The organism is Shewanella sp. GutDb-MelDb (assembly GCF_002836075.1).
In the GTDB taxonomy this organism is placed as follows: domain Bacteria; phylum Pseudomonadota; class Gammaproteobacteria; order Enterobacterales; family Shewanellaceae; genus Shewanella.
In genome coordinates, this window is record NZ_PJBM01000248.1 from 1 (window position 1) to 42,268 (window position 42,268).

Annotated in this window: 49 protein-coding genes and 1 riboswitch; of the genes, 34 read left to right on the forward strand and 15 right to left on the reverse strand. The window is 45.3% G+C overall.

Annotated elements, in window-relative coordinates; all coding sequences use genetic code 11:
- Nucleotides 1–96: 96 nt before the first annotated feature.
- The 8 genes from CXF82_RS16370 (at nt 97) to CXF82_RS16405 (ending at nt 7,987) form a co-directional block, all read left to right on the forward strand.
- The gene (locus CXF82_RS16370) at nt 97–990 is read left to right on the forward strand and encodes a MotY family protein (RefSeq protein ID WP_102044582.1); all 894 of its coding nucleotides are present in this window, start codon (nt 97–99) and stop codon (nt 988–990) included.
- Nucleotides 987–2,294, forward strand: a complete 1,308-nt coding sequence (locus CXF82_RS16375) for a sigma-54 interaction domain-containing protein (protein WP_101090813.1) — start codon at nt 987–989, stop codon at nt 2,292–2,294. The genes CXF82_RS16370 and CXF82_RS16375 overlap by 4 nt, the downstream gene beginning before the upstream one ends.
- A 29-nt stretch (nt 2,295–2,323) precedes the next feature.
- Complete coding sequence (fliE, locus tag CXF82_RS16380; RefSeq protein WP_101090815.1) at nt 2,324–2,662, forward strand: flagellar hook-basal body complex protein FliE; 339 nt, start codon at nt 2,324–2,326, stop codon at nt 2,660–2,662.
- Nucleotides 2,663–2,741: 79 nt separating this feature from the next.
- On the forward strand, nt 2,742–4,457 hold the full coding sequence (gene fliF, locus CXF82_RS16385) for a flagellar basal-body MS-ring/collar protein FliF (protein ID WP_102044583.1): 1,716 nt from the start codon (nt 2,742–2,744) through the stop codon (nt 4,455–4,457).
- 48 nt (nt 4,458–4,505) lie between these two features.
- The gene (locus CXF82_RS16390; RefSeq protein WP_232775053.1) at nt 4,506–5,492 is read left to right on the forward strand and encodes a flagellar motor switch protein FliG; all 987 of its coding nucleotides are present in this window, start codon (nt 4,506–4,508) and stop codon (nt 5,490–5,492) included.
- Nucleotides 5,492–6,244 carry a flagellar assembly protein FliH gene (fliH, locus tag CXF82_RS16395; protein ID WP_101090820.1) on the forward strand — a complete coding sequence of 251 codons (753 nt, stop codon included), beginning with the start codon at nt 5,492–5,494 and terminating at the stop codon, nt 6,242–6,244. Before CXF82_RS16390 ends, fliH begins: the two co-directional genes overlap by 1 nt.
- On the forward strand, nt 6,234–7,577 hold the full coding sequence (locus CXF82_RS16400) for a FliI/YscN family ATPase (RefSeq protein WP_101090822.1): 1,344 nt from the start codon (nt 6,234–6,236) through the stop codon (nt 7,575–7,577). Before fliH ends, CXF82_RS16400 begins: the two co-directional genes overlap by 11 nt.
- Entirely contained in the window at nt 7,574–7,987 is a 414-nt protein-coding gene (locus tag CXF82_RS16405; RefSeq protein ID WP_101090824.1) for a hypothetical protein, read from the forward strand. The genes CXF82_RS16400 and CXF82_RS16405 overlap by 4 nt, the downstream gene beginning before the upstream one ends.
- Before the next feature lie 12 nt (nt 7,988–7,999).
- On the opposite strand, the gene flgN is transcribed toward CXF82_RS16405, so the two are convergent.
- The 3 genes from flgN to flgA all read right to left on the reverse strand — a co-directional run bounded on the left by flgN (nt 8,000) and on the right by flgA (nt 9,595).
- Complete coding sequence (gene flgN, locus CXF82_RS16410; RefSeq protein WP_101090826.1) at nt 8,000–8,458, reverse strand: flagellar protein FlgN; 459 nt, start codon at nt 8,456–8,458, stop codon at nt 8,000–8,002.
- On the reverse strand, nt 8,451–8,738 hold the full coding sequence (gene flgM / locus CXF82_RS16415; protein WP_101090828.1) for a flagellar biosynthesis anti-sigma factor FlgM: 288 nt from the start codon (nt 8,736–8,738) through the stop codon (nt 8,451–8,453). The genes flgN and flgM overlap by 8 nt, the downstream gene beginning before the upstream one ends.
- A 110-nt stretch (nt 8,739–8,848) precedes the next feature.
- Entirely contained in the window at nt 8,849–9,595 is a 747-nt protein-coding gene (gene flgA, locus CXF82_RS16420; protein WP_101090830.1) for a flagellar basal body P-ring formation chaperone FlgA, read from the reverse strand.
- 84 nt (nt 9,596–9,679) lie between these two features.
- Here flgA and CXF82_RS16425 point away from each other — a divergent pair, with 84 nt between their 5' ends.
- Genes CXF82_RS16425 through CXF82_RS16480 form a run of 12 tightly spaced genes read left to right on the forward strand, consistent with a single transcriptional unit; the run spans nt 9,680 to nt 19,599 of the window.
- Nucleotides 9,680–10,030 (forward strand): flagellar basal body rod protein FlgB, encoded by a 351-nt coding sequence (locus CXF82_RS16425; RefSeq protein WP_101090832.1) that lies wholly within the window; start codon nt 9,680–9,682, stop codon nt 10,028–10,030.
- Nucleotides 10,031–10,036: 6 nt separating this feature from the next.
- Nucleotides 10,037–10,456 carry a flagellar basal body rod protein FlgC gene (flgC, locus tag CXF82_RS16430; protein WP_101090834.1) on the forward strand — a complete coding sequence of 140 codons (420 nt, stop codon included), beginning with the start codon at nt 10,037–10,039 and terminating at the stop codon, nt 10,454–10,456.
- Nucleotides 10,456–11,118, forward strand: a complete 663-nt coding sequence (locus CXF82_RS16435; protein ID WP_102044584.1) for a flagellar hook capping FlgD N-terminal domain-containing protein — start codon at nt 10,456–10,458, stop codon at nt 11,116–11,118. Before flgC ends, CXF82_RS16435 begins: the two co-directional genes overlap by 1 nt.
- Nucleotides 11,119–11,140: 22 nt before the next feature.
- On the forward strand, nt 11,141–12,349 hold the full coding sequence (gene flgE / locus CXF82_RS16440) for a flagellar hook protein FlgE (protein ID WP_101090838.1): 1,209 nt from the start codon (nt 11,141–11,143) through the stop codon (nt 12,347–12,349).
- Nucleotides 12,350–12,358: 9 nt separating this feature from the next.
- A complete protein-coding gene (locus tag CXF82_RS16445) occupies nt 12,359–13,093 on the forward strand; it encodes a flagellar basal body rod protein FlgF (protein ID WP_101090840.1) in 735 nt (244 codons plus the stop codon).
- Between the two features lie 23 nt (nt 13,094–13,116).
- Nucleotides 13,117–13,902: a flagellar basal-body rod protein FlgG gene (flgG, locus tag CXF82_RS16450; protein ID WP_101090842.1), complete on the forward strand. Its 786-nt coding sequence runs from the start codon at nt 13,117–13,119 to the stop codon at nt 13,900–13,902.
- A 49-nt stretch (nt 13,903–13,951) separates the two neighbouring features.
- A complete protein-coding gene (flgH, locus tag CXF82_RS16455; protein WP_101090843.1) occupies nt 13,952–14,626 on the forward strand; it encodes a flagellar basal body L-ring protein FlgH in 675 nt (224 codons plus the stop codon).
- Nucleotides 14,627–14,663: 37 nt separating this feature from the next.
- Nucleotides 14,664–15,800, forward strand: a complete 1,137-nt coding sequence (locus CXF82_RS16460; RefSeq protein ID WP_102044585.1) for a flagellar basal body P-ring protein FlgI — start codon at nt 14,664–14,666, stop codon at nt 15,798–15,800.
- Nucleotides 15,800–16,213: a rod-binding protein gene (locus CXF82_RS16465; protein WP_101090847.1), complete on the forward strand. Its 414-nt coding sequence runs from the start codon at nt 15,800–15,802 to the stop codon at nt 16,211–16,213. The genes CXF82_RS16460 and CXF82_RS16465 overlap by 1 nt, the downstream gene beginning before the upstream one ends.
- A gap of 47 nt (nt 16,214–16,260) precedes the next feature.
- Nucleotides 16,261–17,634 (forward strand): flagellar hook-associated protein FlgK, encoded by a 1,374-nt coding sequence (gene flgK / locus CXF82_RS16470; protein ID WP_102044586.1) that lies wholly within the window; start codon nt 16,261–16,263, stop codon nt 17,632–17,634.
- Nucleotides 17,635–17,644: 10 nt separating this feature from the next.
- Complete coding sequence (gene flgL / locus CXF82_RS16475) at nt 17,645–18,562, forward strand: flagellar hook-associated protein FlgL (RefSeq protein ID WP_101090851.1); 918 nt, start codon at nt 17,645–17,647, stop codon at nt 18,560–18,562.
- 20 nt (nt 18,563–18,582) lie between these two features.
- Complete coding sequence (locus CXF82_RS16480) at nt 18,583–19,599, forward strand: hypothetical protein (RefSeq protein ID WP_102044587.1); 1,017 nt, start codon at nt 18,583–18,585, stop codon at nt 19,597–19,599.
- A 64-nt stretch (nt 19,600–19,663) separates the two neighbouring features.
- On the opposite strand, the gene fliB is transcribed toward CXF82_RS16480, so the two are convergent.
- A complete protein-coding gene (gene fliB, locus CXF82_RS16485; RefSeq protein WP_102044588.1) occupies nt 19,664–20,839 on the reverse strand; it encodes a flagellin lysine-N-methylase in 1,176 nt (391 codons plus the stop codon).
- A 245-nt stretch (nt 20,840–21,084) separates the two neighbouring features.
- Between fliB and CXF82_RS16490 the strand changes: the two genes are divergently transcribed.
- The 11 genes from CXF82_RS16490 (at nt 21,085) to CXF82_RS16540 (ending at nt 29,185) form a co-directional block, all read left to right on the forward strand.
- Entirely contained in the window at nt 21,085–21,891 is an 807-nt protein-coding gene (locus CXF82_RS16490) for a flagellin N-terminal helical domain-containing protein (protein ID WP_101090856.1), read from the forward strand.
- Between the two features lie 290 nt (nt 21,892–22,181).
- Entirely contained in the window at nt 22,182–23,561 is a 1,380-nt protein-coding gene (gene fliD, locus CXF82_RS16495) for a flagellar filament capping protein FliD (protein ID WP_101090857.1), read from the forward strand.
- A 13-nt stretch (nt 23,562–23,574) separates the two neighbouring features.
- The gene (gene fliS / locus CXF82_RS16500; protein WP_101090859.1) at nt 23,575–23,955 is read left to right on the forward strand and encodes a flagellar export chaperone FliS; all 381 of its coding nucleotides are present in this window, start codon (nt 23,575–23,577) and stop codon (nt 23,953–23,955) included.
- On the forward strand, nt 23,924–24,250 hold the full coding sequence (locus CXF82_RS16505) for a hypothetical protein (protein WP_101090860.1): 327 nt from the start codon (nt 23,924–23,926) through the stop codon (nt 24,248–24,250). Before fliS ends, CXF82_RS16505 begins: the two co-directional genes overlap by 32 nt.
- Complete coding sequence (locus CXF82_RS16510; RefSeq protein WP_102044589.1) at nt 24,243–25,346, forward strand: flagellar hook-length control protein FliK; 1,104 nt, start codon at nt 24,243–24,245, stop codon at nt 25,344–25,346. Before CXF82_RS16505 ends, CXF82_RS16510 begins: the two co-directional genes overlap by 8 nt.
- A 15-nt stretch (nt 25,347–25,361) precedes the next feature.
- A complete protein-coding gene (gene fliL, locus CXF82_RS16515; protein ID WP_101090865.1) occupies nt 25,362–25,817 on the forward strand; it encodes a flagellar basal body-associated FliL family protein in 456 nt (151 codons plus the stop codon).
- 12 nt (nt 25,818–25,829) lie between these two features.
- Nucleotides 25,830–26,552: an RNA polymerase sigma factor FliA gene (locus CXF82_RS16520; RefSeq protein WP_101090867.1), complete on the forward strand. Its 723-nt coding sequence runs from the start codon at nt 25,830–25,832 to the stop codon at nt 26,550–26,552.
- Nucleotides 26,553–26,566: 14 nt separating this feature from the next.
- The gene (gene motA / locus CXF82_RS16525; protein ID WP_102044590.1) at nt 26,567–27,424 is read left to right on the forward strand and encodes a flagellar motor stator protein MotA; all 858 of its coding nucleotides are present in this window, start codon (nt 26,567–26,569) and stop codon (nt 27,422–27,424) included.
- Nucleotides 27,424–28,431: a flagellar motor protein MotB gene (locus CXF82_RS16530; RefSeq protein WP_102044591.1), complete on the forward strand. Its 1,008-nt coding sequence runs from the start codon at nt 27,424–27,426 to the stop codon at nt 28,429–28,431. The genes motA and CXF82_RS16530 overlap by 1 nt, the downstream gene beginning before the upstream one ends.
- The gene (locus CXF82_RS16535) at nt 28,416–28,850 is read left to right on the forward strand and encodes a hypothetical protein (protein ID WP_101090872.1); all 435 of its coding nucleotides are present in this window, start codon (nt 28,416–28,418) and stop codon (nt 28,848–28,850) included. Before CXF82_RS16530 ends, CXF82_RS16535 begins: the two co-directional genes overlap by 16 nt.
- Before the next feature lie 50 nt (nt 28,851–28,900).
- Nucleotides 28,901–29,185, forward strand: a complete 285-nt coding sequence (locus CXF82_RS16540) for a hypothetical protein (protein WP_101090875.1) — start codon at nt 28,901–28,903, stop codon at nt 29,183–29,185.
- Nucleotides 29,186–29,245: 60 nt separating this feature from the next.
- On the opposite strand, the gene CXF82_RS16545 is transcribed toward CXF82_RS16540, so the two are convergent.
- The 5 genes from CXF82_RS16545 to add form a co-directional block, all read right to left on the reverse strand.
- On the reverse strand, nt 29,246–29,590 hold the full coding sequence (locus tag CXF82_RS16545) for a hypothetical protein (RefSeq protein WP_102044592.1): 345 nt from the start codon (nt 29,588–29,590) through the stop codon (nt 29,246–29,248).
- A gap of 283 nt (nt 29,591–29,873) precedes the next feature.
- Entirely contained in the window at nt 29,874–30,230 is a 357-nt protein-coding gene (locus tag CXF82_RS16550; RefSeq protein ID WP_101090925.1) for an antibiotic biosynthesis monooxygenase family protein, read from the reverse strand.
- Nucleotides 30,231–30,349: 119 nt separating this feature from the next.
- Entirely contained in the window at nt 30,350–30,763 is a 414-nt protein-coding gene (locus CXF82_RS16555) for a VOC family protein (RefSeq protein ID WP_101090878.1), read from the reverse strand.
- Nucleotides 30,764–30,792: 29 nt separating this feature from the next.
- The gene (locus CXF82_RS16560; RefSeq protein WP_102044593.1) at nt 30,793–31,086 is read right to left on the reverse strand and encodes a hypothetical protein; all 294 of its coding nucleotides are present in this window, start codon (nt 31,084–31,086) and stop codon (nt 30,793–30,795) included.
- A 235-nt stretch (nt 31,087–31,321) separates the two neighbouring features.
- Nucleotides 31,322–32,317 (reverse strand): adenosine deaminase, encoded by a 996-nt coding sequence (gene add / locus CXF82_RS16565; protein WP_102044594.1) that lies wholly within the window; start codon nt 32,315–32,317, stop codon nt 31,322–31,324.
- A 25-nt stretch (nt 32,318–32,342) separates the two neighbouring features.
- Nucleotides 32,343–32,442: riboswitch (purine riboswitch) on the reverse strand.
- Nucleotides 32,443–32,658: 216 nt separating this feature from the next.
- Here add and CXF82_RS16570 point away from each other — a divergent pair.
- Complete coding sequence (locus tag CXF82_RS16570; RefSeq protein WP_102044595.1) at nt 32,659–33,873, forward strand: MFS transporter; 1,215 nt, start codon at nt 32,659–32,661, stop codon at nt 33,871–33,873.
- On the forward strand, nt 33,848–34,801 hold the full coding sequence (gene yidZ / locus CXF82_RS16575) for an HTH-type transcriptional regulator YidZ (RefSeq protein ID WP_102044596.1): 954 nt from the start codon (nt 33,848–33,850) through the stop codon (nt 34,799–34,801). Before CXF82_RS16570 ends, yidZ begins: the two co-directional genes overlap by 26 nt.
- A gap of 407 nt (nt 34,802–35,208) precedes the next feature.
- Here yidZ and CXF82_RS16580 read toward each other — a convergent pair whose 3' ends face one another.
- The 6 genes from CXF82_RS16580 to CXF82_RS16605 form a co-directional block, all read right to left on the reverse strand.
- The gene (locus CXF82_RS16580; protein WP_101090888.1) at nt 35,209–36,333 is read right to left on the reverse strand and encodes a serine/threonine protein kinase; all 1,125 of its coding nucleotides are present in this window, start codon (nt 36,331–36,333) and stop codon (nt 35,209–35,211) included.
- Entirely contained in the window at nt 36,330–36,917 is a 588-nt protein-coding gene (locus CXF82_RS16585; protein ID WP_157822905.1) for an ECF-type sigma factor, read from the reverse strand. The genes CXF82_RS16580 and CXF82_RS16585 overlap by 4 nt, the downstream gene beginning before the upstream one ends.
- A 73-nt stretch (nt 36,918–36,990) precedes the next feature.
- Entirely contained in the window at nt 36,991–37,683 is a 693-nt protein-coding gene (locus CXF82_RS16590; RefSeq protein ID WP_180961220.1) for a metallophosphoesterase, read from the reverse strand.
- 55 nt (nt 37,684–37,738) lie between these two features.
- Nucleotides 37,739–38,332, reverse strand: coding sequence for a hypothetical protein (locus CXF82_RS16595; RefSeq protein ID WP_101090894.1), 594 nt, complete (start codon nt 38,330–38,332; stop codon nt 37,739–37,741).
- Between the two features lie 85 nt (nt 38,333–38,417).
- Nucleotides 38,418–38,744, reverse strand: coding sequence for a hypothetical protein (locus CXF82_RS16600; protein WP_102044598.1), 327 nt, complete (start codon nt 38,742–38,744; stop codon nt 38,418–38,420).
- A gap of 293 nt (nt 38,745–39,037) precedes the next feature.
- Nucleotides 39,038–39,433 (reverse strand): GFA family protein, encoded by a 396-nt coding sequence (locus CXF82_RS16605; RefSeq protein WP_101090898.1) that lies wholly within the window; start codon nt 39,431–39,433, stop codon nt 39,038–39,040.
- A 1,277-nt stretch (nt 39,434–40,710) separates the two neighbouring features.
- Between CXF82_RS16605 and CXF82_RS16615 the strand changes: the two genes are divergently transcribed.
- Nucleotides 40,711–41,913 carry a dicarboxylate/amino acid:cation symporter gene (locus tag CXF82_RS16615; protein ID WP_374702375.1) on the forward strand — a complete coding sequence of 401 codons (1,203 nt, stop codon included), beginning with the start codon at nt 40,711–40,713 and terminating at the stop codon, nt 41,911–41,913.
- The last annotated feature ends 355 nt before the right edge of the window (nt 41,914–42,268 follow it).

Consider the following 42,268-nt stretch of genomic DNA (forward strand, 5'->3'; position numbering starts at 1 on the left):
CATGTTTTAATATTACGTGTTTAATTGGCAACGCTAAAAAGTGTGATACCAAAAACAATAAAAATAACAGTGCATGCATTTAAGGATTATGAAAAATTGAAATACTCAGTTTATATTTCGGCCTGTTTGGTTTTTATGTGTACAGCCATAACAAATAACGCGATGGCGACATCGATCAAATATCAAACACCTTTTGAAAAAGCCCAATGGCTTTTTTCAGGGGATCCATTTGGCTGTGAAATTAATCATAGAGTGCAGAGTTTTGGTACTCTGGGACTTATCGCCAATCCTGGTGAAGTACTCACTCTATCGCTGCAAGCTGACTGGTTGAGTTTAGATAACACCCAGAGCCAAGCCTTTGTCGTCCCTCCTTCATGGCAAGCACAAACCCAACAGCCTATCGCGACAACCTCGCTGCATTGGCTCGGTTCTCAGGCATTAGCTCAACACAATACCAATGCATTTTTAGAAGCGCTCGAACAAGGCTCCACCTGGCAAGTTAACATTGCCACACCAGAGAGTAGCAGCTATCAAATAAGCTCCAGTCCGATCTCCACCCAAACGGTCGCGAATCAATTTCGGATCTGCCGTCAACAACTGCTGCCTAAACCCTTTCGTTATTTGCGTCGTCTTGAGTTGCAATTTGCGACCAGTTCAAGCCTGTTAAGCGCTGCACATGAACAAGACCTTTATGCTATGTATCGCTATATCCAAGCAGATCCAACGATCGCTGAGGTCTTAATCGATGGCCATGCCGATGCATCTGGTGACCATCTCGCTAACTTGGTGCTCAGTAAAGCGCGCGCTGACGAAGTGATGTCTCGACTCATTGAGCTCGGAGTGCCAGCACAGATGATCCAAACACGGCATCACGGTAACCGTGCCCCCGTAGCCAGCAACTTGGATACCGCAGGGCGAAAGCTGAACCGCAGAGTCAGCATACGTTTAGTGAAATCAGCAACGCCGTCTGCTTTGGGAGCATCAAAGTGAATCCTTCTAGTTTAAGGTTTATCGACGCCCAACTACCGCCATCAAGCCTGAAAAAATTAATTCAGCAAGGATTTAGCCTTTGGCAAACCGATGATGACAGCGCTCCATGGCTGAGCTTAGTGAACCTTTCTCAGTGCAACAGCCACAATGTTGCTAGCCAGCTAAGGCAGTTTCCAGGTAAACACCAAGTCGCGCTGCTAGAACCGGAGCAAACCGAACTCGCCAGTATGGCAATGCAATGTGGTGTCCAAGACTACCTACTGCTGCCAATAGACGAAGAGCAGCTATGTTCTCTACTGCAGCGACTACGCCGACTAGAATTACCCAATAATGAGTTAATTTGTGCAGCCCCCGTCAGTCGCCAACTGCTTATGCTTGCTCATCGAGCAGCAAGTACCGAAGCCACAGTATTACTCACTGGCGAAAGTGGTACCGGTAAAGAACCTCTGGCTCGCTATATTCACCGTCATTCCGACCGTGCTGAACAGGCTTTTGTCGCCATCAACTGTGCCGCCATCCCTGAAAGTATCTTAGAGTCCATTCTATTTGGTCATGTTAAAGGCGCCTTTACTGGCGCCACCACCGATCAACCCGGTAAGTTTGAATTCGCCAATGGTGGCACCATCTTGCTCGATGAAATCGCTGAAATGCCCCTCTTATTGCAAGCAAAATTGCTACGTGTTTTGCAGGAAAGAGAAGTTGAACGCTTAGGCAGCCACAAATCAATCGCACTCGACATTCGTGTTATTGCTGCCACCAATAAAGATCTGCGTCAAGCCATGCTCGATGGTCAATTTAGAGAAGATCTGTTCTATCGCTTAGATGTGCTCCCGATCAAAATATTACCGCTTAGGCAAAGGCGCGAAGACATTTTGCCAATCGCTGAGCATTTTTTGCAACGCTATAAAATGTTGACGCTGAACCAACAGTGTTACTTCAGCGAACAGGCACGCAATGTACTCCTAAGCCACGATTGGCCTGGCAATGTCCGCGAGCTCGAAAATACCATACAACGCGCACTTGTCATGCGCCGTGGGCAAGCCCTGCAAGCTGAAGAGCTTGGCTTAGCAAGTCAAAATAGTAGTGCACAGCTCGAACCCAATGAGTCAGGCCTAAAAGCCTCAAAGCGTCAGGCAGAGTTCCAATACATTATCGATACCTTAAAACGCCATAATGGCCACCGAAATAACACCGCACAAGCACTTGGAATGACCACCCGAGCTTTGCGATACAAACTGGTACAGATGCGAGAAGAAGGCATTGATATAGAACAAATTTTATCACCTTCAGGTCACGCGGCGTAAGTCACTACTAGCATAATTAAGGAGCACTAATGTCAAATGCCAACATCGCCAGCGCCCAATCAATGATCCAGCAACTCAGTATCCACTCTGAGATGGCAAAGGGGGCAATAAAAGTAGGTGTTAATCCTCGAGACTTGGGGCTTCAGCCTGCTTCATTTACCGAGCTGATGAAGCATAAGGTTGCCGCAATCAATGCTGATCAAAATACCTCATCAGCCTTAGTTCGAGCCGTAGATAGTGGTGAAAGTGATGACTTAGTCGGCGCTATGGTCGCATCGCAAAAGGCCAGCCTGTCATTCGCAGCCATGATTCAGATCCGAAATCGTTTAGTGCAAGCATTTGATGAAGTCATGAAAATGCCTATCTAAGCCATGTATATCCAGTTAATCACTCGTGTAATAACGCCCAAAAATCAACTCGCCTTTTTGAGCAAGGAATAAGCAAAGCATGTCGACCACATTGACTCAAACCAGCCCAGCCATAACCGATGTAAATGGCAATAATGATCGTCTTAACACCTTGAAGCAAAAATGGCAGCAGTTCAGTCATGGAGATAATTACGCCGCGACATTGGCTATTCTGGCTATCGTTGCCGCCTGTGTCATCGTGTTGATGCTGTGGAGTACAGGTCGAGGTTATAGTCCGCTGTATGGTAATCAGGAAAACGTCGAAACCTCCCACATCATTGAAGTACTCGAAACCGAAGGGATCCGTTATCGCCTCGATCCCACCAGTGGATTGGTGTTAGTACCTGAAGACAAATTGGGTAATGCACGTATGGTACTCGCCGCTCGTGGCGTTAAAGCCAAAGTTCCTTCCGGCATGGACTCGCTCGATGCGTCGACCATAGGCACCAGCCAGTTTATGGAACAAGCTAAGTATCGCTATAGTTTAGAGGGTGAGTTATCACGAACAATCATGGCACTAAAGGCCGTTAAATCTGCGAGAGTGCACCTAGCCATCCCCAAGAAAACCCTGTTTATCCGCCAACAACCTGAGCTACCATCAGCCTCAGTGATGTTAGCGCTTTATGCTGGAAAGCACCTACAGCCTGAACAAATCACCTCTATCGCCAACTTGGTCGCAGGCAGTGTGGCTGGCATGACCCCCGAACATGTGCAAATTGTCGATCAAGAGGGTAACCATTTAAGTGCTGATATCAATGCAAGTCAGGACATCACTCAAGCACGAGACAAACAACTACAATACACCCAAGAGCTTGAGCAGAACTTGGTTAGCCGCGCCTCAAGCATGCTACAACCTATTCTCGGACAGGATAATTTTCAAGTACAGGTTGCCGCCACGGTAAACTTCAATCAAGTCGAAGAAACACGTGAATCACTTGATCCACAAACTGTTGTGAGTCAAGAAAATCAAAGCACAAAACAAACCAGTGGCAACATGGCTCTAGGGATCCCCGGCGCCTTGAGTAACCAGCCCCCGACAGCAACACCTGGCACCAACAGCAACAGCAACCTCAACCAACAAGAAAGTCGTCAGTTTGAAATTGGCCGCTCAGTTAAACACACCCGTTACCAGCAGATGCAGTTAGAAAATCTTTCTATCGCGGTGCTCCTCAATAGCCAAGCCGCTGGCGAAACAGGATGGAGTCAACCTCAACTCGACCAGATAAGTAACATGGTACAAGGCGCGATTGGTTACTCAACCAACCGTGGCGATCAATTCAGCATCAGTAGTTTTAATTTTGCGCCAATAAAAGTGGTTGAGTTTGAACCCCTGCCTTGGTGGCAAGCCGAAAGCTACCAAACATATTTACGTTATTTAATCGGTGCGATTTTGGGGCTAGGGATGATCTTCTTTGTGCTACGCCCATTGGTACAGCATTTAACGCGCACGGTTGAATACAACGTCAAAAAAGACTCGCTGGACGCTCCGACCCCCTTGATGTCATCAGCAGAAGCCAGTACCAATAACGCCATTAGTGATGCACAGCATCAAGCTGATGCCTTGTTGGACATTGAAAATACCAACGTTAACAACAACTGGAACAGCAATCTCAGCTTACCCGCACCGGGCTCACCATTAACGATACAAATGGAACACCTCAGCTTGCTCGCCAATCAAGAACCAGCACGCGTTGCAGAGGTGATATCGCAGTGGATTAGTGACCAAGAAAATGAACAAGCGTCTCATCAGGCTTAACAGAAATAGGTAACCAAAACAGTGAATAACAATGAAGTCACAATAAAAATGGACAACCTAGAGCAAGCCGCCATGCTGCTGCTTAGCATGGGTGAAAAAGGGGCTGCTCAAGTCATGTCTCACTTGGATCGCCATGATGTACAACACTTAAGCCACAAAATGGCACGGTTATCGAGCATAACGCAAGACGAAGCTGAAGCGGTGCTTGGGCGTTTCTTTAAGCGTTACCAAGAGCAATCAGGTATCGCTCGGGCCTCACGTACTTATTTGCAAAAAACTTTAGATCTCGCCTTAGGAGACCGTGTTGCTAAAAGCCTGATTGACAGTATCTACGGCGATGAAGTTAAAACCCTCATTAAACGGCTTGAATGGGTCGAACCGCAATTACTGGCCCGCGAGATAGCTAACGAGCACAGTCAACTGCAAGCGGTGTTATTAGGCTTACTGCCCGCAGACAGTGCAGCACTCGTGCTGCAAGGCCTGCCCGCTGAAGTGCAAGATGAAGTGCTAGTGCGTATCGCTCAACTTAGTGATATCGACCGAGAGGTCGTTGATGAGCTTAAGCAACTTGTCGAACGCTGTATGCTGATCGCTATGGGGAAAAGTTACACTCAAGTCAGCGGTGTCCGCCAAGTTGCCGACATTCTCAACCGTTTTGAGGGCGACAGAGAGCAATTAATGGAGATGCTCAAACTGCATGATAAGCAGCTAGCCAACAATGTGGCAGACAACATGTTCGACTTCATTATTCTAGGACGTCAGAAGCCAGAAACTTTACAGGAAATCATGGAAGTCGTGCCTGCTGATGTACTGGCTCTTGCCCTAAAAGGCATCGATAGCGAGCTTAAATCCACTTTACTTAGCGCCTTGCCAAAACGCATGTCATCGGCCATCGAAACCCAAGTCGAAGCCATTGGTAGCGTACCATTAAGCCAAGCTATTGCCGCTCGTAAAGAGATCATGGCATTAGCAAAACAGATGATGGACGACGGCGAATTCGAGTTACAACTGTTTGAAGAGCAGGTAGTAGAATAATGACCGATACTGTCAATAAAATAGATCCTCGCTGGCGTCTGGTTGGCCATCACGCACGCCGACACCGTTTTTCACCTCTGATAACAGAGAGTAATGCCGACACTGAAACCGCTGGCTGGCAAGATTTTCAACAGGCATTCGATAAAGGCTACAGCGAAGGCGTGCAAAAAGGCCATCAAGCTGGCTTTATCTCTGGTGAAGAAGAGGGACAACAAGCAGGTCATGCCGCGGGTTTCAACCAAGGTCGAATCGAGGGGCAGCAAAAAGGTAAAGACAATATTGATGAGCAGCTCAATAGCATCATCACCCCCTTAAGTGCGCTGCAATCTCTACTTGAAGAGGGACACAATCAGCAGATTTTGCAGCAACAATCTTTAATCTTAGATCTCGTCAGACGGGTATCTTTGCAGGTGATCCGTTGCGAACTCACCTTGCAGCCGCAACAGATCTTAACCTTAATAGAAGAAACCTTAGCCGCACTGCCAGACGACCCTAGCAATGTCAAAATTCACCTTGAGCCAAGTGCTGTAGAAAAACTTAAAGAGTTAGCAACAGATAAAATTCAATCTTGGAGCCTCGTCGCCGATGCCAGTATTAGCGCCGGTGGCTGCCGTATCGTCAGCGAAACATCTGATGCTGACGCGTCAGTAGAAACTCGCCTTGATCGCTGTATGGCTCAAGTGGAAAACCACTTGCAAGACACTCCAATTATACAAGAGCAACCATTACACGAGACTCAAGTTGAAGCTTAGTGCTGATATTCTAAACTGGCCCAAGATCCCAGTCGCCCAAGTCTACGGACGCCTCACTCGAGTTAATGGTCTTTTACTCGAGGCTGTTGGCTGCCAATTAGGCACCGGCGATCGTTGCCATATCGAATGTCGCGACAATCAACTCGTCGAAGCAGAAGTGGTCGGCTTTTACAAAGACACACTGTGTCTCATGCCTATCGAACCGACCAGTGGTCTAATGCCTGGCGCACGCGTCATGCCCATTGAGGGACGCTATCAAATTCCGACCGGCTTAGGCTTGCTTGGCCGAGTGCTTGATGGCTTGGGCCAACCTCTTGATGATCTCGGCTGTATTAAACATATTCCTCAAGTGCCCTTACAGTTCAAAACAACTAATCCGCTCAAACGAACACCGATCCGCGAACCATTAGATGTTGGGATCCGCGCGATCAATGCGTTGTTGCCCGTAGGCCGAGGCCAGCGCTTGGGTCTGTTTGCAGGTTCAGGCGTGGGTAAAAGTGTCCTGCTGGGCATGATGACTCGCTTTACCGAAGCCGATGTTGTTGTTGTTGGGCTCATTGGCGAACGAGGCCGAGAAGTCAGAGAGTTTATTGAGGAATCACTGGGTGAAGAGGGGCTTAAACGTGCCGTTGTCATCGCAGCACCTGCCGATACCACTCCTTTAATGCGCATGCGCGCAATGCGCCTGTGTCATCACATTGCAGCGGGTTACCGCGATCAGGGCAAACACGTGTTAATGCTGGTTGATTCATTAACCCGTTATGCCCAAGCTCAGCGTGAAATAGCTCTCAGCTTAGGTGAACCCCCCGCCACTAAAGGTTATCCACCTTCGGCCTTTGCACAACTGCCTCGCCTCGTGGAAATGGCAGGCAACAGTCAGCACCCGACGGGCACCTTAACCGCGTTCTATACGGTGTTAACCGAAGGTGATGACCAGCAAGATCCGATTGCCGATTCAGCTCGTGCGATTTTGGATGGCCATATTGTGCTTGACCGTAAGCTAGCGGAGCAGGGGCATTTTCCAGCAATTGATATCGGTGCATCTGTCAGTCGCTTAGCAACACAAGTCGCTCACCCTAATACCTTAAAACAGGGGCAATGGTTTCGTCACCTCAACAGCCGCTACAACGAAGTTAAAGACTTACTGCCTTTGGGCGGTTATCAACCCGGTAACGATCCTGATATGGATATGGCCGTAAGTGCCTACCCACAGATGGCAACTTTCTTACGCCAAGAGACTCACACTCAAGCCGATCTAACGCAAAGCCTTAACGCATTAGAACTGTTAGTCAGTAAAATGGGCTTCTCTTTGACAGCTGGAGACACTGAATGAAGCAATTATTGAGGTTGTGCCAACAAGAAGAGAAAAAACTGAGTCAGCTTGGGCAACAAAGAAACGCAGCCCAAAGCAAAATGGATACCATAGAACAACAAAAGCTGCAGTTAGGGCAGATGATTTCAGACTATAGTCACGCGAATGCAACTTGCCCATCAGCCCTGCTACTGCAAAACAGTGCGCAGATGGTGCAAGTGATCGAGCCGATGTTAAAGCAGCTCACCCGTAAACAATTGTTATTACAGCAAGAGCATCAAAGAATGCATGGACTATGGCGCCAACAGTTAGGACGTCAGCAAGGAATACAGTGGCTGTATAAAGAACGCTTACAGCAACATGAACTGCTACAGCAAAAGCAAGAACAGAAGCAACTTGATGATCTGGCTGGGCGTTATTCCCGTCGTTAATCAGGTAAACAATTAACGTGTGTCACCGTAATCGATAGCATTATCGTTATCTCGATTCAGCAGCTGACTGATGACCTCTTGCTGTGCCACTAACAATTGACCATTAGATTCGTTGACTAATTGGCTATCTTTAACCAATAACAGCAGATTGTCCCACAGTATAGAGACCTCTGATGCCGATGCTGCTGGTAGCTTGCTGATCAAGCTCACCATACCGCTCGCGCTACCAGAAAAACCTAAGGCTTCTAACATTTTGCGGCGTTCGCTCGCCTTTCGCATCAAGCTAGAGCACAATTCAGACTGGTGCTGGTTATGATAAGTTAAGCCATTATTATCGCGCCGCTGCATCAATTCACGCTGGCGTTTTAGTAAGCTTTTTAGTTGTTTATAACCTTCAATATCTTGACGAATGCCTCGTACAATACGTTGGACTAACTCACGCTTGCTACTCGTCGGCACGGATTCAACCATGTTGCTGCACCATAGTTTCAGCCAGTTCCTCAAGGTTTAACTCAAAACTACCATCAACCAAAGACTGACGCAGCTGCTCAACCTTGCTTAGATCAAAGTCAGGCAACTGCTCTAAGCTGTGTTTAGTATGTTCTAGCAGTCTGCAATCTTCACTGACTTCCTGCTGGGCCTTAATCGGCGTTGCAACAGGCTTTTCTGGCACAGGTATCGCACTTTGCGTTTTGCTTTTGCTCATCCCCATGTCAGCACTGATCGTGCTACTTACTTTGCTAATTTCCATAATTTCTGCCTTAAATTCGCCTACTATAGGAAGTAAAGCGACCCTTTAACGCCGATCTGAAATAACCAAGCCATTTATTTAGGCTAAAACGTAAGCGATGTTAACCCCGCTTAAAATAGGGTCGACACCCGCCCTTTTGCTATCGGATAGGCTGAGATAATTTTACCCGAGCTCAAATTTTTAACCCGAATGGCTTTGCCCTCGCCACCGCCTTCCAAGGCTTCACCGGGCATATTGGCGTAAAAGCCATTACTGCGGGCCTCAATGATCACTCGGTCGCCAATATTAATCCACTGTGGCGCACTTAATTGCAGCGCCTTAATCGGCTTATAACGACGTAACTTTCGCACCACTTGCCGACCAATAATATGCTCGATATCGGTCACTAAATCTTTATCTGCTGCACTCAGTTTTAACAGCTTCCAATCAATATCCGCCGCATTAATCTGCTCGCCACGCTTTAGCACGCGATTGGCCACGGGAAGCCTGGCACTCACATCGACTGACGCTCGCACATATAAGCTCCAGCCCATCGGCTCACAACTCACCTTGCGCTGCACATTACCTAAAGGAACCCGCCTGCTGATTTCAATCGTTAGTGCCGACGAGCACGTCGCGAGTCTTTTAGCCCCCGATGGCACTTTGATATCGACGGTAGACTCAAGTTGACTCAACCCTGCTTGCTGCTGCCATTCACGCAGTTCTGCTGATAACAATTGCGTAAATTCTCGCTCAATTTGTACCGCTGTACCTGTGTTCTCTTGCGCCAGACTTAATGGCGGAAATAAACAGGAAACACTGAGGAGGAAGTAGGAAATACAGGTTCCGATCTTTCGCCAAGCATAAACGTAAACCATTGAAACACCTCGGTTATAACTATTGGCACAGTAATTGGATATACAAAGAGTAATTAAGCAGGACATACCATACTAGGAGTCGGAATGGCTATCAACCTTGATGCCGCATTAGGTATTCACCCACAGACATTAGATTTTAGAGTCGAGCGCAGCAAGATGCTGGCAGGTAACTTAGCAAATGCCGAAACTCCCGGCTATAAAGCGCGTGATCTCGACTTTAAAACGGTGATGTTACAGATCAATTCCGGCATGTCTCCAGACCGCAATTACCAAGAAAGCTTTCGTGTGCCTTACCAAACCTCAGCTGACCAAAACACCGTCGAATTAGGTAAAGAGCAAGCTAGGTATTCGCAAAACGCCATGGATTATCAAACTAGCCTGACTTTCCTCAACATGAAGATCTCAGGTTTACGCACTGCTATCGAAGGTCAATAAGCCACTATGTCATTTTCTGAAATTTATCAAATTGCTGGTTCTGGCATGCATGCCCAAACCATTCGCCTTAACACCGTTGCCAGTAACTTAGCCAATGCCGGCGCCGCAGCAGAAAGCCCTGAAGAGGCTTTCCGTGCTTTAAAGCCCGTTTTTACCACCATCTATAAACAGACTCAAGAAGGTCAAGTCGCCGGCGCGCACGTGGAAGTCTCCGCCATAGTGCAATCTGATGCACCACTGGATCTGCGCTATGAACCCGACCATCCCTATGCTGATGAGCAAGGTTACGTGGCCTACTCCAACGTTAATACCGTTGAAGAGATGGCAGACATGATGGCCGCCAGTCGTTCATTCGAAACCAATGTTGAAATAATGAACCGTGCCCGTTCTATGCAGCAAGGTTTACTGCAATTAGGAGCCAAATAATGAACGTCACCACCAGCAGCAATAACAGCAATGTAAATGCACCAGGCACCATCAGTTCACCCGGTAACGATTCGGCTTCAATCAAGAACGAATTCATGACCTTGATGATTGCCCAAATTCAAAACCAAGATCCAACTAATCCCATCGATGGCACCGAGTACGTGACACAGTTGGCGCAATTTTCTCAAGTTGAAAGCCTAGAACAAATGCGCGCTAATCAGTCAACGCAGATGGTGTTGATGGAAAATCTTGGCATTGTGCAATCTGCGCAACTCGTCGGCAAAGATGCCATGGTGCCTGCGTCAGAATTTAACATCGATAACTCACCGCTAGAGGGCAAGGTCTATCTCAACAATGCCGTTGAAGAATTGAGTATCGATATCCTTGATAGCAATGACGAAGTGGTACACACATTAGAGTTAGGCTCACAAGAAGCAGGGGATAAAGACTTTACGATTAACCCTGAGGCATTAGGTCTTCCACCGGGTGATTACAGTATCGTCGCCAACACCACTGCAGGCGACGTCACTAAAACTGCTGACACCTTCATCCAAGCAAAAATCGAAAAAATACACTTTATCAGCGCCTCAGGAATGATGATGGCTGAATTAGGTAATGGTCTTGGCACTGTCTCTGTGCTGGAAATCTCTGAAGTTTCATAACTGGTTAGCAAAGGATTAATCGATGTCTTTCAATATTGCGTTAAGTGGCTTACAAGCAACCACACAAGATCTAAACACTATCAGTAATAACATTGCTAACTCTTCAACGGTCGGCTTTCGCAGCGGTCGCAGTGAGTTTTCAGCCATCTATAACGGCGGCCAAGCAGGCGGCGTCAATGTGATGTCCACCAGCCAAAACTTCTCTAACGGTGGTAGCTTAACTTATACGGGTCGTCAGCTTGATATGGGCATTCAGGGCGATGGTTTCTTCGTCCTTAGTGGCCAAGATGGCAATACTATGTACGCTAGAGCAGGCATGTTTAACCAAGATGCCAACGGTTTTGTCACCGATCCTGCAGGTAACCGCTTGCAAGGTTATTCAGTGGGAGCTACAGGTAATCTGCAGACGGGTAACGTGGCCGATTTACAAATACAAGCAGGCGCTTTACCCGCCAAAGCCACAACAACCTTAGGTTTGGTCTCTAACTTAGATGCCAGAGTGGATATTATTGATCCCCTAGCCACCCCATTTGATCCCGATAACGCAGCCACCTATCACTCATCAAGCACAGTCACCGCGTATGACTCGCTGGGTAAGGAACATGCCCTCACTCAGTACTATACCAAAACGGCTGATAACACTTGGTCTGTGCATTACATGATGGGTAATACCGATGTGACACCTGCTGGCGGCCACCAATTGAGCTTCGACTCTGACGGTATTCTTACTGGTGGTAACTCATTAACTTTGGCGATCACCGATCCTAACATTATTGCTGGCGCATCCAACATGAACCTGGCACTCAGTTATGACAAGAGCACCCAATATGCCTCTGACTATAACAACTCTAGCCTGAGCCAGAATGGCTATACCTCCGGTGAACTAAACGGTATTCGTTTAGATGATAGCGGTATGCTATTTGGCACCTACACCAATGGCCAAGAACAACTGCAAGGCCAAGTCGTATTGGCTGACTTTAATAACCCTAACGGCTTAACACCGACCAGCAACAATGCGTGGACAGCAACGAATGCCGCAGGCCAGCCAATTATCGGCACACCCACTACAGGCACCTTGGGTTCAGTCGCTTCTGGATACCTTGAAGGTTCCAACGTCGACACCACTGCCGAAATGGTCAACTTGATGACAGCGCAGCGCAACTATCAGTCAAACGCCAAGGTGTTAGATGCCAATTCAACGATGCAACAAGCATTGCTAAACGCGATTTAGGCCTAACTCATGGACAGAATGCTCTATACCGCCGCCAGAGGCGCAGCCCGAGTGATGGAAGCACAAGCTATCCGCGCCAATAACTTAGCCAATGCTGATACTACTGGCTTTAAAGCCGATTTAGAACGCGTTAACGCCATGGTCGTTGCCCCAACAGGTAACAGCTTGCAAACTCGCGTATTGGCGCAAACCCAAAGTAGCGGATTTAGTCAGCAAAGCGGGGCATTAAATCCGACAGGCAGAACCTTAGATCTTGCCATCAATGACGCGGGTCTATTTTCGGTGATGACCGCTGCAGGCGAAGGCTATACCCGATCAGGCGCTATACAGCCAGACGCCAATGGCCAACTCACCTTAGACGGTCGTCCCGTCGCTGGGGTCGATGGTCCCATCGTGTTACCCGAGTACCGTGAGCTATTTGTCGGTGATGACGGCAGGTTAAGCATTATCGCTGACGATGGCGGCATCATTGAAGAGATTGGCCAACTGAAACTGGTTAACCCCGATATCAGCACCATGAGCAAAGGCCTTGACGGTTTACTGTATCCCGCGGATCGCCAGCCATTGCCTGCCAGTGAGGAAGTGAGACTTAGCAGTGGTTTTCTTGAAGCCAGCAACGTTCAAGCAGTGGGAGAGCTCATTGCCGCAATGGACTTAAGCCGTCAGTTTGAAGTGCAAGTCAAACTAATGAAAAGCGCCGAAAAACTCGCAGAAGCTGGCAACAGACTACTGCGTGATGCCTAGATTCGATTTGAAAGGACAATAAAATGCAATCAGCTTTATGGGTCAGCAAAACGGGCTTAACCGCTCAAGATACTAAAATGACCACCATTGCCAACAACTTGGCAAACGTAAACACCACAGGTTTTAAACGTGATCGTGTTGCCTTCAATGATCTTTTTTACCAAGTGCAACGCCAGCCAGGCGGTCAAGTCGATGCCCAAAACGAACTGCCATCAGGATTACAGCTCGGCACAGGTACCCGTGTTGTCGGCACCCAAAAAGTATTCACTCCCGGTGACATGCTTACCACCAATCAGCAACTCGACCTCGCGATTGAAGGCCAAGGTTTCTTCCAAATTGAAGAAGCGAATGGCGACATTAGTTTTTCCCGCGACGGTCAATTCTACCGCAGCAGCGAAGGTCTGATGGTGACTTCGCAAGGATTACCCATGGTGCCCAACATTGAGATCCCTGAAGACGCGCTCACCGTCACTATCGCGACTGACGGTACCGTCTCAGCACAAATGGCTGGCCAACCAGATGCACAAGAATTAGGCCAGATCACCCTCGTCAATTTTACCAACCCTGCAGGGCTAGAAGCCCGCGGTAATAACCTTTATCGCGAAACGGGCGCATCGGGTGCGGCAATAGAAGGCATTGCCGGTGACCAAGCACTGGGCCAAATACGCCAAGGTGCGCTAGAAGGTGCCAACGTCAATGTGGTGGAGGAGATGGTCGAGATGATCTCTACTCAGCGAGCGTACGAAATGAATGCCAAAGTCGTCTCGGCCTCAGACGATATGCTCAAGTTCCTAAACCAAGCTCTGTAAAACGCGCTTAATCATTGACTCAGTAATAGAACTCGAAAAGGGAGCCCCAATGCAATCAACACGGATAGGCTTAAGTTTAGCGTTGATACTGCTATTGTCTGGCTGTATCGCTCATATTCCAGAACCTGACACAGAGCCAGGTAAGCCTGAATGGGCACCGCCAGAGATTGATTACAGCCTACCTGATGCAGAAAACGGCAGTGCTTATCGTCCAGGCTTCATGCTAACGCTATTTAAAGATAAACGCGCTTTTCGAGAAGGCGATATTCTCACTGTCGCTCTAGATGAGGAGACCTATTCAAGTAAGCGGGCCGACACCAAGACCAATAAGGTCAGCGGCATGTCAATTGATGGTCAAGGCTCGACGGACGGCAGTAGTGTCAGTGGTAGCGGTGAAGCGAATATGGGTCGTTCATTCAACGGCACAGGCTCAAGCACGCAGCAAAACCAGCTATCAGGTTCTATCACAGTCACTGTCGCCAAAGTGTTGCCTAATGGCGCCCTGTTGATCCGCGGTGAAAAATGGCTGCGCCTCAACCAAGGCGATGAATACTTGCGTTTACTGGGGCTTATTCGTACTGACGATATAGGTAACGACAACACTATCTCGTCGCAACGTATCGCCGATGCGCGAATTATATATGGCGGCCAAGGCGCCATTTCAGACAGCAACCGTATGGGTTGGGCCGCGCGTTACTTTAATAGCCCTTGGTTTCCGTTGTGATGATTTGTTTGAGAGTTCAAATTTCAGGATTGTGTGAATGAAAAAAATAGCCATTTTTATCCTCAGTATGTGTCTAGGCTTATCACCTTTGCTTCCGACTCAAGCGCAGGAGAAAGTCCAGCATCGCTACCTGATGGACATTGTCGATGTACAAGGGATCCGTGATAACCAGCTAGTCGGTTACGGTTTAGTGGTGGGTCTAGATGGTAGCGGTGACCGCACCCAAGTGCGTTTTACCAGCCAATCCGTCGTCAATATGTTAAAGCAATTTGGGGTGCAAATTGACGGTAAGATTAACCCTAAACTTAAAAATGTCGCGGCTGTTGCTGTCCACGCTACGGTTCCTCCTTTAGCGAGTCCGGGGCAGAAGTTAGACATCACGGTGTCGTCACTGGGTGACGCCAAAAGTTTACGCGGTGGCACGTTATTGATGACCCCAATGCGCGGTGTTGATGGCGAAATTTACGCGGTAGCCCAAGGTAATCTAGTGGTTGGTGGTGTATCAGCTCAAGGTCGAAATGGCAGCTCTGTCACCATCAATGTGCCTACAGTGGGTAATATTCCCAATGGGGCGCTGCTCGAAGCGCCGATGCACAGTAACTTTAATGAAAACGAACACATCGTATTAAATTTGATCGACCCCAGTTTTAAAACCGCACGCAATATCGAGCGAGCGGTTAATGCGCTTTTTGGCCCCAATGTCGCCGAGGCCGATAGCAGCGCTAAAGTGATCGTACGTGCCCCAAGCTCTAATCGCGAGCGGGTTACTTTTATGTCGATGCTAGAAGAACTGCAAATTGAACAAGGCCGTAAATCGCCACGCGTCGTCTTTAATAGCCGCACTGGCACCGTCGTCATGGGCGGTGATGTTGTGGTACGTAAAGCGGCAGTCAGTCACGGTAACTTAACCGTAACCATCGTTGAACAAGAATTTGTTAGCCAACCTAACGGCGCCTATTTAGGCCAAGCACAAGGTGAAACCGTTGTCGGTTCCGACAGCCAAATTGATATTGATGCGGGTGATGGTCATATGTTCGTTTGGCCAGAAGGTATCGCCCTTAATGACATCGTTCGCGCCGTCAATAGTCTCGGCGCATCGCCGATGGATCTGATGGCCATCTTACAAGCCCTAAATGAAGCGGGCGCGCTTGAAGCTGAATTGGTGGTGATTTAATGGAACTCGATAATAACCACAGTTACTTAAACCAACTCGATGCGGGCGAGTTGATTAAAGCCAATGGCGAACATGGCGCATTGAAAATGGTAAGCCAGCAGTTTGAAGCACTATTTTTACAAAACGTATTGAAGCAAATGCGCTCAGCATCAGATGTGATGGCCGATAAAGACAGCCCGCTGTCTTCGCAAAATAACGGCATGTACCGTGACTGGCATGATGCTGAACTTGCAGGCCGCTTAAGTCAGGTCCAAAGCACCGGATTAGCAGAGGTGATGATCAAACAATTATCAGCCGGACTTAAGTCTGACCCTGAGACGGTCGCCTCTAGTAATCAACCCAGTAGCGATACTAATACTCGTGCCATGCAGCCCGCCTTGATATTGCCCTTTGTTAGCAAGCTGCCAGAGTAAGTCACGTTGTTGATTAGCCCGTATTTAACCACAAATAAGGATTTAAGATGAGCATGCTCAATATCGGTATGTCAGGACTTAATGCCAGCATGGCTGCCCTGACAGCCACGTCTAACAATGTCGCTAATGCGATGGTGCCGGGATACTCCCGTCAGCAAGTCATGCTCGGCTCTGTGGGTAACGGCGTTTACGGCAGCGGCTCAGGGGTGATGGTTGATGGTGTGCGCCGCATTTCAGATCAATACGAAGTCGCGCAATTATGGAATACCACCAGCGACTTGAGTTTTGCTAAAGCACAATCAAACTATCTGGGTCAGGTCGAGCAGATCTTCGGCTCCGAAGGTAGCAGCATTTCAGCCGGGCTCGATCAGCTGTTTGCTTCACTGAACTCTGCAATGGAGCAACCTAACGAGATAGCCCATCGCCAAGGTGTACTCAACGAAGCCAAAGCACTTACGCAACGCTTTAACTCCATCAGCGAAGGGCTTAACTCACAGGTCTCTCAGGTCGAAGGTCAAATAGGCGCTTCGGCAAAAGAGATTAACAGCCAATTACAGACTATCGCCCGCTTTAACGCTGACATCCAAAAATCCAGTGCCAGCGGTAATGTGCCGTTAGCCCTGCTTGATGCCAGAGATGCTGCGGTAGATGACCTCTCTAAAATTGTCGATGTCAATGTGGTCGAGGATGCCAACGGCATGCTCAATATTTCCTTAGCGCAAGGCCAACCATTGTTATCTGGCACCACCGCATCGAAAATTATCGTCAAACCTGATCCTGCTAACCCACAGTTTAGCCAGATTAGCATTCAGTTTGGTCAATCCAGTTTCCCGCTTGACGAAGCTGCGGGCGGTAATTTAGGCGCGCTTATCGACTATCGTGATAACAGCTTGGTGGATTCAATCGGCTTTATCAATGAACTGGCCACCACCATGGCCGATGAGTTTAATGCAGTGCTTGCCGGCGGTACCGATTTAAACGGTAATCCCCCGACTCAAGATCTGTTTCGCTATGATCCAACCAATCCAGCTGGCAGCTTAACGATGACCTCTGGTTTTACCGCGGGCATGCTCACCTTTGGTAAAGATGGTACCCCTGGCGATAACAGTAACTTGAAAGATCTCGTCGAGCTCGCCAATCAAAACTTCACCTTTAGTTCAATGGGTGTCAACACTACCATGAGCGATGCGTTTGCCAGCAAGATTGGGGAATTAGGCTCCGCCTCTCGTCAAGCACAAATGAACCAAGATACCGCAGCAAAGCTGCAACTAGAAGCTCAGGGGCAGTGGGCCAGCACCAGTGGCGTCAACATGGATGAAGAAGGCGTTAACCTCATCATCTATCAGCAATCTTACCAAGCAAATGCCAAGGTTATCTCGACAGCCGATCAACTATTTCAAACGATATTAAACAGTATTTAAGGACATTCGAATGCGCGTAAGTATGCTTAATCTTTACAGCAATAATTTACAAAGCCTGCAGAAATCGACTGTCGATATCTCCAAGTTGAATCAAATGATGGCATCGGGTAAATCGATTCTTCGCCCGTCAGATGATCCCATAGGTTCAGTGAAAGTCATTAACAGCCAAAGAGATATGGCTGCCACGAATCAGTACATCAAAAATACTGAATCACTCTCAACCAGTTTTGGCCGCGCTGAAACTTACATGTCGAGCATGGTCGAATTACAAAGCCGCATGCGTGAAATCACCGTAGCAGCCAATAATGGTAGTTTATCGCCAGAAGACAGAGCCGCATATGCAGCGGAGATGGACGAATTATTAGAAGCCTTTGTCGATACCGTCAATGCCAAAGATGAAGGCGGTAATTACTTGTTTTCGGGTAACTTGACTGACACTGCACCGATTGGAAAAGACGCCAGTGGTAACTATGTTTATCAAGGTGATACCAACCATAGAGAGGTGCAAACCTCCGGCTCATCTTGGATGACTGCCAACAGCACTGCGGCGGAGTTTATTTTCGCTAACGGTAGCGCAGATATTCTCAACCAAACCAAAGATTTTATCACTGTGCTAGAAGATCCTACTTTAGCACCTGGCGACCCCACTTTTAGTCAATCCGCCAGTGACATGTTAACTAGCCTCGATGACACTCTCACCAGTATTAGTTCTGCAATCACAGATATTGGTGGCAAACAAAATACCTTGAGTTTGATCCAAACCTCCCATGAAGAGCGGGTACTATTTAACGAAGAGGTGATTGGGGAAACTGAAGGGTTAGACTATGCCCAAGCCACTGCCGAGTTTAATCTAAAGCTCACCACCCTTCAGGTGACTCAGAAAACGTTTGTGCAAGTATCGCAGTTATCGTTGTTCAACCACATATAATACCAAGCTAAGAGAAGTCGATGCTCAAAGGGATTTCAGATTCACTCCAAGTTCAGCAGCGCAGCCAAACGGTTGCGCCAACGACGGCTATGCAACACCCCGCGAAAGAGCAAGCAAAAGTCAATGTTGCTAGCATTCCAAGCCATAGACTTGAAAGCTATGATAAGTGGGCAAAAGTCACCCAAGGCCAACATAAAATTAGCGCTCAACAAGTCGCCGAACATGGACTACAACAAGTACAAACCTTGCTAAAGCAATTGCAAAATCACAGTCAACAATCTCTCACGTCAAATAATAGCGACTCACTCAGCCAAGCACAGCAGCTCCAACAGCAGCTGGCAGGGCTAAACATCAGCTATCAGGGCACACAATTAGTCGACCATCAGCTCAATCTTATTTCAGCTCAACGCCCGGTAGCAAAATACAGTTTTAGCTTAAAGTCTGTCGACTTGATCGCCGTCAACTCCCGTGACGAACAAGTGAATATGCACATAGGCAATGACACAGTAAGGGTACTGCTACCCGCAAATGCTCAACCCGCCGAGCTACTAAAGCGTCTCGACAGCAGTCTCAAGCCGCTCGATATTCGGGTCGTAAAATCCAATGAAGGCCGCGTTATCTTCAAAAGTAATAAACAACAGTGGCAACAAATCCAATCAGGTTTATTGATGACAGGCCAAGGCCAGCGACTCCCTGCAGGTGATGCGCGAACCATTAAGGTCAGCGAAGAGTTAAGCTGGCAAGATCCACGAGAATGGCGTTTTAATAGCCCACAAGAACTTAAACAAACCGTGGCTAAAATCAGTAAAACCCGCCATAAAGTCGAGGGGCAGCTGCAAGAACTTAACCACAGTCAGCGACACATTCAACAGCAACTGCATCAGGCTAACCGCCAAAAAGACACCCTAAAAGGGCTGGATTCGACGCTTAATCAAGTCAAGAGTTTGATGCAACCTACACCTTTCAGCCTGCAGGTGACGTCACTCATGGCGCAAGCCAACTTCAGCCGAGCTCAGGTGTCTTCCCTACTAACTTAGCGATCTTAAGCGAGAGAATATGGGGCCAAAAAGCCCCGTATTCGTCACTCAATCAATCGCTGTTTCACGCTAGCAGTGTGAGGATCGATGCTAAGTCTTCAAACTGCCCTTTATCCAAGAGTTCCACAGCATATTGGCTATAGTTGGCTTTATGCTGCCTATTGGTGTGATACACCTGAAAACACAGAATGATATCGTGTTCAGACAACCCCTGTTTCTGCGCTGCAATCACGGCTAAATAGCAGCGCAGCATAAAGAAGTCCAACAGCATCACCCGAAATGCCTGCGATGGAGTGAGTGCGTCAACTTGTGGAAAATTCATATGGTAACAATAGTAAAATAAATAACGACTAAATAGCGTTTGATGCTCAGCCAATGCAGGTAAGGCGACATCGCGCCAAGCCTGATTAATCCGCCCCATACTAATTTTGTTATCACCGTCACCCATGGCACAAATGGCTTGGTTTATCTGCTCAAATCGACTACGTCCTCGTCCTGCTTTATTGGTGTTTAACCACAGTTGCATCGACGTGAAAGCGTGCATTTTGTGTATCTCGGTATCTTTATTAAAGCCTTCAAAATGTTGCTTAAGCTGACCGTTATTACTCAAACTCAGCAGTTGTTGAAACATATCATCAATGGCGCTGCTTTCCAGTTCACCATTGGCAACTCGTTCAGTTGTTTTCATTAAAATACCGACCGCTGTGAGCCCATGCTCTATTGGCTGCTCGGGTTTCAATAACAGCTGAATGGTATAATCATGGGCTTTTTTCGCCCATATTGGCGTCGCTTTAAAGGTACGGTGATGGTTCACCGTCATACGTTCAAATTGAAACGCATCGGGCTTAAGCAGAATAGTCCGCGCCGCTTCAGGACAAGATAACGACAGGCTTTCATAACGATCACCATCTTTCATGTGCGACATTCTAGGGTAGGTCTTACAAGTGTGGCTCAACAAGTCCTCACCCGCTTTAGCATGAATTTGACACAGCTGCTTATCATCTAAAAACCCACAAGCACCTTTTGAGTCGAGTACCATTTGAGCCCATTGTTGCTCGCTCTTTTTTACTTTCTTCAGCGCCGTTTGAGCCAAAGACTTAAGCTCCTTGTGCGCTAGGGTTTTTTTGTAACTCTGTTTATCAATAATGATATTCCAGCCATAACAGCAGCTATCTTCACAATCACTGCCTATACAACTAAATTGCGTGACGAAGCTGGGTCTAATTAGCGATTTTTCCATTCTAGTTCTCTTAATTCGGCTCCTAACATGACTATATAGAGCGACTAAAAAGACCGTTCACTAAAGCGATTATCGACATAAAATCGTTTTAATTCAAAAAACATTAAACAATATAAACCATAAATTACAACCAGTTACACTTAATGATAACAAAAAGATGATGACGCCTTTTCAGTTTTGATTTTAGCAGTCGTTTTATTATTGGTAAGACCCAGAGCTTAAATGACTTATTAAAGGAAAATATTATGTTATCTGTACATACTAATTATGCTTCACTTGTTTCTCAAAATTCTGTGACAAAAAACAATGACCTACTTAGCAATGCTATGGAGCGTCTTTCTACTGGTCTACGTATCAACAGCGCTGCTGACGATGCTGCTGGTCTACAAATCGCGACTCGTTTAAATGCCAACGTTGTAGGCATGGAAACAGCTAACCGTAACGTGAACGATGCGACATCTATGCTGCAAACTGCTGATGGCGCACTAGATGAGCTAACGACCATTGCGAACCGTCAAAAAGAACTTGCAACTCAAGCCGCTAACGGCGTGAACTCAGCTGAAGATTTAACAGCACTTAACGATGAGTTCGCAGAGCTAACCAAAGAGATCACTCGTATTGTTGATAACACTGAATACTCAGGTAACAAGTTATTCGACTCATTGACCGCCGGTGTTGAATTCCAGATCGGTGCAGGTGCAAGTGAGCAACTAAAAGTTACCGTAGATAAAGCCAATCTTGCTGGTGTTGCTGATGATATTTCAGCTGTCGGTGCAGCAAAAGGCACTATCACTAAGATTGATGACTTCATTGATGCTGTAGGTAAAGAACGTTCAACACTGGGTGCTAACATCAACCGTTTGGGCCACACGAGTTCAAACCTTGCTAACGTAACTGAGAATACTAAAGTTGCTGCTGGCCGTATTATGGATGCTGACTTCGCCGTTGAATCAGCAAACATGACTAAGAATCAGCTTTTGGTTCAAGCGGGTACTAATATCCTGTCTTCTTCAAACCAAAACACTGGTTTGGTTATGGGTCTATTGGGTTAATTTCTCCTCCCTTACCCTCCCAACTTTCAAAAAGAGCCTTTAGGCTCTTTTTTTTTGAAAAATTATCACTGACACACTTCAGCATCACCTTCGCAAGGTCGCCTTAGTAGAGGTATAGCTTCAAATCCAATTGTGGGCAAAGTGACTTGCGGAAGCCGTACTTCCTTTTCCGTGCTGTAAACGGAAAAACGCTAGCGGATACAAGTACAGATAAACAAACAGAATTCAATATATACAAACACTTAACGTTTGGTACAGAGATTGCAAAAGTATCATTATAGGAGGATCAAATGATTTCAGGTATGAACGGTGCATCTTTTGCTGAACAACTCATTTCAGCAGAAAGAATGGGGAAAGATCAACTATTTAAAACCAATTTAACCAAGCATCAAACACAAATTGATGCCTATGAGTTATTGGAGCGTAGCCTCAATAAAATGACCAGTAATCTAGAAAAGATTAATGGTGATGCCTTTGAAAGTAAAACCTCATCAATCAGTGATGAGAACGCCGCGATAACAGTCGACAGTGATGCTCCCACGGGCACCTATGATCTAACCGTCAAGCAACTCGCTCAAGCCCATCAGCTGACTAAAAGCTTTGCCAGTGAAACCGACTTACTCCCCGCGAGTGGTTTATTAAGCATCCAGGTCGGCCCCGATATCGCTGACACTATAGAGATAGATATGGCAGTGCTTAATGCTGACGGCACTCGCACCGTGAATGATCTTCGTGATGCCATTAACTCACACCCAGATAACCCTGGAGTACAAGCCTCACTCGTCAGAACGGGTGGCGGTGTCGAGTTAATGATGACCTCCTCAGAATCAGGTAAAGACAGTACGCTCAAAGTTGAGATGGACGGTGTTGATTGGGGCATGAACCAACGTAAAGCGGCGCAAGACGCAGAGATAGTGCTCAATGGTATCGATATCACGAGTAGCAGTAACTACTTAAGTAACGTTATTGATGGTGTATCAATAGAGCTGAACAAAACACACTCGGCGGGCGAAAGCAGCACCATAAAAATCGAATCTGACACCAGCAGCAGTGAAGATGCGGTTAAGGACTTTGTCGAGTCTTTCAATGACCTGATGAACCAAATTAATCAGCTTACCCGTTCTATGGGCAGTAGCGTCGTCGATGAGGCCAAAGAAAACGATAAGGACACTGACGACAAAGATAAAGACGATGATGATGAAGATGATAAGCCATCATCTGTCACAGAAGATCAGCTCGGTGCCCTCAAAGGTGACTCTACATTAAGAATGCTGCAAGCCAGTATGCGCAATAGCGTATTCGAAGCCGCACCAAACGGTATGCGCTTATCTGACATTGGTATTGAGATGAACCGTAGTGGTGAGCTTGATATCGATGAAGATAAGCTGACCCAAGCACTTAAAGATGATCCCGCGGCCTTAAAAGAGATGTTCACTGCCGATAACAGCTTCATCGATAGAATAGACACTATTATCGAACCATTCACTCAGTCCAATGGTTATCTCGATCTTAAGCAAAACAACCTAGATAGCCAAATTGAACGCGTTGAAGACAGCATGTCTCGCCATGACTATCAGATGAAGCAGAGGTACCAAATTTACCTGTCTCAGTTCACCGCAATGGAAAACACCATTAACCAACTTAACTCAGCTAGCATGCTGTTTAATTAAGGAATGCTAACCAATGTTGAATGAGCACGATCCCTTTAATGCTTACAAACAGACCTCATTAGACGCCCGAGCCGCTGCCGCTAATCCACATGAAATGGTACGGATGCTGCTCGATGGCCTCTTAGAGGAGATCCAACGTGCCAGTGGTTTTATGCAGCGTAAGAGCTTTGAAGATAAAGGTCAGAGTATCAACAAATGTCTCAATATCGTCCATGGCCTCGACTCCATGCTCGATATTGAAAACGGCGGCAAGGTCGCGGCAGGACTCAACCACCTTTATGACTACTGCAGTCGGCAATTGGTCACCGCGAGCGTTGAAAATAGCGTTGCAGCCCTAGAACCCATAACAAAGGTGATTACCGATGTCAGAGCAGGTTGGGCCAATCTCAATTGAGCAGTGGCAACAGTTTGAAAAAGCACTGGCGTTTCACGCGCGCGCTGAAGACTGGGAAAAGCTAGTGATAGTGAATGAAAAGATGTGCAATGCCCTTAAAAAAGCGGGCAAGCCACACTCTCGCTCACAGGTACTTGCACGCCAATCATTAGCGCAAAGCCATGCAAAAATTGTGCAGCAGTTACGACAAGCACAAGGCAAGATCAAGCAAGAGATGGCTCAATTTGAACAGCAGCAAGACGGCCTTGCTGCTTACCAATTTACCTGTGCCAGCGCTGGAGTCACCAATGACTAGTCCCATTTTACCAAGTGCATTAAGCACAACACCGGCCGTTAATTCAGCACGAGTCAGCCATATTAAAGAGCCTATTGACCAAGCTTATTCCCATGATCTAGAACAATCGGCGACCGATTCAGCGCCGTTCTCATTGATATTGCCGCAGCCAAGGCAGCCACAAAACGTCAGTATCAATGGTGATATTTCAGGGCAAATAGCCAACACTATTTCAATGTCAGGTGGACCTTTAACAGACGAGAGTTTTCAGCGCGCTAACGTAATAGACTTAGCAAGCCAAAACGCCACGCTGGGACTGGACAATACTGTTAAGCCTTTGCATTTCGCTAGCACTTATGCCTCAACAGTCAATCCGTTTACACAACAGTTAAGCAGCCAAACATCTATTCAAACTGCACAGACAAGCGGCCAGCCATTAACAAGTACAACAGCCGCTAATGACAAAGCCCATACCGCTGCGCTAGCAACAAACTTCGCCAGTAGCAGCGCTGGGTCGACCTTCAATAGCAGTGCGGTTAAGCCTGACAGTATGAATCCATTCTTAAGCGCCACTCAGTTAGCAACGGCATTTATAGCCAAACAAGTTGATAGCGCCAGTATCGATACAATTGAATCCACTCATCAAATACTCGCGACAAATACCCGAGCGAATAGTGCCGTTGCACAGTGGGGGCCAGTGTCCGTTTCTCAAGCCGCACCTATGCTGCAGCAGGCCCACGAAATGCTGTCACCATTGCGTGAACAATTACGCTTTCAAATTGATCAACAGATCAAACAAGCAGAGCTCAGACTCGACCCGCCAGAACTCGGAAAAATTGAGCTCAATATCCGTCTTGATGGCGATAAATTACATATCCAGATGCACGCAGCCAACGCTGCGGTGCGCGATGCACTATTAACTGGGCTAGACAGGCTACGCGCCGAGCTAGCCGCAGATCATGGCGGCCAAATTGACGTCGATATCAGCCACGGCGAGTCACCACAAGAACAAACACAGCAGGGTTCGAAGTCGGCCATAGCCGCCGCTAGCCAGCAGGAAGCTCAGCCAATGACAACTGAGACTTCCCAACGAGATCAAGTTGATCTACTCGCATAATTTAAGGTTCCCATCATGCCACTCACTAAAAACGCCCGTAAACGGATCAGCTTTTTTCTCTTCATCACGGTTTGGACAGCCGCCATATTTTGGGTTGGCTGGCAATCTCCAACGCTCATTGGAGGCCCTTTCTTAACCCAAGAGCCAGAAATTAAATTAGCAAAATTCTACCCATTAGATAAATTTGTCATCTCTATTCCAGGCGATGAATATCCGCACTATCTACTGTTAGAAATGGCGTTTAAAAGCCGTTCAAACAATGCAGCTAACACCATTAAAAAAGCCGATCCTGTGATTAAAAACTCCTTAATGAAGATGTTTTCCAAGAAACACTTCAATGAACTCAATAATGCGCAGCAGCTTGAGTCGCTGCAAAAAGAGGCGCATATCCTGTTATCACTCGTGCTAGCCGAAAATGACTTCGCCATCGAATTAGACGATGTGTTGTTTACTCGTATGGTCATTCAATAAAGGCCATATGCCATGAATACAGCTCAATCAGCCTACCAAGAAGCAAGTGGAGATATCGCTGTTAATCGTCTATCTGAAAGTCAGGTGATGATGCAATACCTACCTTTAGTGAAGCGCTCAGTATCAAAATTGAGAAGCCATTGCGGCTCGGTGTTAGCTAAAGAGGATATGGAACAGATCGGGATGATGGCGCTTCTAGAATCTGCCAGACGTTATCCCGGCGAGTACGATAATGGTTTTATCTCTTTTGCTGGACTGCGAATTCGCGGTGCCATTTTAGATGAGCTTCGTCGCCAAGATTGGCGACCACGTCCTGTGAGACAGCAAGCCCATGAGTTAAATGACACCGTCAGAAAGCTCACACGACTATTAGCTCGTCAACCAACAGATAAAGAGGTCGCCGAAGCGATGGGGTTAAACGAAACCGCCTATCGTGAACGCTTATTTGCGTCACAATCCGAGTCGATGCGTAGCCTAGATGAACTGGTCAGTGACGGTGGACATTTTGTCGATAAAAATGATGTTTTGGAGCAATTTTCAGCAAAAGAGTGTTTATTTCAAGCCATTTCAAAATTAAACAAAAGAGAACAGGTGATCCTGTCGCTTTACTATCAGCATGAACTCAATTTAAAAGAAATTGCCGCAACCTTAGGACTGACAGAAACTCGAATTTGCCAACTGCATAAGCAAGCAGTGAAACAACTTAAGAGCATCTATCAACAATGGGAACGGTAAACAGGTGAGATAGTATGAGCAAACTGTTAGGGCTAGTAGTCATCCTCTTGTCAGTATTTGGTGGGTATGTATGGGCGGGTGGAACATTGTTCTCTCTTTGGCAACCCGCAGAAATACTCATCATTTTTGGTGCTGGCAGTGGCGCACTGGTTATTGCTAATCCCAAATCTGTACTCATTGATATGTATGAGCAGCTCAAAGAGCTAGTCAAAGTCGACCAAGAGGACCCTGAACTCTATCCACAACTGTTTGGCTTATTGAGCATGTTGATGTCGCAGATTCAATCTCAAGGCCTACGAGTACTCGACGATCATATTGAAAAACCAAACGAAAGCTCACTATTCCTCATGTATCCAGCGGTACTTGAGCACCCAAATGTACTCAACTTTCTCATCGACAATCTAAGACTACAGTCTATTGGCAAGCTTTCACCTCATGATTTAGAACACATGCTAGATGAAGAGATCCACCGTATTGATGAAGATAGAATGCGCCCATCTTACGCCCTCAGTAAGGTCGCAGAGGCGATGCCAGGCTTTGGCATCCTGGCGGCAGTGATGGGAATTATTATTACCATGTCGAATATCGATGGTCCTATTACCATGATTGGTGTCAAAGTAGCCGCAGCACTTGTGGGGACTTTCATCGGTATCTTTGCCTGCTACTGCATATTTGATCCACTCTCCAAAGCACTTGAACATTTAGTCGAGCGAAAATCGGCACAAATGCGGTGTGTTGCCGCAGTCTTGGCAGCCTTTGCTAAGGGTAAACCGCCGATGTTGGCGATTGATGCAGGTCGTAAACAAATTCAGAGTGAAAACCGTCCAACCTTTGTTGAACTTGAGCGCTGGATGCAGGAACAGAAAAGCTAATGGCGATTAGACCAGAGCCAATCATTATTCGACGCAGGCAGCGCTCAAAAGCTAAAGCTGCCCATGGTGGTGCCTGGAAAGTGGCATTTGCCGACTTCACCTTAGCCATGATGGCGCTATTTATGGTGCTATGGATAATGCAAATCGCAGATCAGCAAGAGCGAACGATGATAGTCCAATACCTCAATGGCGACTTATATGCTAAAGGTTCAGTCAATCCATTTGACCTCAGTAGTGCATCATCAATGCTCGACTTTCAAGGTAATATCGCCATTCAACAAGCCGTGTTACCGGCCACTTCTACTGGTGTCGCACGCAGTGGTCCAGCACTGCATAATCGTATTCCATCCGGTACTGAGAACGCAAATGCGGGCAAAGGACCAGAGTTAAACTCCCTCGTGCCAGGCAAGTTTGAAACCCAGGCGCAACTTGAGTTTCTCGCAAGGGAGATAGACAAGGTAATCAAAGATGTCAGCATGGGGGCCAACGTTGAGCTGCAAGTGGTACCACAAGGTGTGCGTATATTGATGCACGATAATGTACATCAGTTTATGTTCACTCGCGGTAGCTCGGAGATGAAACCCTACTTTGAAGATCTACTCATGGCGCTCGGCCCTTTATTGAGTAAAGTGGACAACAAGATCACGATTTCTGGCCACACTGACTCAACGCCCTATGCGGGTAATAAGTTCACTAACTGGGAACTCTCGAGCAAACGGGCGCTACTCGCGCGCAGAGTACTTGAGTACGGTGGTCTTAAACGTCAGCAAGTTATTCAAATTACTGGTATGGCCGATCAAGCTCCCTATGTTGATGATCCCGCTGCAGCTGCAAACCGCCGTATCGAGGTGCTCATCATGACATCGGATGCGGAGACACAACTTCGTCAAATGATGGGGCTTCCTCAAGAGAAACCAGCTCCAAAAGAGAACCTTATAAAAGCAAAACACATTGCTGAGGCAAATCAACCACGGACGAGATACCCCTTATCATGGACAAACCAATAGTTAACCATGGCGAATTTATCCCTGCTGATAAAACGCCAACGCCTCAGCATGACCATGCCGACAGCCGGGAACACCTCAGGGTGAGTCTACGCCATGATGAACTACAAGATATTCGACTCGCTTGCGACGGCGTGACTCTGCCTTTATACAAAGACTATTGTTGGGCAAAAACCAAAATAGGCATCGCCAATATAAAGAACGTTGGCTTAGGTGGCGTCGGCATCATTAGCATTTGTGAGTTAAAACCTAAACAAGAACTGTACCTTAGGTTCGATGAGGTATATTACTCAATCAAAGTGATGCGCACTCAGAACATCAGCCACAAGCTACATTTCATTGGTGCTATGTGGATGGAAGAGGACGAAAAGCAGCGCGCTCTGATTACCAATAAGATCCTTGCCTCGAGTCAAAAAGCATAGATTAAACCGATTGATAACTTAAGTACTCAGTGATGAATAAGGAGATCACTATGCCAGCACCATATGAGCGCAAAAGACCCGATTTATTACAGAAGCTATTCCTTTATCTTATTCTGTTTGATTGGGTCATCTTGATTTACTTGATCATCGAACTCAAAGAGATATCTTTTCGCCATGGCGCAATAACCTCTGTAATGGTCGCGATCTTCAACCTCATTTTGGTTAACCTGTGCTTTAGACGTGCCCGCAGAGCAGGAGACAGCTATCAGATCTATCCCGTGATCATCGGCGCCTTAATGTCGTTTGTACTTATCGCCTATTTCTTTTTCTTTTAGCAAAACGTTTATATACCCATCCTGCATGAAGATGCTGGATTCAGTGGGAATAGGATGGGCTCACTTTCCAACGAACTCAAGATTAAACACGTCCAGAAATTCACGTAATGATTTGATCTTTAGTTTGGTCATAACAATGAGTAAAAATCCAAACACCCCCATAGCGATGAAGAATGGGCCAGAAAAGGCATCGGATGTTTTATAGGTCCACAAGCCATTAAGCAGTATCAGTGCGTTTATACTGCCGTTAATGAAATCATGAGTTTTGACAACATAACGATTGAGCGAAATATCATACGAAATTGAGCCGTTATTCGACAGACCTCCTAGCTTTACATTTATCCTGCGATCTTTCAGTGTGGCAGCGTAACCACGTGCCGTTAGCTCTTTGAGTAACAATTCCATCTGTGACCTCACTATCCTTTTTAATGATTTTGGCATCGACTCACGCGTCGTTACAACACATTTAACACTTATCACAAGGCAACCTAGCTTTGCCGCTGCAATGCTTAAAATCTAATGACTTTGATGTCACAAGGCAATCAACTTACAGTGGAAAACATTCGAAAAGTTTTCACTTTACATCATGTGAAATAACCCTATATTCAGATTTACTGTAATTTCAGCATCATCACTTGCTGAACGATAAGCACGAAAAAATAGCGGATAAAGCAATCAAACCCCGACGTTAATCTGAAGTCGATCGATGTGCTAATAGGCTGTCATCAGGGGCTTCTTCGCGCTGCTCCATACCGTAATCTCGAATAACACCGGCAACTCTAAGCCGATAGTGACTAAAGACTCCGCCACGCCCTTTTACTTGAGCATAACGATGAGATTCTAAATTTCGCCACTGTTGAATTGATGCTTCATCACGCCAGAATGATAATGATAGGATTTTGCTGTTGTCAGTCAAACTCTGAAACCGTTCAATCGATATAAAACCATCAATATCAGCTAACAGCGGTTTAATTTCAGCGGCAATATCCAAGTATTCTTCGGATTTTCCCGCTGCTATTTGCACTTCAAATATGACAGCAATCATAGGGTGTCTTACTCCAAACGGTTCAATATACTTGTCGATTACGTTAGCATTTTCAATATCAAACATTAATGAGTCGTATCAAAGTTTATTAAACAAAAAGGCGTTACGACTTACACCACCTAAGCAGTGGTTTTAATTAATTGCAATAAATCCCACTTAGTACCATAAAGATCTTTAAATACGACCACCATGCCATATTCTTCCGACCTTGGTGCTTCAGTAAACTCAATACCATTAGCCTTCATCTGCTCATAGTCACGCCAAAAGTCATTGGTGTGTAGAAACAAGAATACTCGACCACCCGTTTGATAACCCACAGATCGCTTTTGCTCTTCATTACTCGCTTGAGCTAATAATAAACTCGTGCCTGTAGAGTTTGGCGGAGCGATCAATACCCAACGTTTACCACCCCCTAAATCAAGGTCTTCAATCAGTTCAAACCGCAGTTTTTTAGTGTAAAACGCAATGGCATCATCATAGTTTTCGACCACTAAGGCAACGCTGCCTATGTTCTGTTCGATAGCTTTACTCATATCATTTTCACTCCTAGTTATACCAATCATTATTTAATTTCTACGCCACATTTACAGCATTTATCTTGGGGCCAACGCAACGAAAAAATACTTAAGCCTGGTACCACTTGTCTTGCACCGCAATTAGAACAGCCTAAGCGAATCGCATAAAGCATCGTGAACGTCCCCCAGCCCATTGTAAGCAAGAACATCCAGTTATCTAACGAATAAAAATTACTTACATCAAAGCGCTCAGAAGATGTTCTATATACAATCGTTATGGCAGGCGCACTAGTAAAATACCAATTAATCGGCGTTTGTATTTGTTCATCAATAACTTCCATGTAGTAATATTTTTACTCTTAAATAATACGTTAGTTATTTTTATATATATCAATTAACCAGTATGAATACCGACTGAAATAACACAAAAAATGAGACAATAAGCTTAAGTTTTAGCTTTACGGTAAGCATTGAAGGGGAATTGAGAGAACAAAAAATAGACGGAGAAAGAGTTGAAAGCGACCCAGAGCATCTGCCCTGAGTCATATATCGGCGAGAATAAACGCAAGCGCGGTATTATTCTGCCAAGGTTAATAGTTGCTGCTTTACCGCTGCAGAAGCAAATGAATGTTCAACACTTACCTTGTATATCTCAAAATACTCTTTACGGCTTAGTTTAAACTCTTGCATAACTTTGCGGACTTCATCAGTCATGGTGGTATTCGAAACCGTGCGGTTATCGGTATTGATTGTGATCAACACACCATCTTTATAAAATTCGCTGAAAGGGTGTTCACTCAAGTTGTCGACCGCTTTAGTTTGTACATTACTTGTTGGGCAGCTTTCTAAGGCAACCGATGCACTTTTTGTTAAATCATAAGCTGCTCGATGCGTCTTAATATCAATACCGTGACCAATACGCTCAGCGCCAAGCATAGTAATAGCATCATGCACGTTTTGCCCTACGCCCTGCTCACCCGCATGAATAGTCACTCGATAGCCTTTCTTAACCGCATATTGCGCATGAGGAATAAATCCTTCGCAGAACCCAGGCAATTCACTGCCCGCAAGATCGAAAGCGACTACGCCGTCATTAATGAAGTTGGCGCCCGCATCAATAACTTCGTTAACTCTATCTTTAGGCATATTACGGATAATCGACAGAATGAAATTACCTTTGATGCCGTATTGCGACTCCGCTCTTTTCATCCCGTTAACTGCACTGCCAATCACTTGTTCCAGCGTCAACCCACTTTGAAGATGTAATAACGGCGCAAAACGCACCTCAAGATACTTTACGTTCTCTTTGGCAGCATCTTCAAATACTTCAAAAGCAATCCGCTCAATACCAGTAGCGGTTTGCATCACTGACAGTGGCAATTCAAATCGAGTCAGATATTCATCTAGATTTTGGCAGGTATCGGGGGCGATCATTAACGATTGAATGTCACTAAGATCATTGCTGGGTAATGGCACGTTTTGCTGCTGCGCGATATCAATAACGCTTTGCGGACGAACGCTACCATCTAGGTGGCAATGTAGATCGATTTTGGGCAAGTCTAAATAATTCATAGGTCTCTACCTTTATTGAATAAGAAATTAAAGTCACAGACCTCATAATCAAGAATTTAAGGCTCTTGGTAGAAACTCCCAAACCATATCATTGGGATTATACGAAGTAATGTACCCAAGCTATTTCTAGATGCTGAATCCTGCATATAGAGTTTGGGTATAAGCGGGGTAGAATTTAACATTGTTAGCGCTATGACTACAAGCCGCTTAAAAATAACTACAAATAAAATACCTTATTGATCAACCGTATGTCGTAATAAGAAATACCTGTTGTCATAACAGCAACTCGTATATTGATAATTGGGAGCTTATTATCCTGCAATCAATTATACGAGGTACTTATGTTTCGATATCTTCTTTGCAGTTTTGCGCTTGTGCTCCTCTATCCCACCGCGATCGATCTCTACCTTGTGGGGTTACCTCAAATCGCACAAGATCTCGGTGCCAGTGAATCTCAATTGCACCTCGCGTTTTCAATCTACCTTGCAGGCATGGCGGCCACGATGCTATTTGCTGGGCGCTTTGCCGATGCCGTCGGCCGTAAGCCTGTCGCCATTGTTGGAGCGACTATCTTTATTATTGCCTCTGCACTTTGCGGTGCAGCTGACAGCACTCAAACATTCTTAATCGCGAGATTTGCCCAAGGAATTGGTGCTGGATCTTGTTATGTCGTGGCATTTGCTATTTTACGTGACACTTTAGACGACCAACGTCGCGCCAAGGTGCTGTCGATGCTGAACGGTATCACTTGTATCATTCCTGTTATTGCGCCGGTTATTGGCCACTTAATTATGCTCAAATTCCCATGGCAGAGTCTGTTTACAACGATGACTGGCATCGGAATATTGGTGTGTATCTTGTCTATATTTATCCTAAAAGAAACGAAACCCGATAAAGATGCTGAGCAGCAAACTGACAGTAACAAAAACCTCAATATAGCCAATACCGCAAAGCCTGAGATGTTTCTCGAACGCTATTTCATCAGCCGATTAATTATCACCGCCATGGGCGTGACGACCATTCTGACTTACGTCAATGTTTCACCCATGCTGATAATGGGAACGATGGGCTTTGATCGTGGCGAATACTCATCAGTGATGGCGTTAACGGCTTTGGTGAGCATGACCTCATCATTCTTAGCACCATTGGCATTATCTTGGTTGAAACAAAGCACGCTAATGCTGATCTCACAATGCGTATTAATGGCAGCGGCACTCGTGTTAGTCGTCTCCTATTTCGGTGTCGACAATCACAGCTTGTACCTCGTTGGATTCGGGCTGACATGCAGTGGATTCGCCATTGGTTTTGGTGTCGCAATGAACCAAGCCCTCAGCCCATTTTCCCTAAGGGCAGGCGTGGCCAGTTCTTTGCTCGGTATCGCCCAAGTATGCAGTTCTGGCTTATATATATGGCTTATGGGGCTGCTTGGTGTGAGCCCATTAAATATGTTGCTGATAATATTGCTGCTAGGTAGCCTTATTAGCCTCACTCTAATACTATTATTGGGGTCTCCCCTTCACAGTGGTCCAAATGAAAAAATCGTTAGCACGGCTTGATCTTAATTTGTTGTTCACGCTACAAATTTTACTCAAAGAGCAAAATGTGTCTAAAACCGCTAAGAAGCTAAATGTTACTCCTTCTACGGTAAGTAAAGCGCTTAAAAAGCTTAGAGATTGGTTCGACGATCCGTTATTTGTTAAAACACCTCAAGGCTTGAGGCCAACCCCTCTAGCACAAAGTATCGAGGAAGATCTCGCTGAGTGGCTGCAAATGGGCAGCCAGATCCTAGAAAAACGCGGAGATGAAGTACCCAATGGTGTGCATTTTAATCTAGTGATGGAATCACCTTTACTGCTAATCATGTTTAATCAGCTATCACAGTCAATCTACCAAAAGTATCCTGATGCAAAAGTGAAGGTTCAAACTTGGGATTATGATTCGCTAGAGTCGATTATTTGCGGCAATGCTGACATCGGTTTTTCAGGTAGAGAGAGCCACCCACGTTCCAAAGAATTGCTGGATTTACTACCCTACTTTATTGATTTTGAAGTGTTATTTACCGATCTACCCATGGTGTACTTGCATAAAGATCATCCCGCACTGCTAGAAGAGTGGAACATAGATACGTTTCTCAAATACGCTCATATTAATATTGTTTGGGAAAAGAGCGAGAGCTGGGCGCTCGACGAAGTGCTAATGGAGATAGGGTTAGCTCGCAATGTCGCCCTGACCATGAACAGCTTTGAACAGTCTCTCTTTATGGCTGCTCAACCTGGGCATAATATGTTCACAACGGCGCCTAAGTATTGCCAACAATATGTTCAGCATATGCGTTTTGATTTAGTCAGCCTGCCGATCCCTTTAGATAAGGAGTATCTCGACAAACTACTCACCCCCTTTACCATGCTGTGGCACAAACGCAACGGACATAATCCCAAAATAAGGTGGCTCAGAGACACCATAAAAAGCCTCTATTGCTCATAGGTTTAATGCCGAACTAGATCTGTGGTTCGATCTATATTGGTCTATAGGTAAATTGGAAAGAGTTTAAAATATAAATGAGCTAGCGATGCGTATTTGTCCTAATCAATAAATGTTAGGGGCTATTGATCTTTCACGGTTGTTTTTGCCGCCGTTTATTGGCTATTTTGACAAGGCGGAGGCTATGTCGTTTAGTCATTCTCCACAAGTAGCCTACAACACCGTAAAAATAGCCAAGAAGCGCGGCCCTTCGGGTTCGTTTCAATGCTTTTAGTCTTTTATGGCTAGAATGCGTTACGCGCTTTTCGCTTAGCCAGCAGCTAAGCATCATCGCTCAATCCTTGTACTAAAAGTATTATTCTTTACCGTAGAGAGTCGAACAAAAACTAAGATCGAAAGATCAACGGCCCCTAGTTAAATATAATCCACAAACTGGTCGCTACAGAGTAAACCAACAACACACAAGTAAGTGAGGTAAAGGGCTTACGCTTTAATAGCTTTTGGAACAGATAAGGGCCACTTTGTGAAAACTCTTGAACCGGTAAACCTTGCTGGTAATAGCGGATACTTTTCCTAAGTGCTTCTGCATTTGAGTAGCGATGCTCAGGTCTAATCGATAACGCTTTTTTTATAATCGCATTGAGCTCGGTATTATTAAGTTTATCCACATCCATTTTCGTCGCCACTTTATCCGTCAGCAAATAATGTAATATAACCCCCAATGAAAAAACATCTGATTGCGCGGTACATTTTTGACCTAAAACCTGCTCTGGCGCACTCCAATAGCGCGTAAAAGCCTGGATGGTATCGTGGCTTTTTTCACTAGCACTCGCTTGATATTTACTGGCCAGACCCAAGTCGATTAACACCAAGTGGCCTTGCTCATTAATAATGATATTCTGTGGTTTTATATCACCGTGGAAAAACTGTTCATGATGAAGGTAACTGACAGCTCGCATCAATTGATCAAACACATTTAGCCTCTCATTTTGGCTAACGTTATTATTGGCTATCCAGCTATCTAATCCTAGACCATCAATGTAATCCATCACAATGCAGGCATGACCTTGTACCTCAGACACCCCGTAAATACTGCACACATTAGGGTGATCTAACGCGATTAAAATAGACGCTTCATTAAAAAATATCGCCTTTTGTTGGCCTGAGTTAAGCTTATTGGTACGGAGAATTTTGACAGCAGCTTTATGTACTTTTTCACTCTCGCAGTCATGGCTCACTAAGCGTTGTTCACCTTGAAACACCAAGCCCATACCGCCAGATTCTGACACTAGTTGGGTAATCGTAAACCCCATCACCTGCTGACCAATAAAGGTATTTTGATCCATCGGATTTTGATTAGAAATTTGCTGAGATAATAATTGGCTACTCGATAGCGGAATATCGTCCACCAAGAGCATTTTTTCAAGCTCAATGGCTGCGGCAGGATAGGCCCTCTTCAACGGTAATAGCCGCTTTTCTTGCTCTATTTTACTTAAACTTGCCAATTCAATGTACAGGGAAACGATATCTATCATTCGCTTAATTTAGCTCTCAGCCATACAGTGGCAAATTTTAAATCACTATCGACGGTTCTAGGAGACAACCCTAAAATATCGGCAATTTGTTGATGCGACACTATGGCAAAATTTTTAAGTTCAAACACTTCAGCTTGTCTTGGATAAGTTTGTTGTAACTGCTCTAATACGGATGACAATGCTAGATTTTCAGTCCAATTAGGCAACAACACATCCGAATCGGATAATTGCGAATTCAAAAACTCATATTTAGCTTTTTGCTTGTTAATTAACGACTGGTGCGGCTTACCAAACAGTAAATGCCACACTGACACGCGTACATAGTCAAAAAAGTCTTGTCGGTTTTCAAAAGGCAGCTCATCGTTACGCCAGCGGTGTAATTTCACCACAGACTCACTCGCTAACTCAGTAATCGAAGCATCATGCAGGATAGTTTCATTTGGGCGATGCTGTGAGAGGTACTTTCCAACTATTGCGCGAATATCTTGATAAGCATAAGTGAGAAATTCCTCACTTTGATCTTTATCCCTATTTTGCCAACCCACCAATAATTCAGTGGCATTATTTAACTCTCTAATTGACACGTAAATCCCTCTATTCGCCACTTATAGACAACCGATAATCATCTATTTATGCTTCAATTACTAGTTATTACAGTTAATTAAGTTCATCCATATTAAAATCATTTAAGTTTATAATGGTCAGCTCTTGTTTTAATGCAAACGTATCAATCCAATAGCGATTATCAAACTGAGTAATATGACTAACAGGGCTATGTCCGTGCACCACATAGTCGATCATATCGATACCTTTACATGATTCATTTTTATGTAAAGGTCGGCTCCATAACACTTGCCAAATATCTTCATCGGACAACTCACCCTTTTGTAGAGTTTGCCAGTCAGGTGGGGCTGATGCATGGCTAATACCAATGTTTTTTCCATTGACACTAATCGTCCGGGTCAATGGCATGGTGATATCAATCAATGTTTTCCAACGCATTAGCACATCAAATCGGTCTAAGTGTTGTGACAACCACTCGCCCCCTTTTTGCTGTAATACATCCCAATAGTCAGAGGACTGAAAGCCCAATAAAAACAACTGTTCATGGTTGCCCATTACTGAAAAAAACCACTTCTTGGTTAATAAATTTAAGCATTCAATACTTTCTGCACCTTTACTGATGAGATCCCCAGTGCAAAAAAGGCGATCAATCTGAAAGTTAAACCCCAATGTAAACAATTGCTCATAGAGTCGTTTAATTTGCCCATGAATATCACCGACAATATAATCTTTGCCCAAGACGTTGGCAGTATTAAACACATGCTGTTTTCGAGGTTTAAAATGCATTACTTTGAACCTTAAAAAATGGCCAGTCATCAACTGGCCATTCGAAAATGACAATCTACTTTTGAACCAGTTGAGCCCACAGAGCATGGTTGGTTTTGTAGCCAGGCTTAATCGTTGTAATGACCACTAACACAAGACTGACTAAGAAAAGATAAAGACCAATATCGGTATACTTAAGAGCCTCACCTAACCCACGCATAATGTCTTTTGTTCTTGCTCCACCTAGCATCTGAGTCATCTGAAACATCTCTGCTAATTGCTGGTAAAGTGTATAACCAATAGACACTAGTAATATAAGCAATAAACTGCGTGAAATTAACTGCTTTGCACCCAATAGGTGGCTACACAAAGCCAGAATAACAATCACATATAACCAAGACGGTGTTAGCTCGCTCAACGGCATACTACTTCCCATAAATGTCATCACTGGGAAAAATGTGCTCAGCAGCATAAAAGCCAAACTAAATACCGCGAAAAAGTTCATTAATTTAATGCTCGCAGTATCGACAGCTAACGCTCTATCTTTAGTATTGGTAAGGGTTACCTTAGCTTGTTCAAAAGCTTGCGACTGCTGTAAATCACTGGTTAGCTGCCCTGCGGTATTTCTGGCCTCGCTAGCCAAGTCTAACGCTTTATTCTTTAATGACATGTCTTGTTATCCCTGTTATTTCGGTCTGTTTTTTACCCAAGAAGGTTATACACCTCAAGAGTATTTGGTGGTTGCTGCCTACTGATTAAAGTTGGAGAATGTTAGCGGCTAATAACTCTCGATCTAAACTAATATCATCATCTTCTGCACGCTCAATGATGTACGACAGTTCGCATGCATTCACGATGTCACTTTGTTCACTGGTCATCGATTCAGTCAGGCTTCTCACTCCCGCTTCCTTAAAGCAAGTATTCATCATTTTCATTTTCTGTTGGAAATCACCTGATGAATTCCAATCTTGGATCCAAGCTAATTGATCTTCTTCTGCAGAGCTTCCACAACCGACTAATATGATCGCAGCCAAGCCAAATAACATTGCAGATTTAATGTTGTTTCCAATATTCGATTTCATCGTTATTCCTTAATTTTGGGTATATTTTTATATCAATGAGCTAATAGGGAATGAGTTTAAAGAAACAACAGAAAACGATGAGTGACGTAAAATAATTATATTTACGCAAAGAGGATTGAAGATTTTTTGTATTTTGAGGAATTGATTACTGAGTATCAGATTAGAGTGAGACAATTATCGCGAGCTTTTAATAATGACCAAAGCCGCGTTGAGTGTTAGCGGTTCAACCTAGCATGATGAATGACCTTATTATTTAGTCAGCCAAAGACAACATTGACCATTTGGCTAAGCAGTTACTCCGGCCCCTCTTGAAACAATACGACACCTGTAGGCATTACTTCCCAACTTGCTTTAGAGCCAACAAATATATGTTGGCCAATTTCTATATCTGGAGAGCCATTAACGCAGCCTAACGTAACCTGCAATATCTTCCCATTATGTATGGTGCACAGAGTCGAGCCACAGTGCTTACAAAACTGTAAGCCATAGCCATGCTCACCCACAAACGAAGTCAGTAAACTTTCACCAGAAAGCCACTCGAATTGCTCCGGATCTACAAAAGCAGCTGCGGATGCCTGCGCATTAAATGCCTTGCGACATCGAGAGCAATGGCAAGATTTAGCGTCTCGAAGCTTTCCGTTTAGTTGATATCTAATCTCTCCGCAGAAACATTCTCCGGTGATAGGCATAGCTTTCTCCATGGTGCTCTCGATCTGCTGATAAGTTCATCATAGCCACTGACGTAAAGTGTGCCATGCACTATGACGGTCTATATTTGTCGCTGGCGGCATCAATAATTAAGAATGCTGTTATTACTAAAAATGAAATGAGCCTTTGCTGGATCACTTATAAACTGCAGCTAGTTAAAGCCATAGCTATTACTTTTGTGATTTTTATTAGCTAAATACGCGACAGAAAATGAAGTAACGCCTTGTTAAGTCGGGAGTAAACGATTGCCAAATTTGCAGCAACGTAAGAACGGCACATACTGACGAATCCGCCTTAACAGATTGTTAAGTTTGCCTCTTAAGCAGCCACTTTATTGCCGAAAACAACAAGTGAATAACTGTAACGACAAGCGATACATAAACGAATATTGGGACAAACCAACTTATCGCAGTATCGAAAATAAATTGCCAATTCGTCCCTCCGTCATTGTAAAAAATACCGTTTGGGTTCTCTAGCCGTTCCCACAAAACAATTATCAACGTCACAACAGATGATACCGATAAGCCCACTAATAGCCCCAAACACCAAAAGTGATTTTTTATGTCGGTTAATTTCAAGAGTTCTCATCCAATTGGTTGAAGTGCCAATCGACTAGGCAACTTAACGCCCTATAACAAGCGAATCATGTACTGACGGGCGACTGGCAAATAACCTTGATGAATCTTAATTCAGAGGCTTGTTTACTTCACACCATATCAGTCGTTTGTTGGACTGAAAAACAGCGCTATTAATAGTCAATAACATACCTAGCTTTCTACTCGAGATCAACGCTCAGCCCTCACCAACTCACTCGCTGAAAGGTTTTCAGCATCCTCCCTGCGGCTAATCACCGAAGAAGACTGATTTGAGAAAATCAGTGTATTAACGATGGTTGTCCTTCTTTTCACTCCCAAAAAGAAGCTGAAACAGAAAATGTAATCCTGCTTAATTAAGTAAACATCCCAAACTCTTAAAAAGCGTTAAACACATGCTTAAATAACGAACGTAAAATACAGATACAAGAATCCGGCCTACAAATTATGAATCCGATTTAGCGATATACTAATTTTTACCTATACTTTTTAAAGATAACTCAATGTGGATCTAATATATTTGTAGAAGGAGGACTTAACCACCTATTTAAGTGCTGTTTCACAGTGCCTGATACACGGGTGTGATAGCTTTACGCCTCTTCAGCAAATGCTTAATAGAACAGTTCAACAACGGAGCGAGTGTGGCAATTTCAGATAAAAAATTAATGAACAATATAGGTCTTCAGGTCGTTATTGCCATGATAATAGGGGCATTAGTAGGCCTTTACATGGGAGAAGATGCCGCCATATTTGGACCTTTGGGCACCATATTTATTCATCTGGTTAAGATGCTCGTTATCCCCTTAGTCGTGGTATCTATTATCGCCGGCGCCGCCAGCCTAGGTAACAGCCCCTCAGCGGGTAAGATGGGTATTGGCACTTTTGCCTTCTTTATTATCACCTCAGGCATTGCCGTTACACTCGCACTTGTCATGGGCAACATTTTCAAACCTGGTGCCGGAATTGACTTTAGTGCACACGGTCAATCACTCACCCAGATCACCGCAGAGCAAGGCGCACTTCCCAGTGCCATGGATACTCTGATAGGTATGATCCCAACCAATGTCTTTGAATCAATGACTTCCGGGAATATCCTGCAGATCTTGGTCTTCTGTATCTTCTTCGGTATCGCATTGAGTAAAGTGAAAGGCGATGGTGCCCAACCGGTTATTAAGAGCCTCAATACCATAGTCGAAGCCTTTGTTTGGATGATCAATTGCGTGATGATCATTGCCCCTCTCGGCGTATTTGGTCTGATGGCTGAATCTGTGGGCTCATTCGGCTTTCAGGCTCTGGAAGTCGTATTGAAGTTATTCGTGGTCTTCGTGGTCGCGATTCTTATCTATGCCTTCATCTTCTTCCCGTTGATAGTAAAATTCTTCTCAAACGTTCCGGCGATGAAGTTTATCTCTGCGATGAAGAAGCCTCAGGCGATGGCGTTATCTACCGCTTCATCTATGGCAACACTGCCTGTCACCATGGAAACTTGTGAACAGGAACTCAATATCTCCAAGGCGACCACGGCCTTTGTATTACCGCTGGGCGCGACCATCAACATGACGGGTAACGCCATCTATTATGGCTTAGTCGCCATGTTCTTCGCCCAGATGTATCATATAGATCTGACCACCACCGCCTATGCAGCCATCATCTTCACTTCGACACTAGGCGCCATCGGCCAAGCGGGTGTGCCAGGGCCGTCGTTCTTGGTCGTCGCCGTGCTGCTTGCAGCAGGGATCCCGATTGATGGCCTGCCACTGTTGTTTGCGCTGGACCGTATATTTGACATGATCCGTACCTCATTGAACATTACAGGCGACGCTGTCTGTGCTGTCGTGATGGATCGATTTAATCCGCAACACAAGTAGTCTGCAGTACAAAAATGACTGACAAAAAAGCCCTTTTACCGATATGTAAAAGGGCTTTTTATTAGAAGCCAGAACCTATTTTGTAGCATGCCACTAAAATCAGAATGTTCAACGGCACAGATGGTCATGCCATCAACAATGGCTGTCCACTTTTCACTCATCTATCGAGCTTAGTCGGAGGCTATTCGTTATGCCATTAACAATGGGTGATGAGAATAAAGGCTTGAGTTATAAGCCGCCAAATCCATTCTGTAAAATAATGGAAAAACTTAGGTTATAGGCTAACTTACATCGATCATCGTGGCCCTATACCCGTTGCATTAAAAGTTTAACCCTTCAGCGGAAATTAAAATCC

What these genes read in the sequence shown, in the direction of transcription:
- fliF (WP_102044583.1), top strand. Translation starts at nt 2,742, where the DNA reads ATGTCGACCACATTGACTCAAACCAGCCCAGCCATAACCGATGTAAAT.
- fliE (WP_101090815.1), top strand. Translation starts at nt 2,324, where the DNA reads ATGTCAAATGCCAACATCGCCAGCGCCCAATCAATGATCCAGCAACTC.
- CXF82_RS16550 (WP_101090925.1), bottom strand. Translation starts at nt 30,230, where the DNA reads ATGATTGCTGTCATATTTGAAGTGCAAATAGCAGCGGGAAAATCCGAA.
- CXF82_RS16510 (WP_102044589.1), top strand. Translation starts at nt 24,243, where the DNA reads ATGACTAGTCCCATTTTACCAAGTGCATTAAGCACAACACCGGCCGTT.
- CXF82_RS16555 (WP_101090878.1), bottom strand. Translation starts at nt 30,763, where the DNA reads ATGAGTAAAGCTATCGAACAGAACATAGGCAGCGTTGCCTTAGTGGTC.
- flgN (WP_101090826.1), bottom strand. Translation starts at nt 8,458, where the DNA reads ATGGTTGAATCCGTGCCGACGAGTAGCAAGCGTGAGTTAGTCCAACGT.
- flgC (WP_101090834.1), top strand. Translation starts at nt 10,037, where the DNA reads ATGTCATTTTCTGAAATTTATCAAATTGCTGGTTCTGGCATGCATGCC.
- CXF82_RS16520 (WP_101090867.1), top strand. Translation starts at nt 25,830, where the DNA reads ATGAATACAGCTCAATCAGCCTACCAAGAAGCAAGTGGAGATATCGCT.
- flgA (WP_101090830.1), bottom strand. Translation starts at nt 9,595, where the DNA reads ATGGTTTACGTTTATGCTTGGCGAAAGATCGGAACCTGTATTTCCTAC.
- CXF82_RS16545 (WP_102044592.1), bottom strand. Translation starts at nt 29,590, where the DNA reads ATGGAATTGTTACTCAAAGAGCTAACGGCACGTGGTTACGCTGCCACA.
- CXF82_RS16580 (WP_101090888.1), bottom strand. Translation starts at nt 36,333, where the DNA reads ATGATAGATATCGTTTCCCTGTACATTGAATTGGCAAGTTTAAGTAAA.
- CXF82_RS16530 (WP_102044591.1), top strand. Translation starts at nt 27,424, where the DNA reads ATGGCGATTAGACCAGAGCCAATCATTATTCGACGCAGGCAGCGCTCA.
- flgK (WP_102044586.1), top strand. Translation starts at nt 16,261, where the DNA reads ATGAGCATGCTCAATATCGGTATGTCAGGACTTAATGCCAGCATGGCT.
- CXF82_RS16405 (WP_101090824.1), top strand. Translation starts at nt 7,574, where the DNA reads ATGAAGCAATTATTGAGGTTGTGCCAACAAGAAGAGAAAAAACTGAGT.
- fliS (WP_101090859.1), top strand. Translation starts at nt 23,575, where the DNA reads ATGTTGAATGAGCACGATCCCTTTAATGCTTACAAACAGACCTCATTA.
- CXF82_RS16590 (WP_180961220.1), bottom strand. Translation starts at nt 37,683, where the DNA reads ATGCATTTTAAACCTCGAAAACAGCATGTGTTTAATACTGCCAACGTC.
- CXF82_RS16460 (WP_102044585.1), top strand. Translation starts at nt 14,664, where the DNA reads ATGAAAAAAATAGCCATTTTTATCCTCAGTATGTGTCTAGGCTTATCA.
- CXF82_RS16600 (WP_102044598.1), bottom strand. Translation starts at nt 38,744, where the DNA reads ATGAAATCGAATATTGGAAACAACATTAAATCTGCAATGTTATTTGGC.
- CXF82_RS16465 (WP_101090847.1), top strand. Translation starts at nt 15,800, where the DNA reads ATGGAACTCGATAATAACCACAGTTACTTAAACCAACTCGATGCGGGC.
- CXF82_RS16595 (WP_101090894.1), bottom strand. Translation starts at nt 38,332, where the DNA reads ATGTCATTAAAGAATAAAGCGTTAGACTTGGCTAGCGAGGCCAGAAAT.
- motA (WP_102044590.1), top strand. Translation starts at nt 26,567, where the DNA reads ATGAGCAAACTGTTAGGGCTAGTAGTCATCCTCTTGTCAGTATTTGGT.
- fliB (WP_102044588.1), bottom strand. Translation starts at nt 20,839, where the DNA reads ATGGAAAAATCGCTAATTAGACCCAGCTTCGTCACGCAATTTAGTTGT.
- CXF82_RS16445 (WP_101090840.1), top strand. Translation starts at nt 12,359, where the DNA reads ATGGACAGAATGCTCTATACCGCCGCCAGAGGCGCAGCCCGAGTGATG.
- CXF82_RS16605 (WP_101090898.1), bottom strand. Translation starts at nt 39,433, where the DNA reads ATGCCTATCACCGGAGAATGTTTCTGCGGAGAGATTAGATATCAACTA.
- CXF82_RS16435 (WP_102044584.1), top strand. Translation starts at nt 10,456, where the DNA reads ATGAACGTCACCACCAGCAGCAATAACAGCAATGTAAATGCACCAGGC.
- add (WP_102044594.1), bottom strand. Translation starts at nt 32,317, where the DNA reads ATGAATTATTTAGACTTGCCCAAAATCGATCTACATTGCCACCTAGAT.
- fliL (WP_101090865.1), top strand. Translation starts at nt 25,362, where the DNA reads ATGCCACTCACTAAAAACGCCCGTAAACGGATCAGCTTTTTTCTCTTC.
- CXF82_RS16535 (WP_101090872.1), top strand. Translation starts at nt 28,416, where the DNA reads ATGGACAAACCAATAGTTAACCATGGCGAATTTATCCCTGCTGATAAA.
- fliD (WP_101090857.1), top strand. Translation starts at nt 22,182, where the DNA reads ATGATTTCAGGTATGAACGGTGCATCTTTTGCTGAACAACTCATTTCA.
- CXF82_RS16560 (WP_102044593.1), bottom strand. Translation starts at nt 31,086, where the DNA reads ATGGAAGTTATTGATGAACAAATACAAACGCCGATTAATTGGTATTTT.
- CXF82_RS16425 (WP_101090832.1), top strand. Translation starts at nt 9,680, where the DNA reads ATGGCTATCAACCTTGATGCCGCATTAGGTATTCACCCACAGACATTA.
- CXF82_RS16480 (WP_102044587.1), top strand. Translation starts at nt 18,583, where the DNA reads ATGCTCAAAGGGATTTCAGATTCACTCCAAGTTCAGCAGCGCAGCCAA.
- CXF82_RS16390 (WP_232775053.1), top strand. Translation starts at nt 4,506, where the DNA reads ATGGACAACCTAGAGCAAGCCGCCATGCTGCTGCTTAGCATGGGTGAA.
- CXF82_RS16615 (WP_374702375.1), top strand. Translation starts at nt 40,711, where the DNA reads ATGAACAATATAGGTCTTCAGGTCGTTATTGCCATGATAATAGGGGCA.
- CXF82_RS16540 (WP_101090875.1), top strand. Translation starts at nt 28,901, where the DNA reads ATGCCAGCACCATATGAGCGCAAAAGACCCGATTTATTACAGAAGCTA.
- CXF82_RS16490 (WP_101090856.1), top strand. Translation starts at nt 21,085, where the DNA reads ATGTTATCTGTACATACTAATTATGCTTCACTTGTTTCTCAAAATTCT.
- flgM (WP_101090828.1), bottom strand. Translation starts at nt 8,738, where the DNA reads ATGGAAATTAGCAAAGTAAGTAGCACGATCAGTGCTGACATGGGGATG.
- yidZ (WP_102044596.1), top strand. Translation starts at nt 33,848, where the DNA reads ATGAAAAAATCGTTAGCACGGCTTGATCTTAATTTGTTGTTCACGCTA.
- CXF82_RS16570 (WP_102044595.1), top strand. Translation starts at nt 32,659, where the DNA reads ATGTTTCGATATCTTCTTTGCAGTTTTGCGCTTGTGCTCCTCTATCCC.
- flgL (WP_101090851.1), top strand. Translation starts at nt 17,645, where the DNA reads ATGCGCGTAAGTATGCTTAATCTTTACAGCAATAATTTACAAAGCCTG.
- flgH (WP_101090843.1), top strand. Translation starts at nt 13,952, where the DNA reads ATGCAATCAACACGGATAGGCTTAAGTTTAGCGTTGATACTGCTATTG.
- CXF82_RS16505 (WP_101090860.1), top strand. Translation starts at nt 23,924, where the DNA reads ATGTCAGAGCAGGTTGGGCCAATCTCAATTGAGCAGTGGCAACAGTTT.
- flgG (WP_101090842.1), top strand. Translation starts at nt 13,117, where the DNA reads ATGCAATCAGCTTTATGGGTCAGCAAAACGGGCTTAACCGCTCAAGAT.
- flgE (WP_101090838.1), top strand. Translation starts at nt 11,141, where the DNA reads ATGTCTTTCAATATTGCGTTAAGTGGCTTACAAGCAACCACACAAGAT.
- fliH (WP_101090820.1), top strand. Translation starts at nt 5,492, where the DNA reads ATGACCGATACTGTCAATAAAATAGATCCTCGCTGGCGTCTGGTTGGC.